The following is a 44690-nucleotide window of genomic DNA, read 5'->3' on the forward strand; positions in this document are numbered from 1 at the left end:
ACAACATGATGCGCTTCTTCGCCTTACACGCCAAGGCGCAAGCGGCATAAATAGGCGAGCCCGCACCAACAGGCGCCTACAAAGCCCCCATCAGCGGGCCGGTTCAGCTGAAAACCTTGGGGTCACCGCTCTCCAGGCAATGCAAAACTCTCCCGGCGGGAGCAAAACATTCTCAAGCTCTGAGGAGCCCGCTGCAAGCGGGCGTCTCGAAGGATCGAGGCCCCAACCGGGCCTGCATGGTTCGAGACGCGCGTTCCGCGCTCCTCACCATGAGGATCAACTACTCTCCCTTCACGAACCTCGCGAATGCATCCGCATAATCCGGGTGCCAGCGTGACAGCGGCGGGCGGTTCTCGACGATGTCGCCTGCGGCCCACAGCATGCGCTTTTCGTCGAGCGCGCGCGGGACGTCGTTGTCCGGACACAGGATGTAGAAATCGCCGGCCTCCAACCGCGCCAACATGAAGTTCACGGTCTGCTCGGCCGTCCAGGCGCCGGCCGGCTTCTCTGTCCGGCCCTTCGCGGTGAGGCCCGTAAAGACGAAGCCGGGAATCAGCAGATGCGCGGTGATGTGGCAATCTGCAGTGTTGCGCAGCTCGTGCTGGAGCGCTTCGGTAAAAGCCTTCACTCCGGCCTTGGAGACGTTGTAGGCGGGATCGCCGGGCGGGGTGGTGATGCCCTGCTTCGAGCCGGTGTTGATGATGAGGCCGGCCCTGCCGCGCGCGATCATGTTGGGCGCGAAGATGCGCGAGCCGTTGATGATGCCCCACATATTGACGCCGATGATGCGCTGCCAATTGTCGGGTTCGCCGAACAGCGTGCTGCCGGGCTGGATGCCCGCGTTGTTCATGAGGATGTCGGTGCCGCCGAAGCGCTCGCGCACGGCGCCCTCCAGTTCCGTCACGCTCTCGGCCTTGCTGACATCAATCGCGAAGGTCATCACATGTGTGGCGGACGTGACGGATGAGAGTCTTGTCGCGGCGTCCGCCAGCCGCGCCTGATCCGCATCGGCGATACATACCTTCATGCCATCGCGCGCGAACGCCAAAGCCGCGGCGAATCCGATCCCGGACGCGCCGCCGGTGATTACGGCAACATTGTCTTTGACGATGGCGGGATGCGGCATGGATCGTTCTCCGGGGGAGGGGGCTCGGTCGTGCTATAACATGGCACTCGCGCGACCCTGCACAAGTCGGCATGGGAGGTCTTCGTTCCGCGCCGACTTTATGCCTTTCCTTTACGCCTGTCCGGCATCGCAGTATTCTATCGACCCAACGATCCCGCCCAGATCGAACCAATCAATCATTTGACAGGGAGTTCAGCCATGGCTGTGTCGCAGGCTATTCCGATCACGCGCCATCCGTTCGCCAATGGGTCCTACAAGCAGATGCTGATCGACGGGAGGTGGGTCGACGCTGCCTCAGGCAAGCGCTTCGAGACCCATAACCCCGCGACCGGTGAACTGCTCGCAACCGTGGCCGAGGGCGACAAGGAAGATATCGACCGTGCAGTTGCTGCCGCCCGCCGCGCCTTCGAAGGGCCGTGGAGCAAGGTCAAGCCGTTCGAGCGGCAGAACCTGCTCCTGAAGCTTGCAGACCTCGTCGAGAAGAATTTCGACGAATTGTCGCAGCTCGACACGCTCGACATGGGCGCGCCGCTCAGCCGTACCCGCGCCTATCGCCTGCGCGCCGTCGGCATGCTGCGCTATTATGCCGGCCAGACCACCGCGATTCACGGCGAGACCATCGAGAACTCGCTGCCCGGCGAGATCTTCTCCTACACGCTGAAGGAGCCGATCGGCGTCGTCGGCGCCATCATTCCCTGGAATGGTCCGCTGACTGCGACGATCTGGAAGATCGGTCCGGCGATCGCGACCGGCTGCACCGTCGTGCTCAAACCCGCCGAAGAAGCGCCGCTGACCTCGCTGCGTATCGCCGAGCTCGCGATGGAAGCGGGCGTGCCGCCCGGCGTCATCAACGTCGTGCCCGGCTATGGCGAGACCGCGGGTGCGGCGCTTGCCTCGCACCACGGCGTCGACAAGGTTGCCTTCACCGGCTCGCATGTCACCGGCCAGTCGATCATCCGTGCCTCGGCCGGCAACCTCAAGCGTGTCTCGCTCGAACTCGGCGGCAAGTCGCCGGACATCGTGTTCGCGGATGCCGATCTCGATGCGGCCGTGCCGGGCGCCGCGATGGCCGTGTTTGCCAATTCGGGGCAAATCTGCAGCGCCGGCACCCGGCTGTTCGTCGAGCAGTCGATCTACGAGGAGTTCGTCGGCCGCGTCGCCGAGTTCGGCAAGAAACTGCAGGTCGGCAACGGTCTCGATCCCAACACCCAGATCGGACCACTGGTGTCCGAGCAGCAGCTCGAGCGCGTCACCAGCTATCTCGACATCGGCCAGAAGGAAGGCGCGCGGGCGCTCGCTGGCGGTGGCCGCGTCACTGAAGGCGCGCTTGCAAAAGGCTTCTTCGTGTCGCCAACAGTGTTCGCGGGCGTTCAGGACAATATGCGGATCGCGCAGGAGGAGATTTTTGGTCCCGTCATCTCTGCGATCGCGTTCAAGGACATGGACGAGTTGGTCAAGCGCGCCAACGCCACCACGTTCGGTCTCGGCTCGGGCCTGTGGACGCGGGACGTCAGCAAGGCGCATGCGGTCGCGAAGAGTCTGCGTGCCGGCTCGGTGTGGGTGAACTGCTACCAAGCGATGGACCCGGCCGTCCCCTTCGGTGGCTACAAGATGAGCGGCTACGGCCGCGAATCCGGCAAGCAGCACGTCGAGGAATATCTCAACGTGAAGGCCGTCTGGATCAAGACGGCCTGACGCGCCATCGCGTCCGGACTTCAGCGGTCGAGTCTTGCCTGCTGCGACGCGAGTCCGCTTGCGGCGACCAAAGGTTGTTGCCCGGACGCTACAAGCGGTTTGAAAGCGCGCGTCGTCCGCGATTTTACAAGACTTGCTATCCCATTTCGAATGTTGGCCGGTTAGTTCTGGTCACCGTCAATCTTCGGAATTGGAATATCGATAATGCTTCGCTTTGCTCCGATCGTGTTTGTGGCTTTGGGCGTCGCCTCGGCGTACCCCGCGCTCGCGGCCGACATGACCGCACGTGCGCCGGCGTACAAGGCCTCGCCACTGCCCGTCGCCTACAACTGGTCGGGCTTCTACGCCGGCGTGAATGTCGGATATGGGTGGGGCGATGGTGCGAACGATCTCGCGCCGCATGATCCGGTCTTCACCGCCGGCGTGCTCGACGTCGCACTGGCGGGCGGCCTTGTCCCTGCTTCGCTGGCAACAAACGCGCGTGGCGTGATGGGCGGCTTGCAGGCCGGCTACAATGTGCAGACGGGCTCGTTGGTGTGGGGCGTCGAAGCCGATATCGCGGCGGCCGACATCAAGGGTAGCTCAACGGTGACCCGAACCTTGCCGGTCTTCCCGACGATCATGACCACGCAAGATCAGAAGGTCGACTGGTTGGGGACCGTGCGAGGCCGGATCGGTGCTACCGTCGTGCCCGACTTGTTGCTGTACGCGACCGGCGGTCTTGCCTATGGGCACGTCAAGGCGTCGACGTCGATCGTGGATCCCACGGGTGCGAGCGGCACGCCCTGCCTCAATGTAATCTGTAGCGCCGGCGCGGTGGAAAGCTGGCGCGTGGGCTGGACGGTCGGCGGCGGTGGCGAGTACCGCTTTGCGTCGAACTGGAGCGTCAAGCTCGAATATCTCTACTACGATCTCGGCAGCGAGAGCTACACCATCTTCAATCCGCTGTTCCCTTTCACGCCCGGCCCGGCACGCGGCTTTGACTCAACCGCGAATTTCTCGGGCCACATCGCGCGCGTCGGTTTGAACTACAAGTTCGGCGCAGGCGCGGTCGTCGCAAAATACTGACCTGCAATTCTGAACAGACTACAAGCCCCGGGCTCGGCCCGGGGCTTTTTTTATTCCCCGCCTCTTTTGGCTGGCCAGCCATTCCCCCATGCAGCTTCCGAGCTGCGAGCCTTTCTCCTATGATCCTCGTCCTCTCATCGTTCATTTTGGGGCCGGCATGAAATTCGAGGCGTTGTTTCAACCGCTGCAGGTCGGGCCGTACAAGCTCGCGCACCGCGTCGCGATGGCGCCGTTGACGCGCATGCGGGCCGAGCGCGAGAGCTTTTCGCCGCGGCCGCTCAACGCCGAATATTACGGTCAGCGCGCCACCCGAGGCGGCCTGCTCATCGCCGAGGCCTCGCCCGTGCTCTCGCACGGCCGCGGCAATCCGGCGACGCCCGGCATCTATTCGGAGACGCAGATCGCGGGGTGGCGCAAGGTCGTCGACGCCGTGCACGCCAAGGGCGGCATCATCTTTCTCCAGCTCTGGCATGTGGGCCGCGTCTCGCATTCCTCCTTCCACGGCGGGGAGCTGCCGGTCTCTGCCTCGGCGATCCCGATCAGGGCCGAAGGCATGAAGGCAATGACCGCCGACGGCAAGATCTCCGACTATGAGACGCCGCGCGCGCTGGAGACGGACGAGGTCAAGGGCATCGTCGAGGCGTTCAGGCAGGGTGCGAAAAACGCGCTGGCCGCCGGCTTCGACGGCGTCGAGATCCACGGCGCCAACGGCTATCTGCTCGAGCAATTCCTGCAATCACGCAGCAACCAGCGCAACGATCAATATGGCGGTTCGATCGAGAACCGCGCGCGGCTTCTGCTCGAAGTGACCCAGGCCGCGATCGACGTCTGGGGCGCGGGCCGCGTCGGCGTGCGGCTGTCGCCCCACGGCATCGCCAATGATTCCGGCGAGCCCGATCCGATGCCGCTCTACACGCACGTGGTGAAGGCGCTCGACAAGCTCGGTCTTGCCTATCTGCATTTCATCGAGCCGCGCTCCAGCGGCTCGGGGCGCGCCGAAGTCAACTGGCAGAACGTGCCGTCGGCAATGCTGCTGTTCCGCCCGCTCTACAGCGGCGTGCTGATGACGGCAGGCGGGTTCACGGGCGAGACCGCGAACGCCGCGATCGCGGAGGGACATGCCGACCTCATCGCCTTCGGCCGCATCTTCATCTCCAACCCCGATCTGCCGCGCCGCCTGCAGCACGATTACTCTCTCACGCCGTATAACCGTGCGACGTTCTACGGTGGCGAGGAAAAGGGATATACGGACTATCCCGCGTATGACGAGCTGACGCCGGTCTGACATTGCTGTAGCCCGGATGAGCGAAGCGATATCCGGGGCCTTCACCCAAGCTCTGGTCTTCCCGGATGTCGCTTCGCTCACCCGGGCTACGGAGTTATCGTGTTGCCCCGACGGACGCCACGAATTCCGTCATTGCGACCGATGGGGGAAGCAACCATGGCCAAAGCCGCAGCCGCCGCAGGAGTTGCCACCGGGCAGTGCCTCTGCGGCAAGGTTACCTTCGAGATTGACGTCCCCGCACGCTGGGCCTGGCACGATCACTCCGCCGCCAGCCGTCGCGCCCACGGCGCCGCCTATGCGACCTATGTCGGAAGCTGGAAGAAGCGGTTTCGCATCACCGCAGGCAAGACGGCGCTGACGCGCTACGAGGACAAGACAACGAAGACCGCGCGCAGCTTCTGCGCGCATTGCGGTACGCCGATCGCATATGAGCGCCCGCGCGGGCCGCATATGGTCAACATCCCCCGTGCGCTGTTTAGGGAACGCACCGGCCGCCAGCCGCTCTATCACATCGCGATCGAGGAGCTGCAGGAATGGACCTATACCGGCGAGCCGCTGGTACCGCTGAAAGGCTTTCCCGGTGTGGTCTGGCAGCGCTCGAAAAAAAAGAAGCGGACGAGCGGCGAGGACCCGTTCGAGCTGGGGCGCGAGGAGATGTAGCGCACGCCCGCGCAACGCAGCCATGACCGCTCTTCCTTGCGCGCCTCCCGCGATTTCGGCCATCATGCGCCCGTCCTTGCGGCAACGTCCGCCTCTGGAGGAAACATGAAGAACAAGATCACCGGCCGCTCCGCCTTTCTCGCGCTGCTCAAGGACGAGGGCATCACGCATCTGTTCGGCAACCCCGGCACCACCGAGCTGCCGATCATGCACGCGCTGAAGGACCATCCTGATCTCACCTATGTAATGGCGATGCAGGAGAGCCTGGTGGTGGCGATCGCGGATGGCTATAGCCGCGCCTCCGGAAAGCTCGTCGCCTGCAACGTCCATGTCGCGCCCGGCCTCGGCAACGCGATGGGCTCGCTCTACAACGCCCAGTTCACAGGCACGCCGATGATCCTGACCGCGGGCCAGCAGGAGCAAGGCCACGGCCTGATGGAGCCGGTGCTGTACGGACCGCTGGTGCGCATGGCCGAGCCGCTGGTGAAATGGGCGGTCGAGGTGACGCGGCTCGAGGATCTGCCGCGCATCGTGCGCCGCGCCGCAAAAGTCGCGACCACGCCGCCGACCGGGCCGGTGTTCATTTCGTTGCCCGGCGACATCCTCAACAGCGAGGCCGGGATCGATCTCGGCCGCTCCACCCGCATCGACGCCCGCACAAGGCCATCGGACGAGGCACTCAAGGCGTTCGCCGCGCGGCTGCTCAGGGCCGAACGTCCTGTGATCGTCACCATGGACGAGGTGGTCAAAAGCGATGCGCTCAAGGAGGCCGCTGAGCTTGCCGAGCTATTGGGTGCGGCCGCGTACCAATCGTCGACGCCCTATGGCTCGCACTTCCTCTCGGAGAGCCCGAGCTTCGTCGGCACGCTGGCACGTGTCCAGAAAGTCGCGCGCGAGACGCTTGCGCCGTACGACCTCTTGATCGCGCTCGGCGGCGATCCCTTGCGGATGTCGGTCTACAGCGAGGTCGATGCGCTGCCGGAGGGCCTTGGCATCGTGCAGATCGGTCTCGGCGATTGGGAGATCGCCAAGAACTACGGTGCCGAGATCGCGCTTAAGGCGGATTTGAAGGAAACGCTGCGTGCGCTGATCCCGGTGCTGAAGGAGATCGGCGGCGCTGCCCTGGCGAACCGCGCGAAGCAACGTCTCGCCGAGCTCGCGCCGAAGAACTGGACTGCGCGGCGCACCACGCTGGTCGAGCAGATCGGCAAGGCCGCCGACCGCAGCCCCATCGATCCGGACTGGCTGGTGCTGCAAATGGTCGAGGCGATGCCCGACAACGCCATCCTCTTCGACGAAGGCCTCACCTCGAGCCGCCAGATCACGGCGCTGCGTGCGCACCGCGACCGCTTCGGCTATCACGGCCTTGCTTCCGGCGGCATCGGCTGGGGCCTGCCGGCTTCCGTCGGCGCCAGCATCGCCAATCCCGATCGCCCCGTCGTCTGCTTCTCCGGCGACGGCAGCGCGATGTATTCGATCCAGTCGCTGTGGACGGCGGCGCATCACAAGCTGCCGCTCAATGTGGTCATTGCCAACAATGGCGGCTACCGCATCATCAAGCAGCGTCTGCTCGCCTTCCATGGCGACGACAATTACGTCGGCATGGATTTTGTCGATCCGCCGGTGGATTTCGCGGGCGTGGCGAAGGCGTTGGGATGCGAGGCGATCAAGGTCAGCGACCCCCGCGGGTTGAAGGCGACGCTGGCGTCGGCGTTTGGCCGGCCCGGAACCAAGCTGATCGAGGTGATGGTGGACGGGAAGGTGTAGCCCTACTGTCGTCCTGGCGAAGGCCAGGACCCATACCGCGTGATCTATCGACTGCGGGTGGTGCCGGTCCCGAACGACCCGTCTTCGCCAAATTGCTTCCCGGGGTTATGGGTCCTGGCCTTCGCCGGGACGACACCGAGGGGGCACAATTTATGCCGTTTTCCCCACCCGGTACCCCGCCGCCGGATGCGGCGCACCCAGCCGTGCACGCCCCTCGCCGAACAGCTTCTCCCGTAGCGTGCCCTGCGCGTACTCCGCCTTGTACCGCCCGCGCCGCGTCAGCTCCGGCACCAGCATGTCGGCGATGTCTTCGAAATCGCCGGGTGAGATCGCGAAGGCGACGTTGAGGCCATCGACATCGGTTGCCTCGAACCACGCCTCGATCTTGTCCGCGACCATCTCCGGCGTGCCGACCACGACGGGACCGGCGCCGCCGACGCCGACATGCTCGATGACATCGCGCACGGTCCAGACGCGATCTGGATCGGCGCGGGTGACGTTATCGAGTGCGCTGCGACCGGCGTCGTTCTGGACATGGCGCACCTGCTGATCGAGCTCGTAGCCGGAGAAGTCGATTCCGGTCCATCCCGACATCAGCGCGAGCGCGCCCTCCGGGCTGATGTGGCGGCGATAGTCGGTGTATTTTTCGTTCGCCTCGGCCTCGGTCCGCCCGAGGATGATCGTCATCATCGAGAACATCAGGATTTCCGCCGGATTGCGGCCGAACGCGGCGGCCTCCTGACGGATCGCCGATACGCGCGGCGCGATCACCTTGGCCGACGGTCCCGACATGAACACGCATTCGGCATGCCGTGCCGCGAACTGCCGTCCGCGCGGCGAGGTGCCGGCCTGGTACAGCACGGGCGTCCGCTGCGGCGACGGCTCGCTCAAATGGATGGTGTTGTTGATGCGGTAGTTCGCGCCTTCGTGGTTGACGCGATGGACCTTTGTGGGATCGGTGAAGATGCCACGCCTGCGGTCGCGCAGCACGGCGTCGTCCTCCCAGCTGCCTTCCCAGAGCTTGTAGACGACCTCCATATATTCGTCCGCGATCTCGTAGCGGTCGTCATGACCGATCTGCTTGTCCTTGCCGGCGCCGCGCGCGGCGCTGTCGAGATAGCCGGTGACAACGTTCCAGCCGATCCGTCCCTCGGTGAGATGATCGAGCGTCGACATCCGCCGCGCGAACGGATAGGGCGGCTCGAAGGAGAGATTGCTGGTGACGCCGAAGCCGAGATTCTGCGTCACCGCCGCCATTGCCGACAGCAGCAGCAGCGGATCGTTCGAGGGCGACTGGGCTGCATTGCGCAAGGCTGCGTCAGGACTGTTGCCGTAGACGTCATAGACGCCGAGCACGTCGGCCAGGAACAGCCCGTCGAAACGGCCGCGCTCCAGCGTTTTGGCAAGATCGATCCAATAGGGCAGGCGGTTATATTCGGCGGTGCGGTCGCGCGGATGGGTCCACAGGCCCGGTGATTGGTGTGCGACGCAATTCATCGCAAATGCATTGAGCCTGATCTGCTTGGCCATGATGGTCCCCCGGCGCCCTGTACCGGGCACTCTTCGAATGATAGAGCCGCGCCCGAACTTGGCGAAGTTCTTGCATATAGCGCGACGTTGGCAAGGCCAAAATCAGCGGCGCTGCCGCGCTTGGCAAGCCAATCTCAAGAGAGCAAGGACGAAATCCCAAGACTATCGAAGTCCCCGCCACTTTCGGAGGCCTGCCCGTATCGGGTATGCTCCTTCGCCTCGCAACCTAAAAAGAAAATAATGACCAGAGCCGATGCCATCGCCCGCGCCCGCGACGATTTCAAATCGGGCGCGTTCCTCGCCGAACTCGACCGCCGCGTCGCCTACCGGACCGAGAGCCAGAATCCGAACCGGAGTGTCGAGCTGCGCGCCTATCTGGAACAGGAGATGGTGCCCGCTTTCGCCGCGCTCGATTTCGAAAGCCGGATGATCGAATCTCCCAGCGGCAAGGCGCCGTTCCTGTTCGCCGAGCACCACGAGAGCGAGACGGCGCCGACCGTGCTGATCTACGGCCATGGCGATGTCGTCGACGGCATGGAAGGCGAGTGGCGCGACGGCCGCGATCCCTGGCGCACCACGGTTTCGGGCATGCGAGTCTACGGCCGCGGCACCGCCGACAACAAGGGCCAGCACAGCATCAACATGGCCGCACTTCGCGCGGTGCGCGAGGCCCGCGGCGGCAGGCTCGGCTTCAACGCCAAGTTCATCCTTGAGATGGGCGAGGAGATCGGCTCGCCGGATCTTGGCAAGGTCTGCGATCTCAATCGCGATGCGCTCAAGTCCGATCTGTTCATGGCCTCCGACGGGCCGCGCCTGTCCGCCGACCGTCCGACCCTGTTCCTCGGCTGCCGTGGCGGCATCCGCATTCATCTCGATGTGAACCTTCGCGACGGCGGCCATCACTCCGGCAATTGGGGCGGCGTGCTCGCCAACCCCGCGACCATTCTGGTCAACGCGATCTCGACGCTGGTCGACGGCCACGGCCGCCTTCAGCTGGACGCGCTGAAGCCGCCGCGCCTCACCAACCAGATCCGCAGCTATCTTGCGGACGTGCAGGTGGTGCCGACCGAGGACGAGCCGGCGTTGGCCGAGAATTGGGGCGAGGAGGGTCTTTCGGCGGCCGAGCGGCTCTATGCCTGGAACACGCTCGAAGTGCTGGCGATGTCGTCGGGCAATATCGAGAAGCCGGCCAACGCCATTCCCGGCCACGCCAATGCCGTGCTGCAACTGCGTTTCGTGGTCGGCACCAAGATCGACGGCCTGATCGAAGCCGTCCGTGCGCACCTGGCCGAAAGGGGTTTTCCGATGGTCGAAGTGCGGGCCGCACAGAGCTTCGCGGCATCGCGCACCGATTTCGACAGCCCCTGGATCACATGGGCGGCGAATTCGGTGAAGGAGACCACAGGCAAGCCGCCGGCCGTGCTGCCGAATTTCGGCGGCTCGCTGCCCAATGACGTGTTTTCCGAGATATTGGGCCTGCCGACGATCTGGGTGCCGCACTCCTATCCCGGCTGCTCCCAGCATGCGCCCAATGAGCACATCCTGCTGCCATTGACCGAAGAGGCCTTGACGGTGATGGCCGGCCTGTTCTGGGATCTCGGGGAATTGCCAAGCGCGCTAACAAGCCCGCTAACGCGCCCACCGGCCTGAGCCGTTAACCGGAGCCGTGATCCAGCCAAAAGTCACATTCTATTCCAATCCAATTTGTGCTTGCATCCCGCCGGCATCATCCTGAAAGGGGACCAAAAAGTGAAACATTTCCGTAGCATCGGCCTCGCGCTCGCCGCGACCTTCGCCGTCAGCCAGGCCGGGGCCGAGGAGCTGACCGGTACGCTGAAGAACATCAAGGACACCGGCGCCATTACGCTCGGCTTCCGCGACTCCTCGATCCCGTTCTCTTATCTCGACGACAACCAGAAGCCCATCGGCTTCGCGATGGACATCTGCTACAAGATCGTCGACGCCGTGAAGAAGGAGCTCAAGCTCGACAAGCTCGAGGTCAAGCTCAACCCGGTGACCTCGGCGACGCGTATTCCGCTGATGGCGAACGGCACCATCGACCTCGAATGCGGCTCGACCACCAACAATGCCGAGCGCCAGAAGCAGGTCGCCTTCACCAACACCCATTATTTGACCGCCAGCCGCTACGTGTTCAAGAAGTCGAGCGGCCTGAAGGCGATCGACGATCTCAAGGGCAAGACGGTGGTCTCGACCGCCGGCACCACCAACATCAAGCAGCTCACCGAGGCCAATGTTGCAAAAAGCCTCGGCGCAAACATCATCCCGGCCAAGGACCACGCCGAAGCCTTCCTGATGGTCGAGACCGACCGCGCTGTGGCTTTCGTGATGGATGACATCCTGCTCGCGAGCCTCGTTGCCGGCTCGAAGTCGCCCGCTGACTACGTCATCTCCAAGGACGCGTTCTCCAAGCCTGAGCCCTACGGCATCATGCTGCGCAAGGACGACGCGGCCTTCAAGAAGGTTGTCGACGCGGCGACAGCTGCGCTCTACACCTCCGGCGAGGGCCAGAAGATCTACGACAAGTGGTTCACGCAGAAGATCCCGCCGAAGGGCCTGAATCTCAACACGCCGATCTCGGCCGAGCTGAAGAACGAATTTGCCAAGCCGACGGACTCGCCGAACCCGGACGATTATAAGTAAGCTACAACCGCGATCTTTCGATCCGGATCGTGTCCGGCCACCTTGACTCCAAGGTGGCCGGACATTTGCATAGGCGCCGGGACATCCATGACTGGCGCGTTCGCGCGGGGGACACGTGAACTATAACTGGAACTGGGGAATCTTTTTCCAGCCGAACCCGATGGGGACCGGCACCTATCTCGACATGCTGTTGTCGGGCTTGGTGCTGACCCTCAAGACGGGTGCGCTCGCCTGGATCATTGCACTGATCACCGGATCGATCGTCGGCGTGATGCGCACGCTGCCGTCGAAGGGGGCGTACTGGTTCGGCTTTGCCTATGTCGAATTCTTCCGCAACATGCCGCTGCTGGTGCAGCTCTTCCTGTGGTTCTTCGTGCTGCCGGAACTGCTGCCGAGAGCTGCCGGCCTCTGGCTGAAGCAGCTGCCGAATGCGCCGTTCTGGACGGCCGCGATCGGCATCGGGTTCTTCATGTCGGCGCGCGTCGCCGTGCAGTTGCAAGCCGGCATCGGATCGCTCCCGCGCGGGCAGAAGATGGCGGCGACCGCGCTCGGCCTGACGACTTTGCAGGCTTATCGCTACATTTTGCTGCCGATGGCGTTCCGCATCATCCTGCCGCCGCTGACGTCCGAGTTCCTCAACACCATCAAGAACACGGCTGTGGCCATCACCATCGGCTTGCTTGAGCTGACTGGACAGGCGCGCTCGATGCAGGAATTCTCGTTCCAGGTGTTCGAGGCCTTCACCGCCGCGACCCTTCTCTATCTCCTCGTCAACGCCGTCGTCGTGACCGCAATGCGCTTCCTCGAGCGCTACGTCGCGATCCCCGGCTACATCACGGGGAAATAGCACCATGTTCAGCAATTTCGATTTCGAGGTTATCCGTCGCGCACTGCCCTATCTGTTTTACGAGGGCATGACGTTCACGCTGATGCTCACGGGGCTTGCGGCGCTCGGCGGTCTGATCTTCGGCACGGCCATCGCGCTGATGCGGCTGTCGGGCTTCAAGATCCTGGGCCGCATCGCCGGGGTCTATGTCGACTTCATGCGATCGCTGCCGCTGGTGCTGGTGATCTTCTGGTTCTACTTCCTGGTGCCCTATATCGGGCAGTGGGTGACCGGCGCGTCGCGCCCGATCAGCGTCGGCGCGTTCGCATCCTCGCTCATCACCTTCATCATGTTCGAGGCCGCGTATTTCTCCGAGATCATGCGTGCCGGCATCCAGTCGATCTCGCGCGGCCAGCCGGCCGCAGCCAACGCGCTTGGCCTGACCTACGCCCAGACCATGCGCTACGTGGTGCTGCCGCAGGCCTTCCGTAACATGCTGCCGGTGCTGATCACGCAGACCATCGTGCTGTTCCAGGACACCTCCCTGGTCTACGTGCTGTCGATCACCGATTTCCTCGGTGCGGCAAGCAAGGTCGCGCAGCGCGACGGCCGTCTGGTCGAAATGTATCTGTTCGCAGCAATCGTCTACTTCACCATTTCCTGTGTTGCGTCCTTCGGCGTTCGCCGCCTGCAGGCGCGCATCGCCATCATTCGATAGAGTCTGTCATGATCGAGATCAGCCACGTCGACAAATGGTACAGCCCGAGCTTCCAGGTGCTGACCGACTGCACCACGAGCGTCTCCAAGGGCGAGGTGGTCGTGGTCTGCGGCCCGTCGGGATCAGGCAAGTCGACCCTGATCAAATGCGTCAACGCGCTGGAACCGTTCCAGAAAGGCGACATCAGCGTCGATGGCACCAAGGTCAACGATCCCAAGACCAATCTGCCCAAGCTGCGCTCGCGTGTCGGCATGGTGTTTCAGCACTTCGAGCTGTTTCCGCATCTGAAGATCATCGATAATCTCTGTCTCGCACAGCAGAAGGTGCTCGACCGGTCGCGCGACAAGGCGCTGGCAAAAGGCATGCAACTGCTGGAGCGCGTCGGCCTGAAGGAACAGGCGCAAAAATATCCCGCGAACCTGTCCGGTGGCCAGCAACAGCGGGTGGCGATCGCTCGCGCGCTCGCAATGGATCCCATTGTCATGCTGTTCGACGAGCCGACCTCGGCGCTCGACCCCGAAATGGTGAGCGAGGTGCTCGACGTCATGGTGGACCTCGCCCATGAGGGCATGACCATGATGGTAGTCACCCACGAGATGGGCTTTGCCCGCAAGGTTGCCAACCGCGTGATCTTCATGGACCGCGGCGAGATCGTCGAGGACGCCCCCAAGGACGATTTCTTCGGCAAGCCCCGCAGCGACCGCGCGCAGAAGTTCTTGTCGAAGATCCTGTCGCATTAATTCTCGCGTCACTCCGGGACGCGCCTCTTGGCGCGGTCCGGGAATCCATATCCCCGACTGGTGGCTATGGATTCTCAGATGCGCAATTGCGTATCAAAGCTCGTCGCTTCGCGCCGCCCCGGAATGACGAATAGAGGGGTGATCGGCCGCGGCAACTGGCGTATAAGCGCACAAAATCCCTTTTCCCCCAGGAGACCTGCCTTGGATCCGATCGCCTATGTCAACGGCTCATTCGTCCCGCTCTCGGACGCCAAAATTTCGGTCCTCGATCGCGGCTTCCTGTTTGCCGACGGTATCTATGAGGTCTCGGCCGTGCTCGACGGCAAGCTGATCGACAATGCCTCGCATTTGACGCGGCTGGAGCGCTCGGTCGGCGAGATCCAGCTGAAGCTGCCCGAGACGGTCGAGCGCATCACCGAACTCCAGAAGGAGCTGATCGCGCGCAACAAGGTCGAGAACGGCCTCGTCTATCTCCAGGTCACCCGCGGCGCCGACAAGGGCCGCGACTTCGCCTTTCCCAAGGGCGACGTCAAGTCGAGCCTGGTGATGTTCACGTCGGAGAAGGACATCATCAACGCAGCCTCGGCCAAGACCGGTATCAACGTGATCACCGTGCCCGACATCCGCTGGGAGCGGCGCGACATCAAGAGCGTGGCACTGCTCGCGCAAGTGCTGGCGAAGCAGGCCGCGGCCGAGGCCGGCGCGGGCGAAGCCTGGATGCTGGAAGACGGCTACGTCACCGAAGGCGGCTCGTCCTCGGCGTTCATTCTCACCAAGGACGACGTCATCGTGACCCGCAAGAATTCCAACGCGATCCTGCCGGGCTGCACCCGCAAGGCGGTGGTGGCGCTGGCGGAAGAGCGTCAGCTCCGCATCGAGGAGCGTTCCTTCACGGTCGCCGAGGCGCTCGCCGCCAAGGAAGCCTTTGCCACCTCGGCATCGCTGTTCGTCCAGCCGGTGGTTGCGATCGACGGCAAGAAGGTCGGCGATGGCAAGCCCGGCCCGATGGCGATGCGGCTGCGCGAGATCTACGTGGAGTTCGCCAAGGCGACGGCGGTTTAAGCCACACGCTCGGTGTCATCGCCCGGCTTGACCGGGCGATCCAGTACTCCGTGACGGGAGTGCTGGACTCGAGAAGCCGCGGCGTACTGGATGCCCCGGTCGAGCCGGGGCATGACAGTCGAATGTATTGAGGCAGTTTGGCCTCATGCGTCAGCATCTCACGCCACTGACGCCTTCACCTTTACCGGATGAACCGCACGGAACGCGATCGCGATTCTGTTCCAGGCATTGATGGCGCCGATCAGCATGGTCAGGTTCACCGTCTCCGCATCGGAGAATTGCGCGCGGACCTGCTCGTAGACGTCATTAGGCGCATGCGTCTCGGAGATCAGCGTCACTGATTCCGTCCAGGCCAGCGCCGCGCGCTCGCGGTCGGTGTAGAGCGGGGATTCGCGCCATGCGTTGAGCAGATAGATGCGCTGCTCGGTCTCGCCGCGCTTGCGGGCGTCCTCGGTGTGCATGTTGATGCAGAAGGCACAGCCGTTGATCTGCGACGCGCGGATCTTGACGAGCTCGATCAGCGATTTCTCCAGGCCCGTCGACTGGATCTGCTCTTCCAGTGCCATCAGGGCTTTCATCGTGTCGGGTGCGGCCTGGTAGAAATTCATGCGGGGTTTCATGGTCGTTCTCCTTGCTTGCTGGGTTGACGTCAGTGGGCGCCGCCGGCCGAGGCGTGGCCGGCCTTCTTCAGGAAGAGGGTGGCGAACAGCGCGACGATCAGTGCCACGCCGAGCAGATAGAAGGTGTCGCTGAAGGCAAGGATATAGGCCTGCTTCTGCACGATGTGGCCGATCGCGACATAGGCGCGATGCGATGCATCCGTCCGGTCGAGAATGCCGTGATTGACGAAGTATTGGGTGAGCTGTTCCAGCCGTGTCCGCGTCGCCTGCTCGAACAGCGAGACCGACTGCATCAGAACGTTTGAGTGATACTGCTCGCGCTTGGTCAGCAAGGTCTGTAACAACGCGATCCCGACGGCACCGCCGAGATTGCGCATCATGTTGAAGAGGCCGGAGGCTGAGCCCGCGTTCTCCGGCTCGATGCCCGCGGTCGCCACCGCAGATAGCGGTGCCATCACCAGCGCCTGGCCGATCGCACGAACCACGTTGGGCCAGAGCAATTGATCGGCGGCATAGTTGCTGGTCATGGTGATGTTCATGAAGTTGGAGGCCGCGAACAGGACGAAGCCGACGCCGATGATGAGCCGCGCATCGAGCTTCTGCATCAGCCGCGGCACCATGGGGATCAGCAGGAGCTGCGGCAGGCCGGTCCATGCCAGCACCATGCCGATCTGCTCGGCATTGTAGCCCTGGATGCGGGCCAGATATTGCGGCAGGATGAACACCGAGCCGTAGAGCGCGATTCCCAGCAGGAAATTCGCGAGCATGCCGAAGCCGAAATTGCGGCGGACCAGCAGACGCAGATTCAGGAGTGGCTTCTTCACGGTCAGCTCGATGATCAGGAAGGCGGTCAGCGCCACGGCCGCGATGACAGACAGCTTGACGATGAAGGGCGAGCCGAACCAGTCGTCCTTGTTGCCTTCCTCGAGCACGGTCTGCAGTGCCGACAGTCCGATCGCCATGGTGATGATGCCGGCCCAGTCACCGTCGCGCAGCAGCGACAGCTTCATGGGCTTTGCGTCCAGTGCGTACCAGAGCATGCCGACCATGATCGCGCCGGGCACGAGGTTGACGTAGAAGATGTACTGCCAGCCGAAATTCTCGGTGAGATAGCCGCCGATGGTCGGGCCGATCGCGGGCGCGAACGTCGCCGACAGCGCGAACAGCGCAAGGCCGACCGGCTGCTTTCCGCGCGGCAGCAATGTGATGATGAGCGTGAACGCCATCGGAATCAGCACGCCGCCGGTAAAACCTTGCACTGCCCGCAGCACGATCATCTGCGGCAGGTCCTGCGCCAGCGCACAGGCGGCCGACAGGACCAAAAACAGGACCGCGTTGGTGAGGAGATAGACGCGGATCGAGAACACCTGCGCCAACCAGCCCGAGAGCGGGATCACCACGATCTCCGCGATCAGATAGGAGGTCGAGATCCAGCCGCCGTCATCGATGCCGGCGCCGATCGCGCCCTGGATATCGGCGAGCGACGCATTGACGATCTGAATGTTCAGCACCGCCATGAAGGCGCCAAGCGTCGCGCCGATCACGGCAATCCAGGTCTTGGTCGACACGGCAGGCGTTGTGGGGGCCGCGACTGAAGCGGGGATATTGGCGGCGGAGGCGGCGTTGACGGTCGTTTGGAGCGTGCTCATGGAAGCCTCGTCTCGGTTACGGAGACAGGATGGATCAGGCAGTTGGTTTCGATAATCGGAGAAGCGCAGGAAGGATCATCCGGCAGGATTTGAAAATCCCACGGAACCCTCCCGGCTTCAGCCGCCGTTAGGACGGGCCGCGTTGTCGGCGAGATGCTTTGCCGTCTCGCGCTCGGCCATGACGGCCTGTTTGGTGTCGACGGTCGGCACCGCGGACATGCCGGGGCGCAGCAGGCCGGTCAGGCTGCGGTCGTCGAGCACGATCTTCACCGGCACCCGTTGCACGATCTTGGTGAAATTGCCGGTGGCGTTGTCGGGCGGCAGCAGTGCGAATTCGAGCCCGCTCGCCGGCGACAGGCTATCGACGTGGCCGCGCAGGGTCCGGTTATGGAAGCTGTCGACGTGCAGCTCGACCGGCTGGCCGGTGCGGACATGGGTGAGCTGCGTCTCCTTGAAATTCGCCACGACATAGACCGCATCGAGCGGCACCACTGCCATCAATTGCGTGCCGGCCTGCACGAACTGTCCCACGCGCAGTGAGCGGGCGCCGACCGTGCCGTCGACCGGCGCGGTGATCTCGGTGTAGGAGAGATTCAGGGTCGCCTGCTCCGCGACCGCGCGCGCGTGTTCGAGCTGGGCTGTAGCCTGCGCGCGCTGGGTGGTGAGCACGTCGACCTTGCGTTGCGCGGCCACGAGGCCCGACCTGGCATGTTGCAGCTGCGCGTTGCTGGCGCGCAACGCAGCGTCAGTCTGTTGTGCGCGCTGAATCGTGCCGGAGCCCGACTTCATCAAATCGTCGTAGCGGGCGCGCTCCTCCTGCGCAAATTTCAGATTCGCGTCCGCAGCAGCGACATCGGCCGTGCTCTGCTCGATGATCGGCTGCTGGAGTTCGAGCTGGGCGTCGAGGTTGCGCACCGATGCTTCCGCCGCAGCGACATCGGCGCGGGCCTGGTCGAGCGCCGCCTTGAAGTCGCGGTCGTCGATCTTCGCCAGCACCTGGCCCGCTTTGACCTTTTCGTTGTCGCTGACCAGCACCTTGGCGATGTAGCCCGAGACTTTTGGCGCCACGATCGTAGAGTCGGCCTTCACATAGGCGTCGTCCGTTGTCTCGAGATAACGGCCGTTGACCCAGTAGTCGTGTCCGTAATGGACAATCGCTGCCGTGCCCGCGAGGAACGCGAGTACCAACGCCGCCCGCCGGACCATATTCCGAGCCTGACCACGCACCGGCGCCGTGAGGGAAGCTTGAGTTATCTCAGTCGCTTGCTGGAAGTTTTCGGTGCGGGGCATCTCGGACATGGCAGTCTCCTATCGGCTGGCTGAGACTATCGGTCTTCTTCGCTCGATCGATAATCGGCGAAATACCGGAAGGATTATCCGTTGGGAGTGGATGGTCCGGCCATCTCGCCTTCGCCTAGGGTTTAAGGAGCCGGAGGTCCGGCTGCCCCAGAGCAATTGCCGCGTCTGTCGAGGAATTGCGGCTAACCCATCCGCCATGCACGGACCAGATGATCTGATGGATAATCCGAGGGAAATCCTTGCGATTGTCGATCAAGAGCGGATAATCAGTCGGCATGGACCGATTGACCAGTCTCGAAGTCTTCAGCCGGGTGGTCGAGACCGGCGGCTTCTCTGCAGCAGCCCGCAAGCTCAACATGTCGACCACCATGGTGAGTAATCACGTCCAGGCGCTGGAAGACCGGCTCGGGGTGAGGCTGCTTCAGCGCACCACGCGCAAGGTCAGCCTCACCGACATCGGCAAGGCCTATTACGACCGCTGCGTCCAGATACTTGCCGAGCTCAAACAGGCCGACGATATCGCGAGCGAATTGCAGTCGGTGCCGCGTGGCACGCTACGAATCCACGTCGCCACGCACATGGTGCCATTCGTCGCGCCGGTGGTGGCGAAACTTCTGTCGGCCTATCCGGAGCTCAAGATCGATCTGCGCATGGGCGAGGCCGACATCGACCTCATCGAAGAAGGCTATGACGTTGCTCTGCGCATGACCTCGCCACCGGATTCGAGCCTGATCGTCCGCAGCCTTGCCACCTGGCGTCACGTGCTGTGCTGCTCGCACAACTATCTCGACAAGCACGGTCGCGTGCAGAAGCTCGGTGAGCTCACCACACACAATTGCGGGCGCCATTTGAATTATCCGTTCGGCGACGATTGGCGCTTCTTCGATCGCAAGGGCGCACCGGCATCGGTGCGCATCTCCGGTAGCCTCATCACCAACAGCGGTGAGGCCTTGCGAAAGGTGGCGCTGGAAGGCGCTGCCGTCTGCCTGATGGCCGAATTTCTGATCCGCAACGATCTCGAGGCCGGTCGGCTGGTGCGCCTCTTGCCCGAATATCGTCCAGTCGAGATGTCGATGAACGCCGTCTATCCACACCGCCATCATCTGTCGGCCAAGGTCAGGACCTTCATCGACATGCTGGTGGAGTACAGCGCCGAACAGCAGAAGCTGATCAATCCGTATTCATGACGGACGCGGCGGCGGCAATCGCCCGAACACGGCGTCGAGCGCCAAGCCGATCGCAAGCAGCCGGCGATCGCTTCCGGCCGGGCCGTCCAGCTCGAGGCCGACAGGCAATTTGCTGGTGGCGCCGAGCGTGATCGGAATCTGGATGCCGGGAATGCCGGCATTGCTGCCGGGATCGGTGTTCTGGATGAACAGGCCGAAATTATCCAGGCTGCTGGAGTCGGGATTGGAAGCAATCGCCACGCGCGGCGTGGTCGGGAAGGCGATGGCATCGAGCCGGTTGTCGGCGAAAGTCCTGTTGTAGAGCGCCTGCAGGGCGGGACGCGCGGACCTGATGGCAGCGTCATAGATCGGCTCGGCATCGACCAGCGTATTGTCTGGACCAGGCAGCTTGCGGGGGATCACGAGGCCGTCATAGGTGCCCTTGACGTCGGGGCTAGCGATCTCCCGCGCCAGTGCGTCGATGGTGATGCCGGTGCCGGTGTGAGCGAGATAGGCCACCATGTCGTCATAGGCCTCGTACAGCGCGACGGGAAAGCCGACCTGGCCGTTGAGTTCGGCCAATTGCGGCATTTCGATCTCGACCACCGTGACGCCCTGCGCCTTCAGTTTCGCGACCGCCGCCTGGAAGGCGGTCTCGGTGTCGGTATCGAGATTGATCAGCATCGACCGCACGATGCCAATCCGCATGTGCTTCAGATCGGCTGCCTGAACGGCTTCGGCACCCGCAATGACGCGGTCGAGCAGCTCGACATCCGCCATGGTCGCTGCCATGGGCCCCGCGGTGTCGCGGGTGTGCGAGATCGGCGCGATGCCGGCTTGCGGATAGCGTCCGGCCGTCGGGCGCAGCGACGCGCATCCGTTCAGTGCGGCGGGGACCCTGACCGATCCGCCAGTGTCGGTGCCGAGCCCGCCCGCGACGATCCGCGCGCCAATCGCCGCGCCCGTTCCGGAGGAGGAGCCGCCCGCGATCAAGGCGCGGTCATAGGCGTTGCGCACGCCGAATTCCGCGCCGGTCTTGAACGCGGTGTTGTAGCCGGAGATGCCGAAGGCGAGCTCGTGCATGCTGGTCTTGCCGATGATGACCGCGCCCGCCGCGCGCAGCTTTGCGACCACCGGCGCGTCCGCCTTCGGAACGTAATGTTGCAGCGCTGGCGTTCCTGCGCTGCAGGGGAGCCCCGCGACCTCAATATTGTCCTTGATCACGATAGGAACGCCGCCGAGCAGCTTGTCCTTGTTGTCGGCCGCGTCGAATGCGGCCGCAGCCTTCAGGGCACCGGCCTCGTCCAGGGCGATGAAGGCATTCAGATCGGCATTGGCCTCGGCGCGAGCGAGAGCTTCCGTCGTGAGCGCGGTGCTCGTGATTTTTCCGGCGCGGAGGTCGGCCACAGCCTGGGTCAGGGTCAACTGGTCGAAATCCATGAGGCGTCACCCGGTTGCAGGAGCGCCATCAGGGCGCGCCTCGGCTCCAGAGGCTGAGGCCTCGTCGGCGCCCCGTCAACCGTAGGCGCACATCTTTGCAGGTGATGGCGCATCGAGCTCGGCGAACAGCCGTTCGACCTCCGCCTTCACCTTCCCGATCGCGGCGTCCTTAACCGGCCCGTAGCCCCGGATATTCATCGGCGCTTTTGCAATGGCGACCAGACTTGGCAGATGCGCCGCGTCGAGCCCGCCGAGCAGCCGTTTGATGACGCCGTCGTACCAGGTGATCAGTTCCCGCTCGGCGCGCCGTTCCGCCGTGTAGCCGAACGGATCGAACGGCGTCCCGCGCAATCCCTTCAATCGCGCCAGCAGCGCAAGCGGCATCTGGATCCACTGCCCGAAGCTGCGTTTGCGCGGACGGCCGCGGGCGTCGCGCTTCGACGGCAGGAACGGAGGGGCAAGGTGATATTGGATGCTGAAGTCGCCTTCGAATTCGTCTTTCAACTCGTCGAGGAACCCACCCTGCATGTGCAGCCGCGCCACCTCGTACTCGTCCTTGTAAGCCATCAGCTTGAACAGCGCGCGCGCGACCGCCTCGGTCAACGCCTCGCTATTCAGTTTGGCTTCGGCATTGCGAACATTTGCAACGAGCGCTCGATAGCGCGCTGCATAGGCATCGTTCTGATAGGCCGTGAGGAAGTCGGCGCGGCGGTCGATCAGCTGGTCGAGGGTCTCGGCCTTCGGCGCTCCGTCCACCTTCGGCAAGAAGTCGGGATCGGCGGCCGCAATCCGGCCCCAGGCAAAAGCCTGCTTGTTGCTGCCAACCGCGACACCGTTGAGCTCGATCGCGCGCAACAGCGCCGACAGCGAGACCGGCAGCAGCCCGTGCTGCCAGGCAAAGCCCAGCATGACGATGTTGGCATAGACGGCATCGCCGAGCAGGCGCTCGGCCAGCGCATTGGCGTTGATGGTGTCGAGATTGCCGTCGCCGATCACCTGGCCGATCGCGCGCAGGCGGGCGGGTGAGGCGAGATCTGCATCGCGGAAGCGGACGACGTCGCCGGTCGGCATCTCTGCGGTGTTGACCGCGGCGCGCGTGCCTTTCCGATAGGTGCCGGACGCCTTCGGCGAGGAGCTGACGACGAGGTCGCAGCCGATCAGCGCATCGGCCGCGCCCTGGTCGATACGGACCTGGTGCAAGGCATCGGGGGATGCGGCCAACCGGATGTAGCTCAGCACCGGCCCGAATTTTTGCGCAAAGCCGGTAAAATCCAGCACCGAGACACCGTTTCGTTCGATGTGCGCCGCCATGCCAATCAGCGCGCCGACCGTGATCACGCCGGTGCCGCCGACGCCCGTGATGAGCAGATCATAGGGACGGTCGAGCGTTGCGGGCGCGGGCAAGGGAAGCGTGGCCGCGTGGCCGACCGCGTCGATCCGGCTCGCGCCCTTCTTCCGGCGCGTCGCGCCCTCGATGGTGACGAAGCTCGGGCAGAACCCGTTGAGGCAGGAGAAGTCCTTGTTGCAGGATGAGAGGTTGATCCGGCGCTTCCGGCCAAAGGGCGTCTCCTTGGGCTCGACACTGAGGCAGTTGGATTCGACCGAGCAGTCGCCGCAGCCCTCGCAGACGAGATCGTTGATATAGGCGAAGCGTTTGGGGTCGGCCATCTGTCCACGCTTGCGGCGCCGCCGTTTCTCCGTCGCGCAGGTCTGCTGATAGATCAGCACGGAGACGCCGGGAACTTTGCGCAGCTCGCGTTGCACGCTGTCCATCTCTTCGCGCGGATGGATGGACACGCCGACCGGCAGGTCGCCTGGCGAAAATTGCGCCGGATCGTCCGACACCAGCGCGATGCGCGCAACGCCCTCGGCGCGGACGCTGTGCGCGATAGCGTGGACGCTGATCGGACCGTCGACGGGTTGGCCGCCGGTCATCGCGACGGCATCGTTGAACAGAATTTTGTAGGTGATGTTGGCTTTGGCCGCGATCGCCTGCCGGATCGCCATCGAACCCGAATGATAATAGGTGCCTTCGCCGAGATTCTGGAAGACGTGCTTGTTGCCGGTGAAGCGTGACGAGGCGGCCCAGTTCACGCCTTCGCCGCCCATCTGGATCAGGGACGATGTCTCGCGGTCCATCCAGCTCGCCATGAAATGGCAGCCGATGCCGGCCAGCGCCTTCGATCCCTCCGGCACTTTCGTCGATGTGTTGTGCGGGCATCCCGAACAGAAATAGGGCGTGCGCGTTGCACCAGAGACGTTGATCGTGCGCGCGGCCTCGGGCATCAAACCGGCTGCGCGTGCGGCGAGATTAAGGCCTGGGAACATCGGATCGAGCCGGCGTGCGAGTACCCCGGCGAGCGCACGCGGCGACAATTCCCCGATCCAGGAGATCAGCCGTGCGCCGGTCTCGTCGTGCTTGCCGACCATGCGCTCGGGCTTTTCGCCCGGATAATCGTAAAAATATTCCTTGAACTGGCTTTCGATGATGCCGCGCTTCTCCTCGACCACGAGGATCTCGCGCTTGCCCTTCACGAACGCCATCGCGTCATGCAGCGCCAGCGGCCAGACCATGCCGACCTTGTAGATGTCGATGCCGATGCTGCGGCAGGCCGCTTCGTCAAGACCCATCAGCCGCAGTGCTTCCATCAGATCGAGATGTGCCTTGCCTGTGGTGACGATGCCGTAGGTGGCGCCCGGGATGTCGTAGATGTGACGATCGATCGGATTGGCCTTTGCGAAGGCATAGACCGCATGCTTCTTCGCCTCCAACCGCTCTTCGATCTGTGGGCCCGGCAGATCGGGCCAGCGATAGTGCAGGCCGCCTGGCGGCGGCGCGAAGTCCGGCGTGTGGAAGACGCGCGGCGGGCGCAGCGCGACGGAGGCGCCGGATTCCACGATCTCCGAGATCGCCTTGAAGCCGACCCACATGCCGGTGAAGCGGCTCAGAGCGTAGCCATATTCACCGAATTCGAGGTACTCGCTGACGCTTGCGGGGTGGAGTGTCGGCATGAACCAGCTCATGAAGGCGACGTCGGACTGGTGCGGCATCGAGGACGAGACGCAGCCATGGTCGTCGCCGGCAACCACCAGAACGCCGCCATGCGGCGAGGAGCCGTAGGCGTTGCCGTGTTTCAGCGCATCGCCGGAGCGATCGACGCCGGGGCCCTTGCCGTACCAGAGCCCGAACACGCCATCGACCTCGCGGTCAGCCTGCGTCTCGACCTGTTGCGAGCCGAGCACGGCGGTTGCGGCAAGGTCTTCGTTCACTGCGGGGATGAATTCAATGCGGTCCCGCTTCAGTCGCTCCTGGATGCGCCACAGTTCGAGGTCGATGCCGCCGAGCGGCGAGCCGCGATAGCCCGAGATGAAGCCCGCCGTGTTCAGTCCGGCGGCACGGTCGCGCCGCACCTGGTCGAGCGCGATGCGAACGATGGCCTGCGTGCCCGTGAGGAAAACGCGGCCTTCTTGGCGATCGTAGCGGTCGGAAAGCTCATAGGCGTCGAGTGACGATTTGGCGTCCATGCGGACCTCCCGCGGCATCCTTGCCGGATGGGAGAAGGGTAGGCCTGGGCGATTGGTAGGTCTTACCTATCTTTCCGAACATTGCGCCAATTATGGTAGAATTATCCGATCTAATATATATTCAGGTTGAATAATCCATTTTGGTGGTTTCCATGATCGAAGACCAGGATGCGCGGATTCTCGCCTTCCTTCAGAAGGACGGCCGCGCCACCAACCAGCAGCTCGCCGACGCGGTCGGCATGTCCACCTCGGCATGCTGGCGCCGGGTGCGCGCGCTGGAGGAGAGCGGTGCCATCCGGGGCTATGCGGCCCTGGTCGCGCGCGAGCAGGCCGGCTTTGCGATGTCCGCGATCCTCCATGTTTCGCTGGAACGGCACGACGCAAAATTCGTCGACGAGTTCGTCGCGCGGGTGACCACGCGGCGTGAGGTGCTGGAGTGCTTTGCGACCACGGGCGATGCCGATTACCATTTGCGCGTCGTCGTGCAGGACATGGCGGCCTACAACAGATTCCTCGACGACTTCATGTTCCGCATTCCCGGCATTCGTTATGTGAGAAGCAATGTCGTGCTGAAAGAGATCAAGACGGGCGTGGCCCTGCCGTTTTGAGCTGCGACGTGTTCAAATCTGCCGCCTCACCCTGAGGAGGCCGAGTAGCGGCCGTCTTGAAGGGGGAGGCCACAACCGGGCCTTCATCCTTTGAGACGCTTGCTTCGCAAGCTCCTCGGGATGAGGATTACCGCTCTTCCCGCACGAACCTGTTCCGCAGCGTCCCGATACCGGTGATGTCGATCTCCACGACGTCGCCGTGCTTGATGTCAGGCGAGGCTCCGTCCGTGCCCATCCAGATCACATCGCCCGGCCATAGCGTAAAGTATTTGGTCAGCTCGACCAGGAAGGGCACCACGCCAAAGATCATGTCGTTGGTGTGGAAGCGGTTGGTCTCCTTGCCGTTGACCCGGACGATCGTTTCCATCTTGTCGAGGTCGGCTTCGGTCTCGATCCACGGGCCCATCGGCTTGAACGTGTCGGCGTTCTTCGAGCGCCACAGGCTGCGGTCGGCCTTCTGCCAGCTGCGTTCGCTGACGTCGTTGCCGATGGTGTAGCCGAACACGCAATCCATGGCATTCTGTTTGGTGAGATGCTTGACCTTCTTGCCGATGACGACGACGAGTTCGCCTTCGTAGTGGATCTTGTCCGTCGCAAAGGACGGGATCACGACCTCCTCGTCATGTGCGATCAGCGCATTCTGGGCGCGATAGCCGATCTCGGGTCTGTCCGGCACCGCTGGCACCTCGCCGCGCTTGTCGGCGGCCTCCTTCAGGTGCTTCAGATAGTTCAGGCCGACGCAGTAGAAGGTGCGCGGAATCAGCGGCAGCTCGATTCTAACCTGCGACAGCGGATGCGTGCGCGAGGTGCGCTGCCATTCGCCTAAGGGATCGCCATCGACGGCGATGACCTGGTCACTCTCGACGATTCCCCAGGACATCTTGTCCGCGGCGGTGAATTTCAGCCAGCGCATGCCGTGTCTCCGTTGTTATTCCACGGCATCGCGCGGCTCCACTTTCCAGTCGCCGGCAGCCGGCCGCTTGAGCCCGAGATTTTCCCGCAGTGTCTTGCCGCGATATTCCTTCTGGAACAATCCGCGCCGCTGCAATTCCGGGACGATATGTTGCACGAAATCGGCATAGGAGCCGGGCACATAGGTCGCGGCGATGACAAAGCCGTCGCAGCCGCGCTCGACGAACATTTCTTCGAGCTTGTCCGCGATCTCCTTGGGGCCGCCGACCATCGCATCCTGGACCTGGCCGCGGCCGGAGAAGGTGACGAAATCGCGCGCGCTCGGATTGCTCTTGCCGGAATTCTTGAGCACGCCGTCGCGGATGCCCAGAATGCCCTGCATGCTCTTCAACTCTTCCGTCGTCAGCGGCTCGTCGAGATCCTTGGAGGCGAAATCGTAATTGAGCGCTTCGGCCAGTAGCGACAGCGCGTCGATCTGCAGCGGCAGCTTGTTGACCAGCGCCATCTTGTCTTCGGCCTCGGCCTTGGTCGCGGCGCAGACCGGTGTCGTGAGGTTGCAGAGGAACATCGCCTCCGGATCCCGGCCGGCTTTCGCGGCCTCATTACGCACGGACGCATAGCCTTCCTTGGCGGCGGCGAGGTTGCGTGCGGCGGTAAAGATCACCTCGCCCCATCGTCCTGCAAAGCGTTGCCCGCGGCCGGACGCACCCGCCTGGATGATCACGGGATGGCCCTGATCCGAGCGCGGCACGGTGAAGGGACCGCGCGACTTGTAGAATGGGCCCTTGTGATCGAGCCGCTTCACCTTGGCTGGATCGGCGAAGCGGCCGCTCGTCTTGTCCAGGATGAGCGCGCCATCTTCCCAGGTGTCCCAATGGCCGAGCACGACCTCCATGAACTCGTCGGCCTTGTCGTAGCGGGCATCATGTTCGGGATGAGAGTCGCGCCCCATGTTGTGTGCTTCGCCGTCGTTGAGCGAGGTGACGACATTCCACCCGGCGCGTCCGCCGGACATCAGGTCGAGCGTTGCGAAGCGGCGGGCGATGTCGAAAGGTTCGAAATAAGTCGTCGAGCCGGTCGCCCCCAACCCGAGCTTCTCTGTAACCATGCCCATCGTTGTCAGCACGATCAGCGGGTCCATCTTCACGCAGCGGATACCGTATTCGACGGTGTGGGCGTGATCGTTGCCGTAGCGGTCCGGCATCGCCAGCCGGTCGTCGAAGAAGGCCATGTGGAACTTGCCGGCTTCGAGGATTTTGGCGATCTCCTGATAATAGTCCGCCGACATCGAATCGTCGCGCGAGTCCGGATGGCGCCATGAACTCGGCAAATTCGTGCAGTTCTGGGCCTGAAGGAAGCCGACCAGTACCATCTGCCGCGTCATGCTGCTGTTCTCCGAATTGCGTCAGGCCAGATCAAGGACCGTATCCAGCCTGTACTCGCGCGCCAGCGCGCGCAGTTTTTCCCACGTCGCATCCTCGATCTCGATGCCGTCGCGCCGGCGCTGCTGCTCGCGCACGCCCTCGATCTCTCCGGGATAGAACACGCCTTTGCTGCCCTCGGAGGGCGGGGTCGATTTGAGATAGTGCGCGAACTCGGCAACCTCGCGCTTGAAGTCTTGCAACGGGCGAAATGCGGCGACGTTGAACACGGCCATGAAGCAGCCGTCATTGTGCCGGCCCGTGGGCTCGACGCCGAAACCAAGGCCGGTGAGCAGGCCGCACAGGACCTCGACCATTGCGGCGAGGCCGCTGCCCTTGTAGCCCTCGGTTCCGCCGAGCGGCAGCAGCGCGCCGCCCTTGCGGTATTGGGTTGGATCGGTGGTGTGCCGTCCTTCGGCATCGATGATCCATCCCCTCGGAATCTCCTCACCGCGGGCGACGGCGAGCTGGATCTTGCCGGCGGCGACCGCAGAGGTCGCCATGTCCAGGTAGAAGGGCGCATCGAGATCGGACGGCACTGCGATCGAGATCGGATTGGTGCCGAGACGAGCCTCCTTGCCGCCGAACGGCGCCACGTGCTTCGGCGAGCGGCCGGAATCCGCCGTTGCGATCCCGATCATGCCTTCGCGCATCGCCATCAGCGGATAGGCGGCGAGGCGGCCGACATGGCTTTGCCGGAACACGGTGCAGGCGGCGACATTCGCTGTCTTCGCTTTCTCGATCGTCAGCGCCATCGCCTTGGCGTTGACGTGGAAGCCAAAACCCCACTGGCCGTCGATCACGGTCGTCGTCGGGGATTCCCGGACGATGCTCCATTTGGCGCCGGGCACGATATGGCCGGCCTTGATGCGGTCGATGTAGGTGGGTACGGCGATCACGCCGTGGGAATCGTGGCCGGCGAGATTGGCTTTGACGCAGCCGCCTGCGACCGCGTCGGCCTCTTCCTCGGAAGCTCCGGCGGCACGAAGCAGCGCGGCGCTGATGCGCGTGAGGCGGTCGGCCTGGACGATCGGCATGGCGTTTCCCCGGCTGGTGCCCTTAACAGGCTGCTTGTTGGGAGCCATGGTCTCAAAGCGCGGCTGCGATATCAATCTCCCGTAAACCAATACAGGGCTGCAAATTCGTAAACAGAACGCGTGGTCGGTCGAAACTGCCATCCCGTACAGCGGGATTTCGCGCCGGTTGTTCGCAGCTCGTTCACTTTGATTGACGGTTTGCGGGAACCAATAACCCCCACTTAGGTCATCCGCCCTCATAAGCTATCCGGGATAAAATGGCAGAGATGCCGGGGGAGTGAGATCGTGCAGAGGACCCTCGCGCGCACACTTGCAGCGTTGAGCGACATCAACGAAGCGATCCTTTACGCGAAGTCGCCGGACGAGCTGTACCAGAAGGTCTGCGACGCCGGGTTTTCGAGTGGGGACTTCATGGCCGTCGCCGTCTTCCTGGCGGAGCCGGATGGCCAGCGGCTGCGGTTTGCGGCCGGCTGCGGCGACGACGTTGCGCGGCTGCGTGCGATCAAGATCACCACGGCGGCCGGCACGCCGGAGGGATCGGGCGTCGGCGGCGAAGCCTTTCGCAGCCAGGGGATCTGCATCAGCAACGATTACCTGAACGATCCGCGCTCGCTCGCGTGGCGCGAGGGCGCGGCCGGGGCGGGTGTCGGCGCAGCCGCGGCGCTTCCCCTGATCTGCGGCGGTCGCAGTATCGGCGTGTTGTATGTGACCCGCTCGGGGGCAGGCACGCTCGACGAGGCGATGGTCTCGCTGTTCGAGCGGATGTCGAGCAATCTCTCACATGCGCTGGAGAATTTCGCGCGCGAGACAGCGCGCGTGGATGGCGAGCGGGCAGTGCGGCGGCTCAACCGCATGTTCGGCGCCCTCACCGCGACCAATGAAGCAATCCTTCACGCGGGCACCGAGCAGGATCTGTACCAGCGGGTCTGCGATGCCGCTGTGTACAGTGGCAAGTCGCTTGCAACTTTCGTTCTGCTGCGCGAGCCGGATTCCGAATGGCTGACGCCGGTGGCAGCGACCGGACAAAATCTGGATCTGATCAGACAGTCGCGCTACTCGATCGATCCGGAGAGTCCCTACGGCAAAGGCATGTCCGGCGAGGTGTTCCGGACGCAGAAAGCGGTCGTCGAGGACGACCTCGTCAATCGTACCAAGGGGACCACCTGGGAGCAGGCCAACGTCAATGCCGGCGCCGTCGCCTGCGTGGCTGCTCCCCTGATCAAGCGTGGTACCAGCATCGGCGTGCTGTTTTTCTTCGTGAGCAAAGCCTGGGCGAAAGACGAAGGCATCGTCGCACTGTTGCTGCGCATGACTGAAACCGTATGCTTTGCGCTCGAGAATTTTGACCGCGACAAGGAGAAGGCCCAGATCGCGCTGGAGGAGGAACGGCTGGCGCGCATGTACGCGGCGCTAAGCGCGACCAACGAGGCCATTCTGCGGGCAAGATCCCGCAGCGAACTGTTTGATCTAGTTTGCGAAGCCACGGTGCAGGGCGCGAAGTTCGCCTCGACCTCGATCGCATTGCTCGACCGCGACGCGGGACTGCTTCGCATCGTCGCATCGTTCGGACCGAACGCCGCTGAGGTACGAACCTTCAGGTTGCCGGTCAGCGACGAGGTTCCGGAGGGACGCGGGCTGACCGGCACTGCGTTCCGGACGCGACAGCCTTGTATCAGCAACGACATCCTGGCCGACACTCGCCTCGAGCCTTGGCACGCCAGCGCGCGTCGCAACGGTATTGCGTCGTCAACCGCGCTGCCGCTGTTCAACGGTGACAGGGTCGAGGGCGTATTCCTGTTCAACTCGCGCGAGCGCGGCACTTTCACGGACGAGTTCGTCGAGCTCCTGCGCAAGCTCCAGGCCAACGTCGCCTTCGCGCTGGAGAATTTCGATCGGGCCGACGAAAAAGCGCGGGCCGACAAGCAGCGTGATCGCCTGAGTGGCATGTTCGAGGCGCTGAGCGCCACCAATGAGGCCATCATGCGCGCCAAGACGCGCGAGGAGCTGTTCGAGGTCGCGTGCCAGGCCGCCGTGCTCGGTGGGGTGTTCGCCTCCGCGACAATCGGCACTTTGGACGACAAACGTGAGCTTGTCCGGGTGGTCGCCGTGAAGGGACGCCTGCAGGAACGAATGGTGGGACGCACCTGCCTCGTTTCCGCCGACCATCCTGAGGGCCAGGGGATCATAGGGATATCGCTGCGGACCCGCCGGGCCAGTGTCATCAACGATTATCTGAATGATCCGCGATCGGTGCACTGGCATTCCAAGGCGATCGAGGATGGAACCCGGGCTGCTGCCAGCTTCCCACTGCTGAGGGCCGGCCAGGAGCCGATTGGCATCCTGCTTTTCCTCGCACCAGAAGAGAATACGTTCACACCCGATCTGGTCGAACTGCTCGGACGTCTGGCTGAAAACGTCTCTTTCGCCCTCGACAATTTCGATCGTGCCGAGGAGAAGGCCCGCACCGAGGCGCAGAAGGAACGCCTGACGCGGATGTTTGCGTCGCTGAGCGCCACCAACGAGGCGATCATGCGGGCGAAGTCGCGCGCCGAACTGTTCGACCTCGTCTGCCTTGCCGCCTCGAATGGCGCAAAATTCACCTCGACCACCATTGCACTGTCGAGGGCCGACAGCGACCAGCTGGAGATCGTGTCCAGTGCCGGACCATCGTCTGACACCACGCGCAATGTCCGCCTGTCAATCGACCCCGAACGTCCCGAGGGGCGCGGAATGAGCGGCACGGCGTTCCGCACCCGCCAGCCCTGCATCAGCAACGACTATCTCAACGACGATCGCGTTCGCGCCTTCCATGCCATCGTCCGCAACGACGGCGCGCGGTCGGGCGCGGCATTTCCGCTCGTCGCGCACGATCAGGCCGTCGGCGTCATGATCTACATGTCCACCGAGCCGGGCACCTTCACGGCCGAGTTCGTTGAGCTGTTGCAGCGCCTCGCCGACAACGTCTCCTTCGCGATGGAGAATTTCGACCGGGCCGACGAGAAAAACGAGGCCGACGAGCGGATCGAATACCTCGCTTCGCACGACAGTCTGACCGACCTGCCGAACCGCGAGACCTTCAACGCGCTGCTGCATGAGGCGATCGACGAAGCGCAGCGCCACGACCGCCGCTTTGCGGTGCTGTTCATCGACCTCGACCGTTTCAAGGTCATCAACGATTCGCTGGGCCACGAGGCCGGCGATCTGCTCCTGCTCGAAGTGGCCAACCGGTTGCGTGGTGCGCTGCGCGCAAGCGACGTGGTGGCGCGGCTCGGCGGAGACGAGTTCGTGGTGATCCTCGACCAATGTGGCGAGATCGATGACGTGCAGCGCATCGCGAACGAGCTGTTGACGGCGCTTGCCGAGCCGATGGAGCTGGCGGGGCATGAGTGCCACACCACGGCCTCGATCGGCATCGCGATGTATCCGACCAACGGCTCCGACGCACAGACACTGACCAAGAACGCCGACATGGCGATGTATCTCGCCAAGGAAGACGGCAAGAACGGCTACCGCTTCTTCTCCAAGGAAGTGAAGACGCAGTCGATCGAGCGGCTGTCGCTGGAGAGCGCGCTGCGCCGGGCGCTGGAGCGCGATCAATTCACTTTGAACTACCAGCCCAAGGTGGACATGGAGACCGGCCAGATCACGGGCGTGGAAGCCCTGCTGCGCTGGACGCACCCGGATCTCGGCAGCATCTCGCCGGCGCAGTTCATTCCGCTTGCGGAAGAGACCGGATTGATCGTGCCGATCGGCCGCTGGGTGGTGAAGGAGGCCTGCGCGCAGGCCATGGCCTGGCAGCGCCGTGGCCTCTTGCCGGTGTCGATGGCGGTCAACCTGTCACCGCGGCAGTTTGTGGACGAGCATCTGTTGCAGGACGTCGATGAGGCGCTGGCCGCCAGCGGCATGTCACCCGTGCTGCTCCAGTTGGAGGTCACTGAGAGCATGATGATGCGCAACGTCGGGCGCGCGCTCAAGGTGCTCGACGCCATCCAGAGCCGCGGCATTCGCTTGGCGATCGACGATTTCGGCACCGGTTATTCGTCGATGTCACTGATGAAGCATTTTCCGATCGACACTATCAAGATCGACCGCTCTTTCGTGCGCGACTTGCCGCAGGACGCAGAGGATCAGGCGATCGCGCAGGCGATCATCAGCATGGGCAAGGCGCTCGGCATGACCGTGGTTGCGGAAGGCGTCGAGAACGCCGAACAGGAGGCGTTCCTGCGCGCCCATGGCTGCGACGAGATGCAGGGTTTCCTGATCTCCATGCCGCTGCCGGCGCGGGAGATGGCGGAGCTGCTGCGGCCGATGGAGCTGCCCGTCGCGCCGCCGCTCCAGCCGGGGCCGGACCATGTCGCCACCGAGGCCGCGGCGCTACGCTTGAAAAGCGCTGTCGTCTGATGGCTGCGGGTGCAGTTCGCGGACATCGTCTTCCTTGATTTGCACCTTGCGCGGAAAATCATCCGGCCAGGTCGGCGAGGTTTGCTTGGCGAACAGGGCGAGCAGGACGTGCGCGCCTTCGGCAAAGCTCGAGTCCTGGCTCAGACCGAGTTCAGAACACCAGGCCTGTCGCATCGGCTCGTGCGTGTCGAGCACCGCCATCGCCGGACCCCACCACCAGGCAGGCGCCGTCGATCGTTCGTCCTCCGGCACGGCATGCCAGAGGACGAGCTCGTCCATCATGCGCTCGAATTGCAGGCTTGCGGCCTGATGCATTCGTTCCGTGCTCCCTTGGGTCGCGCCTGAAAGCAGGCCGATGCGCGGACTCGATCGTGGCCTTCGCTGTGAAAAGCTGGCTCGCACTACTGGCTGAGCCGATTGTGCCGCTTGTGTCAGCGGCCATACAAAACATACGGCGGCCGGGAAAGTTGCCGGCGCCGACCGTGACAGTCTCTTTAGCCGCTTATGAGCCCGACCCGCAAGGCGCAATACCGGCGCCGCTGGCGTTGAGATGGCGCAGTCGGGGCTGATGACCGGCGGGGGTCATGTCGTTCTCTACTCAGCGATTGAAGGGCCGGTTGCGGCTGAACAGCAGATAGATCGCGCGTGGGTTGGTGGTCAAATAGCGCCAGAACAGGCGGCGGGGCTCGAGCAAGGTGCGCCAGGCCCATTCGAGCCCGACCTTCTGCATCCATCGCGGCGCGCGGGCGCGGCTGCCCGACAAAAAGTTGAACAGGCCGCCGGATGTCTTGATGACGCCGACATTGGTGAGATGCGGGGTGAATTCCTCGACGAACGCCTGCTCGTTTGGCACGCCCAGCGCAACCCAGAGATAATCCGGCGCTAGCGCGTTGATCTCGTCGACCTTCGCGCGCAGCGCATCGCCACGGAGATAACCATGGCTGTAGCCGACGATCTTGAGGTTTGGATACATCTTCCGAACGTTCTCGACCGCAGCGGCGTTCTCGTCCTCGCTGGCGCCGAACATATAGAAGGTGCGGCCGACCGCCTCAGCCTTGCGCGCGACGACGTGAAACAGGTCCGTCGTGGCGACGCGCTCGGGCAACGGAAACCAGGATTGCAGCCTGGACGCCGCGACCAGCGGCTGGCCATCGGCGTTGATGAGGTCGGCGCCGCGGAACAGGCGCTCGGTCTCCGGTTCGGTCGAGCACCGCGCCAGCACCTCGCCATTGGCCGAGGTCAGGTGCAGCGGACGGCCGATGCGATGGCGCGGATCGGTCGCCTCGATCATGAAATCTGCGGTCGCTTCCAGGTCGATCGCAGCCATGCGGAGGCCGCCAATGGTGATCCGCGGCACGTCGGCGGTTGCGGCCCGGCCATCGAGATTGATGCGGCGCTCAAGCATATTGTCTGCCTCGTTGGCGAGCTTGGGCCATAGGGGTGAGTTCGTCGAGCACGACGCCGACGAGCTTGCGCTCGGCGCGGCCAAGCGTGCTCAATATCTCTTCCAGGCCGTCGTTGATGTCGAGGCTGGTCGGCAGCACCGCCACCAGCGCGTCGGCATCATCGAGCAGCTTACGGCTCCCGGCCGTGAGGGGGGCCGCGGGACCGTCGAGGATCACGAGGTCATAGCCGCCGGCGGAGCGCGCCTGCCCGATGGCCTTGCGGATGGCGTCGGTGGCCTTGCCTGCGTCGCGTTCGGCGGCCGGCAATACCGAGATGCCGTTGAGTGTCTTGATCTCGCGTGCGGCCTTGCTGCCGATCGAAAGCCATCCGACCTTGCTCGGCTCGCTCTTGCCGGGACGGTTGACCTTGTTCGAGAGCGGGTGCGCCTGATGGTCGGCATCGATTATCAGCACCCGGGCGCCGTCGCGCGCGGCCGCGAGCGCGAAGTTCAACGCGGTCACGCTGCGCCCGGTGGTCTCGCTGGCACCGACGAGCGCGATGACCGGCATTGTCTTGCCGCCGGCGCGCCGGGCCGCCGTAGCGCGCATGTCGCGCCAGGCGTTGAGCAGCGTCGTCAGTGGAAAGCCGGGGCGCAGCGTTGGCCAGCCCAGCCGGGTGAGGTCGATGCCGCCGCCGGTGGCGAGAATGGCACCGAGCGTGTGGATGACGTCGGCCTCCTGGAGGCGCGCGATCAGCGGCTTTTCGATCAGAGGCTTCTCGACCATCGAAGGTTGCAGCGGCGGGGCGGCAAGTTCCGGCAGTGCCTCCGCGACTTCCGGGGCTCGCGAGACCGGCTGGGGCCGGGCGGTCTCAGGCGCCCGCGAAGGCTCTGGAGCTCGCGGAGCTTGCGGCAACGGAGTGCGATTGGGACGGGCCGGCGCCGGTGCGAACGCACCAGCGAACAGCAGTTCGGCCACGACGAACCAGCTCGATGCAGCGATTGCGCCGAAGATGAAGCCGATCATGGCGAACAGGCTCATCGCCGGCGGGAACGAGCGCCGCTGCGGCACCGTCGCCTCGCCGATGATTCGAGCCGCCGAGGTGTTCAGCGTCTCCTGCTCCTCGGTCTCGCGCGAGCGCTTGAGGAAGGATTGATAGACGTCACGGCTGGCATCGGCTTCACGCTCGAGCTCGCGCAAGCGCACGGCGGCCTGGCTGAGCTGGACACTCTGCCGCTTCTGCGCCTCCAGCGCCCGGCTGAGCGAGGCTTCAAAGTCGCGGGCGCGGGTCAAATCGTTCTTGGCGGACTGGGCGAAGCGGTCGATCTCTTCGTTGATGGTGCGCTTGAGATCCTCGACCTGCTTCTCGGTCTGGCGCAGCGCCGGATGACGCGGGCCGAGCTCGCCGGCCTGCTCCGCATATTTCTTGCGCGCGTCGGCATATTGGGCGCGCAGGTTCGCGATGGTCGGCGATTGCAGCGCCTCGGAGTTCGCGCCTGCGTCTGCCGTCGTGCGTCGGCTCGCCTCGATCTGGTCGAGGCGCGCCTGCGCGTCCATCGTCGCGGCGCGCGCGGCGGAAAGCCGCTGGTTGCTGGCGGAAAGCTGCTGGTCGCTGATCAGCGCATCCTGGGTGCCGACGAAATTGTTCTGGGCCTTGTAGGTCGCGAGCACGGTCTCGGCGCTGCGCAGCCGCTCGCGCAGCTCCTTCAGGCGGCCGGAGAGGTCGTTGGTGGCGCGCCGGGCGGCGGACGCCTGCGAGTTGCGGGATTCCGCGAGGTAGGCGCTGGTCAGCGTGTTGGCGAGCATCGCCGCTTTCGCCGGATCGGTGGACCAGACCTCGATGTCGACGATGAAGCTCTTCTCGGTCTTGCGGATCGTGATGTGCCGGTTCAGCGCCTCGAGAGCGGCGAGCTGAACTTCCTTTTTCTCCGTGGCGGAGGGCGCGTGGGACTGAAGGCCGATCAGCCCGAGCAGCGACGACATCACGCCTTTGCCATCGGCGCCGCCGCCGAATTCGGGATCCTTGTCCAGATCAGCCTGCTGGATCACCTGGAGCAGCACGCTGTTGGACGTGATCAGGCGCGCCTGGCTCTCGACCACCATCGACATGCCGGAGACGTCCTGCGCGCGGGGCGTTAGCTCGCGATCGACGAGCTGAAGCTCGCGCGGGTCGACATAGAGCTGGGCGGTGGCGGTGTAGCGGGGCGTCAGGCTTTTGCCAACGGTGACGGCAAGCGTCGCACCGAGCAGCGCGGCCACGGCAATCGCGATCTTCCGCCGCCAGAGCAGATTGACCAGCTCCAGCACGTTGAAGCCGGCCTGAGGCCGCTGCTGCGGGGCCTCCGGTCTGGCCCGATCTATCGGCTGGTTATAGTCAAGCATGATCCCCAGCTTTCATTCCAAGTGCCGCGTGCTGAGGGGGTACTCTTCGCTCTACGCCACGCACCTCACATATAGGTGCCCACTCAACGCAACAGGGAAAATTAACCATACTCATTGAGGGACTATTCACCGAAATGGCAAACAAAGCGTTTAAGCGCATGCCGCTCTTCGACGCGTCGCCGTGACGCGTGCGATGGCGCGGTCCCTCAGAGATTAACGGTTCGTTACCCCGTGCGGCGTGGCCGCGAGGCTTCGCCGGTCTTGCGATCGGCCGCGCGCGCACCATGGCCGTCAGCTTTTCCGCAGGATGACGTGATAATCGCCGCGGCGGACGTCCGTCCCGCGCGGGAGCACGGCGTTGAGCACGGCGGCAGCGGCGTCGACCAGGGCTGCGAACAGCAGCTTGCGCCGGCGCATCTCTGGATAGCGCGGGCTCTCGACCTCACGGCGGTAGATCATCTCGAGGCCATTGGCGGCGGCGAACGCTTCGAGCCTCGGCAGCGACACCAGGGGATGGAAGAAGGTCGGGAACGGCGGCTCGCCCGGCAAGCCGGCATCCTTGATGCCTCGAATGTGCCGGTAGAACCAGACGTGGAACCAGTGCGGCGAGTATTTGGTGACGACTCCGGACAACGAGCGCGGATTGGGCGCGCCGATCAGGATCATCCCGCCCCGCTTGAGCGCATCGCGGAAATTCAGGAGTGCGGCGTCGACGTTGGGAAGATGTTCGATCACGTTGTAGCAGATCACCAGATCGAAGGTCTCGCGCCCGAAGCGGTAGGTCTGGACGTCGCCGAGGATCGCTTCGTCCGCATAGCTGTTGTTGCGAACCTGGTCTTCGTCGATGTCGACGACGGTGACCTTGCTGCGGCTCAGCAATTCCGGTGGCAGGACGCTGCACGAGCCGCCTCCGGCTTCGTAGGTGGCGAGCTGGCCCTGCGGCAGTTCGCGACGCAGTACGTCGTGGACGGCGAGCAGGCTGTCGCGGGCTTCACCGGGGACGAGATCGTGCAGCGCCTGAGTGTGTGCAATGGCCGCGGGAATTTGGACCGCCGTGGCTGTCGCGAAATCGATCGTGGCTGGCTTGTTCATTTTTTTCCGACCGCGCTTGTTCGACTTAAATTTACAGGAAAAATCTCGTGTACCCGTAGAGCAAATCCGATGCCGCGACGCTTCACCCGTCGCAGTGCTTACGGTCAGGTTAATGAGCATGTGCGTTAACTACGGTATCTTCCGCGCCAGCCCCCGTCGGCACGGTGGACCGCGAATTGCAGTATCACGCGCGCAAGGTTTCGCAGCAGAAACACCTGAAAGCAGTTAAGTGCATGGATGGCGGAAAATCGGCGGCGTTGTGCCGTCGCGAGGCTCAAACCGGCCGTTCATTTTGGGACGTGCCTGTCCCGCGGCGATGTGCCGTCGCGGGACGACGCTGATCCCCGGGATCGAAGCAGGGCTTTTTCAATCTATCTCGGACATCTAGAACGTCATGACATTGATCCCGACAGACCTGTCCGCCATGCGTATCTCGGATGCCGTGCGCGATCCCAACCGGGAGATCGCGGCCAGCTCCCGGATCATCGACCTGTCGGTTGGTATCGTCGTCTGCATCCCCTGCTTCCGCCGCCCGCAGCATCTGCGGTTGACGCTGGACTCGCTCGCGAGCCAGCGCACCCCGCGCTCCTTCGCCGTCGTCATGGTCGAGAACGATGCGGTCCGGCGCGAAAGCGCGCCGGTGGCCGCGGAATATCTCGCCGATGGCAGGCTTCAGGGTGTCTGCCTGGTCGAGAAACGGCAAGGCAACGTCCAGGCGATCAACGCCGCGTTCGAGACGGCGCTGGCGCTGTTTCCGGCCGCGACCCGGTTCCTGATGATCGACGACGACGAGATCGCCTCGCCCGATTGGCTCGAACTGATGGTCCGCACCGCGGAGGCCACCGGCGCCGATCTGGTCGGCGGGCCGGTGCTGCCGGTCTTCGAGGACCACAGCATGCCCTGGCTTTCGCGCCACCCCGTTTTCTGTCCCGCCTATGATTACAGCGGCGCTGTGCCCCTGATCTACGGCTGCGGCAATTGCCTGATCACGCGTGCGGCATTCGAGAGCTTCGCCCGTCCCGCCTTCGACCCCCGCTTCAACTTCCTCGGCGGCGGTGACTGCGATTTCTTCGTGCGCTGCCGCGATGCCGGCATGACGTTCCACTGGACGGCGGAGGCAGTCATCACCGAGACGGTGCCGCAAAGCCGCACCAGTTTCGGCTGGATCGTGAAGCGCGGCCTGCGCATCGGCGCGATCAATTATCGTGTGCAGTCCAAGGCCGCGCAGGGGGCAGCGGCGCGAGTGTGGGTCTTTGCGCAGATGCTCGCAAGGTTGCCGCTGGCGCTGGTGCGCGCGGCCGGCCTGCTGAAATCGTCGAAGGCCGTCGTCGCGATGCATCCCGTGATGGTCGCGCTCGGCTCGCTGCTCGCCGCGTTCGGCATCGAGCCGAAACCCTATGAGGCCTCGAAGATCGCGTCCTGACGCCGAGGCGGCGGGCTAAATACCAAAGCAGGCGAGGGCGACCCTGACCGCGGAGCGCGGCAGCGATTTGAGCGAGCGGCGCCCGACCATCCCAAGATAGGTCAAGGCCTGGCGATATCTGCCGAAGCGGACCGCTTGCATCGCCGAATACGTGACGAGATGAACCTCGGCGGCCTGGCGCAGTGCGGCCGCCATGCCCGCGGGCAGTCGTGCCATGATCAGCCCGTCGTCGAACACCCGCGCGATCGCCGGAAAGAAATCCTGTGGCGTCCGCACCGCAGCGTTCATGGTGTTGGCCGTATGCAGGCGGTAGTCGAGCAGAAGGTTCGGCGCAAATTCGAATTCGCCGATCGCGGCAAGGCGGCACCAGCAGTGCCAATCCTCGCAATATCTGAGCGCGACGTCGAAGCCGCCGATGGCGCGGAAGGCCTCTGCACGTGCGAGCGCAATGCCGCCATTGACGATGAAGTTGCCGGCCGCGAGCCGCGTCAGCACGTCGCCGGACGGTTTGCGGCGTCCTTTCAGTAGATCCCGACGGCCGATCTGCCGTCCCTCGCTGTCGATCGTGTTGTAGTCGCCGTAGACGAGAACCGCTCGCGGCGCACCCCTCGCAGCCGCCAGCAGCGCCGCGACCGCGCCAGGCCGCAGGCGATCGTCGGCGTCGAGGAAGAGCAGCCATTGGCCGCTCGCATGCTCCGCGCCGAGATTGCGCGCTGCCGATACGCCGGCTGCGCCGTTGGTCATCAGGCGCAGTCGCGGGTCACGAATGGCATGGACGATGGCGGTGGTGCCGTCGGTCGAGCCATCGTCCACGACGATCACTTCGCTGACCTCGGCCTGCGCCAGTGCGCTGGCGAGGGTTTCGCCAATATAGGCCGCAACATTCTTGGCCGGAATGACGACGGACACCGATGTGGTTGAGCCGACCTGCAGCGGGAGGCGCGCCGCCGGAACCACACGCGATGTGGCGGGCAATTCGAGAATGTCTTCCGCGGTGATCAAGATACGACTCGCCTTTAACCGTCTGTTAACCAGGGCGCATCTGCGAGTTGGCAATGCGATCGATCGCAACCTTGGCCGTCGCGAATAATACTCGCATTGGGAAAAAAGCGTCGCCACGAAGGCTGCCGCGGCGTTGGTTTCGTCAATTAGCGTTAAGCCGCCGGCATTAAGCCTGTGGCAAATTTGGAAGAGTGCGACAGCCGGTACCATGCGAGAATGCGCACCAGGCCGCCGCGGATGGATCCCAGTGCCCGCAAAGACATTCGACTACGATCCCGACGACATGGTCCTCAACCTGTTCTACGAGGACAAAGACGATCGCTGGTTTCCCGGCGATCGGCATCTGCGGCGCATGGCGCGTCGCATGCTGCTCGGCGAGCCGCGCATGAGCGGGCAGCTCCGCGTGTTCCTCAATCTCTGTGCGGGACTCGATCGGCTCGGTATCCGCTATCGCGTCAACGACTACGGCTACATCGCGCGGCATCCGGGCGAACTCGCCTGCATCATCGGCCGCACCTTCCTGCTCGACAAGTTTGCCTGGAAAAATCCGATCCTGCTCGGCGTCGCCGCCCACAATCATCCGCTCGACGATCCCGACCTGTTCAAGCGCCTGCCGGTCAAGAAGGTCGTGGTGCCCGGTCCATGGTACGCCGAGATGTATCGGCCGCATTGGCCCGATACGGAGGCCTGGCCGATCGGCATCGACACGGATCTCTGGGCACCGTCCCCGACGTCGCAAAAGAGCGTCGACGTCCTGATCTACGACAAGGTGCACTGGGACCGCGATCGCTACGCGGCGGAGCTGATCGAGCCCGTCCGCGCCCGGCTCACGAGGGAAGGCCACTCGTTCACCGAGCTGCGTTACGGCAGCTACAAGGAAGAAGACTATCGGGCCGCGCTCGCGCATTCGCGTGCGATGATCTTCCTGTGCCAGAACGAGAGCCAGGGCATCGCCTATCAGCAGGCATTGTCTTGCGGCGTGCCGGTGCTCGCCTGGGATCCCGGCGGGCCGTGGCGAGACCCCGACTACTATCCGCATCGCGTCCAGTTCGCGCCGGTGTCGTCGGTGCCGTACTGGGACGATCGTTGCGGCGCCAAATTCGTCGACATCGCCGGGTTTGAGGCGGGATGGGATGATTTCTGGGCCGGGTGCGCCGCCGATACCTTCGAGCCGCGCGGCTTCGTGCTCGACAATCTCACGCTGGAACAGCGTGCGCTTCAATATTACGAGATCGCGCGGGGCATCGTCCGGCAGCAGGCGGTGCCGCAGAGCCCCGCTGGACTGGTTGACGAATGCTTAACAGGGATCGGCTAAGACTTGAAGCTTCCCCCCGGCTTCACCACCAGTTTCGAGCCATGGATCGCAGCGCTACTGACATGACCGATGTCGAGGTCCGATCGTTCGGCGGCGTCCTGCGCGATGGGCTTGCGAGGCTCAACACCGTGCGGGCGGCGCGCTGCCTTGTTGCGGTCGCAGCGCTGCTCCTCGTGCTGGTGACGCTCGATCCGTTTCCCGATCTGCGCAACGAGGATGTCACCACCGTCATCGGCGGACGAATGGCGCTCACTTATGTCGCCTGGGGCCTGCTGGCCGCGGTCGCGGTCCTGTTCGTCGCCGCAACGGATGCGCCTGCGCTGAAGACCCTGGTGACGCCGCTGCATATCTGCCTGGTCGGATGGCTGTTGATCAACATCGTCTTCTCCGAGAATCGCGGAGTCTCGATGCAGCGCTTCGTGCTCGCGGCCAGCGTGATGTCGCTTGCGGTGCTGTTGCCGTTGCTGCCGCCGACGCAGCGCAGCTTCAATCTGTGTCTTGGCGGCGCCGCGCTCGTATTGCTCGCACTCTGCTATCTCGGCGTCATCATGGCCCCGCAATACTCGATGCACACTGCACTCGACGTCACCGAGCCGCAGTTGGCCGGTGACTGGCGCGGCAGCTTTGGCCACAAGAACATCGCCTCGCCGGTGATGACCATCCTGGTCTATGTCGGCATCTACCTGTCCGCTGTCGGCTCGTTCGTGATGGGCCCGGCCGTCGCCGCGCTGGCCGGAATCTTCCTGATTTTCACCGGCGGCAAGACGTCGTCGGTGCTGTGTCTTGCAATCTACGCGCTCGCCTCGCTGGTCTGCGTCACGCCGAGCCTGTGGCTGAAGCGGATCATCTGCTTCGTGCCGCTGATCGTGATGAACCTGCTGACGGTTGGCAGCGTCGTGAGCCCGGCGCTCGGGACGATGACGCGGCTGCTTCCGCTCGATCCCACTTTCACCGGCCGTTCCGCCATCTGGGAGTTCGCGCTTGCAGCTGTCGCCGAGAAGCCGATCATCGGCCATGGCTACGCCGCGTTCTGGGACGACGTGACCGCGCGGCAGACCGCCCAGGGCGCCGAATGGGCGACGAGCGCGGCGCACAGCCACAACAGCTATCTCGACCTCGCGGTGACCATCGGCGTGCCGGGGCTGTTGCTGGTGATCCTCGTCTTCGTGCTCGCGCCGCTCGGCAATTTCCAGACGGCCCGAACTCACAACCGCAGCGGTGCGTTGGCAAAGCTGTTCCTGACCGTGTGGCTGTTTGGCCTGTACTACGGGGCCACCGAGACCTTCCTGCTCGAACGGCAGAATCCGATCTGGTTCATGTTCGCCGTTGCCGTGGCCGGCCTGCACTTCCTGGCCAGGTTCCAATGCGTCGCGGAAACGGAACCGGATGACATGTCGCAGCCGGTGCCGCCGTAGTGGCATCGGCTTAACGATAAGCGGTGAGGTCAGTTGTGGCCGCGACCAAACATAATCTATCCGGAAGCACCCAGTAATCGTATGTCCCGCGGATGACGATCCTCAGCGTCGAGCAACCAGATGGTCTTGTGTCCAGCACGTCGGGAATCGCGGTCGATTTCGTGCGTGACTGGCAGCGGGCCGCATCACGCCTGAACTTAGGCCATCGCACTGCATTCCAGCATGGATACTGGCTCAGCGCGTGGTACGAGGCGTTCCACGATCTCTCGCCGCTGATTGCCGTCCTCTCCGATGTCGCGAGCGGCAAGGATATCGCAATGGTGCCGATGATCAGCCACCTCAGGCGCGGCATCCGCATCGTCGAATTCGCCGATTTTGGCGTCTCCGACAACAACGCGCCGATCCTGGCGCTCGATGCCGCGTTGGACGCGGCGGCGGCGGATGCGATCGGCAAGGCGCTGATCGACGCATTGCGCGCATTGCCGGACCGCTTCGATCTGCTCCGCCTGAAGAAGATGCCGGCCCAGATCGGCGGCAGTCCGAACCCGCTGGTGTCGCTCGGCCGGATCGGATCCTGCTCGCTCAACGGCAACCTCGTGCTGACCGGCGACGACTATGAAGATTACCAGGCCTCGATCAAGCGCATGCAGATGCCACGCTGCTGGCGCGTCTTCAATCGTCACGCCGGCGCGCGATTCGAGATCGCCACCGGTGTCGCGCGTGCGCGCGAGCTGCTGGACGTGATGGATGTCCAGCAGCAGGCGCGCATGCGAAAGCTCGGCTCGCGCTTCGTCCTCAACGACGAAACCCATGCGCAGTTTTATCGCGAGGTCGCGCGTCGGGGCGTCGCGAACGGTTACGCCGTCATCTCGGCGCTGGTCTGCGACGAGGCCGTCGTTGCCACCACGCTCGGCGTCAGGTTCGGTGCGACCTATTTTCTCCTGCGCATCAGCCATGCCGGCGATTCGTGGTCGAGCTGCTCGCCGGGACTGCTCGTGACCGAGCGCACCATGGCGGCCCTGCATGCGGACGGCGTGCGCCGTTTCGACCTCAGCATCGGCAACCAGGATTACAAGCGCCGCTTCGGCGCCGAGCCGCTGCCGCTGACCGATGTCAGCGTCGCGCTGTCCTGGCGCGGCATGCCCTTCGCGTGGCGTGACCATGTCGCGCAGGGCCTGCGCCGTCACCCCAGGCTCGCCGCCGTTGCGGCGCGGGCGATGGGCAAGGAGATACGCTGACGCGCTGCCCTGGATTGCAGGGTCACTCGATTATCGCAATCGCTGTGTTATCGTCGCCTGTTTCCTGGAGGCGACATGGAAGATCGGTCGGCAAAATATCGCGCATTCTATGCGCAGTTGATCTGCGCCGCGGCGAGGGCCGCGGACCCCCGTATCGAGGAAGCCTTTCGCACCGTCAGGCGCGAGCCGTTCGTCGGACCTGGACCGTGGTCGATCTCTCTC

Annotated in this window: 33 protein-coding genes and 1 pseudogene; 19 read left to right on the forward strand and 15 right to left on the reverse strand. The window is 64.0% G+C overall.

Features of this window, described 5'->3' with window-relative positions; translation table 11 throughout:
- Positions 1 to 280: 280 nt before the first annotated feature.
- The gene (locus AC0L2J_RS29930; protein WP_473395397.1) at positions 281 to 1126 is read right to left on the reverse strand and encodes an SDR family NAD(P)-dependent oxidoreductase; all 846 of its coding nucleotides are present in this window, start codon (positions 1124 to 1126) and stop codon (positions 281 to 283) included.
- A 198-nt stretch (positions 1127 to 1324) separates the two neighbouring features.
- On the opposite strand from AC0L2J_RS29930, the gene AC0L2J_RS29935 reads away from it, so the two are divergent.
- The 5 genes from AC0L2J_RS29935 (at position 1325) to AC0L2J_RS29955 (ending at position 7601) form a co-directional block, all read left to right on the forward strand.
- The gene (locus tag AC0L2J_RS29935; RefSeq protein WP_473395398.1) at positions 1325 to 2821 is read left to right on the forward strand and encodes an aldehyde dehydrogenase family protein; all 1497 of its coding nucleotides are present in this window, start codon (positions 1325 to 1327) and stop codon (positions 2819 to 2821) included.
- A gap of 204 nt (positions 2822 to 3025) precedes the next feature.
- Positions 3026 to 3889 carry an outer membrane protein gene (locus AC0L2J_RS29940; protein ID WP_473395399.1) on the forward strand — a complete coding sequence of 288 codons (864 nt, stop codon included), beginning with the start codon at positions 3026 to 3028 and terminating at the stop codon, positions 3887 to 3889.
- 157 nt (positions 3890 to 4046) lie between these two features.
- Positions 4047 to 5174, forward strand: a complete 1128-nt coding sequence (locus AC0L2J_RS29945; protein ID WP_473395400.1) for an alkene reductase — start codon at positions 4047 to 4049, stop codon at positions 5172 to 5174.
- Positions 5175 to 5330: 156 nt separating this feature from the next.
- Entirely contained in the window at positions 5331 to 5834 is a 504-nt protein-coding gene (locus AC0L2J_RS29950; RefSeq protein ID WP_473395401.1) for a GFA family protein, read from the forward strand.
- Between the two features lie 105 nt (positions 5835 to 5939).
- Complete coding sequence (locus AC0L2J_RS29955; RefSeq protein WP_473395402.1) at positions 5940 to 7601, forward strand: thiamine pyrophosphate-binding protein; 1662 nt, start codon at positions 5940 to 5942, stop codon at positions 7599 to 7601.
- Between the two features lie 150 nt (positions 7602 to 7751).
- Here AC0L2J_RS29955 and AC0L2J_RS29960 read toward each other — a convergent pair whose 3' ends face one another.
- A complete protein-coding gene (locus tag AC0L2J_RS29960; RefSeq protein ID WP_473395403.1) occupies positions 7752 to 9131 on the reverse strand; it encodes an LLM class flavin-dependent oxidoreductase in 1380 nt (459 codons plus the stop codon).
- A gap of 240 nt (positions 9132 to 9371) precedes the next feature.
- Between AC0L2J_RS29960 and AC0L2J_RS29965 the strand changes: the two genes are divergently transcribed.
- The 6 genes from AC0L2J_RS29965 (at position 9372) to AC0L2J_RS29990 (ending at position 15138) form a co-directional block, all read left to right on the forward strand.
- Complete coding sequence (locus AC0L2J_RS29965) at positions 9372 to 10781, forward strand: M20 family metallopeptidase (RefSeq protein WP_473395404.1); 1410 nt, start codon at positions 9372 to 9374, stop codon at positions 10779 to 10781.
- 99 nt (positions 10782 to 10880) lie between these two features.
- Complete coding sequence (locus AC0L2J_RS29970; protein WP_035975248.1) at positions 10881 to 11792, forward strand: amino acid ABC transporter substrate-binding protein; 912 nt, start codon at positions 10881 to 10883, stop codon at positions 11790 to 11792.
- Between the two features lie 115 nt (positions 11793 to 11907).
- On the forward strand, positions 11908 to 12639 hold the full coding sequence (locus tag AC0L2J_RS29975; protein ID WP_007615077.1) for an amino acid ABC transporter permease: 732 nt from the start codon (positions 11908 to 11910) through the stop codon (positions 12637 to 12639).
- A gap of 4 nt (positions 12640 to 12643) precedes the next feature.
- Positions 12644 to 13336 carry an amino acid ABC transporter permease gene (locus AC0L2J_RS29980; protein WP_007597029.1) on the forward strand — a complete coding sequence of 231 codons (693 nt, stop codon included), beginning with the start codon at positions 12644 to 12646 and terminating at the stop codon, positions 13334 to 13336.
- Between the two features lie 8 nt (positions 13337 to 13344).
- Positions 13345 to 14076, forward strand: coding sequence for an amino acid ABC transporter ATP-binding protein (locus AC0L2J_RS29985; protein WP_007615073.1), 732 nt, complete (start codon positions 13345 to 13347; stop codon positions 14074 to 14076).
- A gap of 201 nt (positions 14077 to 14277) precedes the next feature.
- A complete protein-coding gene (locus AC0L2J_RS29990; RefSeq protein ID WP_473247264.1) occupies positions 14278 to 15138 on the forward strand; it encodes a D-amino-acid transaminase in 861 nt (286 codons plus the stop codon).
- Positions 15139 to 15296: 158 nt separating this feature from the next.
- On the opposite strand, the gene AC0L2J_RS29995 is transcribed toward AC0L2J_RS29990, so the two are convergent.
- The 3 genes from AC0L2J_RS29995 to AC0L2J_RS30005 form a co-directional block, all read right to left on the reverse strand.
- Complete coding sequence (locus AC0L2J_RS29995; protein WP_473395405.1) at positions 15297 to 15758, reverse strand: carboxymuconolactone decarboxylase family protein; 462 nt, start codon at positions 15756 to 15758, stop codon at positions 15297 to 15299.
- Positions 15759 to 15787: 29 nt separating this feature from the next.
- Positions 15788 to 17407, reverse strand: coding sequence for an MDR family MFS transporter (locus AC0L2J_RS30000; RefSeq protein WP_473395406.1), 1620 nt, complete (start codon positions 17405 to 17407; stop codon positions 15788 to 15790).
- A gap of 117 nt (positions 17408 to 17524) precedes the next feature.
- Positions 17525 to 18706 (reverse strand): HlyD family secretion protein, encoded by a 1182-nt coding sequence (locus AC0L2J_RS30005; protein WP_473395407.1) that lies wholly within the window; start codon positions 18704 to 18706, stop codon positions 17525 to 17527.
- Between the two features lie 275 nt (positions 18707 to 18981).
- Between AC0L2J_RS30005 and AC0L2J_RS30010 the strand changes: the two genes are divergently transcribed.
- Positions 18982 to 19893, forward strand: coding sequence for a LysR family transcriptional regulator (locus AC0L2J_RS30010; RefSeq protein ID WP_473395409.1), 912 nt, complete (start codon positions 18982 to 18984; stop codon positions 19891 to 19893).
- Here the strand turns inward: AC0L2J_RS30010 and iaaH are convergent.
- Together iaaH and AC0L2J_RS30020 are read right to left on the reverse strand one after the other, a co-directional pair.
- On the reverse strand, positions 19888 to 21312 hold the full coding sequence (gene iaaH / locus AC0L2J_RS30015; RefSeq protein WP_473395410.1) for an indoleacetamide hydrolase: 1425 nt from the start codon (positions 21310 to 21312) through the stop codon (positions 19888 to 19890). The genes AC0L2J_RS30010 and iaaH overlap by 6 nt on opposite strands.
- A gap of 75 nt (positions 21313 to 21387) precedes the next feature.
- On the reverse strand, positions 21388 to 24837 hold the full coding sequence (locus tag AC0L2J_RS30020) for an indolepyruvate ferredoxin oxidoreductase family protein (RefSeq protein ID WP_473395411.1): 3450 nt from the start codon (positions 24835 to 24837) through the stop codon (positions 21388 to 21390).
- 152 nt (positions 24838 to 24989) lie between these two features.
- Here AC0L2J_RS30020 and AC0L2J_RS30025 point away from each other — a divergent pair, with 152 nt between their 5' ends.
- On the forward strand, positions 24990 to 25445 hold the full coding sequence (locus AC0L2J_RS30025) for an Lrp/AsnC family transcriptional regulator (RefSeq protein ID WP_027520474.1): 456 nt from the start codon (positions 24990 to 24992) through the stop codon (positions 25443 to 25445).
- Between the two features lie 127 nt (positions 25446 to 25572).
- On the opposite strand, the gene AC0L2J_RS30030 is transcribed toward AC0L2J_RS30025, so the two are convergent.
- The 3 genes from AC0L2J_RS30030 to AC0L2J_RS30040 are packed head-to-tail and all read right to left on the reverse strand — an operon-like array spanning position 25573 to position 28815.
- A complete protein-coding gene (locus AC0L2J_RS30030; RefSeq protein ID WP_007615055.1) occupies positions 25573 to 26358 on the reverse strand; it encodes a fumarylacetoacetate hydrolase family protein in 786 nt (261 codons plus the stop codon).
- A 15-nt stretch (positions 26359 to 26373) separates the two neighbouring features.
- Entirely contained in the window at positions 26374 to 27741 is a 1368-nt protein-coding gene (locus AC0L2J_RS30035) for an LLM class flavin-dependent oxidoreductase (RefSeq protein ID WP_473395413.1), read from the reverse strand.
- Positions 27742 to 27762: 21 nt separating this feature from the next.
- Positions 27763 to 28815: an Ldh family oxidoreductase gene (locus AC0L2J_RS30040; protein WP_063993998.1), complete on the reverse strand. Its 1053-nt coding sequence runs from the start codon at positions 28813 to 28815 to the stop codon at positions 27763 to 27765.
- Between the two features lie 285 nt (positions 28816 to 29100).
- Between AC0L2J_RS30040 and AC0L2J_RS30045 the strand changes: the two genes are divergently transcribed.
- On the forward strand, positions 29101 to 33216 hold the full coding sequence (locus AC0L2J_RS30045; RefSeq protein ID WP_473395414.1) for a GAF domain-containing protein: 4116 nt from the start codon (positions 29101 to 29103) through the stop codon (positions 33214 to 33216).
- Here AC0L2J_RS30045 and AC0L2J_RS30050 read toward each other — a convergent pair.
- From AC0L2J_RS30050 to AC0L2J_RS30065, 4 genes are all read right to left on the reverse strand, one after another.
- Positions 33190 to 33531 (reverse strand): hypothetical protein, encoded by a 342-nt coding sequence (locus tag AC0L2J_RS30050; protein WP_473395415.1) that lies wholly within the window; start codon positions 33529 to 33531, stop codon positions 33190 to 33192. The two genes, AC0L2J_RS30045 and AC0L2J_RS30050, sit on opposite strands and share 27 nt — an antisense overlap.
- Before the next feature lie 283 nt (positions 33532 to 33814).
- Positions 33815 to 34621, reverse strand: a complete 807-nt coding sequence (locus AC0L2J_RS30055; RefSeq protein ID WP_007615050.1) for a WecB/TagA/CpsF family glycosyltransferase — start codon at positions 34619 to 34621, stop codon at positions 33815 to 33817.
- A complete protein-coding gene (locus AC0L2J_RS30060) occupies positions 34614 to 36983 on the reverse strand; it encodes an exopolysaccharide transport family protein (protein ID WP_473395416.1) in 2370 nt (789 codons plus the stop codon). Before AC0L2J_RS30060 ends, AC0L2J_RS30055 begins: the two co-directional genes overlap by 8 nt.
- Before the next feature lie 291 nt (positions 36984 to 37274).
- Positions 37275 to 38075: a class I SAM-dependent methyltransferase gene (locus AC0L2J_RS30065; RefSeq protein WP_473395422.1), complete on the reverse strand. Its 801-nt coding sequence runs from the start codon at positions 38073 to 38075 to the stop codon at positions 37275 to 37277.
- Between the two features lie 394 nt (positions 38076 to 38469).
- Here AC0L2J_RS30065 and AC0L2J_RS30070 point away from each other — a divergent pair, with 394 nt between their 5' ends.
- Positions 38470 to 39498 carry a glycosyltransferase family 2 protein gene (locus AC0L2J_RS30070; protein WP_473395417.1) on the forward strand — a complete coding sequence of 343 codons (1029 nt, stop codon included), beginning with the start codon at positions 38470 to 38472 and terminating at the stop codon, positions 39496 to 39498.
- Between the two features lie 15 nt (positions 39499 to 39513).
- Here the strand turns inward: AC0L2J_RS30070 and AC0L2J_RS30075 are convergent, their stop codons facing one another.
- Entirely contained in the window at positions 39514 to 40500 is a 987-nt protein-coding gene (locus AC0L2J_RS30075; RefSeq protein WP_473395418.1) for a glycosyltransferase, read from the reverse strand.
- A gap of 247 nt (positions 40501 to 40747) precedes the next feature.
- Here AC0L2J_RS30075 and AC0L2J_RS30080 point away from each other — a divergent pair, with 247 nt between their 5' ends.
- The 4 genes and pseudogenes from AC0L2J_RS30080 to AC0L2J_RS30095 form a co-directional block, all read left to right on the forward strand.
- Positions 40748 to 41815: a glycosyltransferase gene (locus AC0L2J_RS30080; protein WP_473395419.1), complete on the forward strand. Its 1068-nt coding sequence runs from the start codon at positions 40748 to 40750 to the stop codon at positions 41813 to 41815.
- A 41-nt stretch (positions 41816 to 41856) separates the two neighbouring features.
- Complete coding sequence (locus AC0L2J_RS30085) at positions 41857 to 43230, forward strand: O-antigen ligase family protein (protein ID WP_473395420.1); 1374 nt, start codon at positions 41857 to 41859, stop codon at positions 43228 to 43230.
- Between the two features lie 92 nt (positions 43231 to 43322).
- Entirely contained in the window at positions 43323 to 44468 is a 1146-nt protein-coding gene (locus AC0L2J_RS30090) for a GNAT family N-acetyltransferase (protein ID WP_473395421.1), read from the forward strand.
- Between the two features lie 75 nt (positions 44469 to 44543).
- Positions 44544 to 44690 (forward strand): annotated as a pseudogene (locus AC0L2J_RS30095) (methyltransferase); the annotation flags it as partial.

This window comes from Bradyrhizobium sp. MV1.5 (assembly GCF_055807615.1).

Bases quoted from the DNA above. Each gene is read 5' to 3' on its own strand.
- AC0L2J_RS30055 (WP_007615050.1), bottom strand. From the start codon at position 34,621: ATGCTTGAGCGCCGCATCAATCTCGATGGCCGGGCCGCAACCGCCGAC.
- AC0L2J_RS30060 (WP_473395416.1), bottom strand. From the start codon at position 36,983: ATGCTTGACTATAACCAGCCGATAGATCGGGCCAGACCGGAGGCCCCG.
- AC0L2J_RS30070 (WP_473395417.1), top strand. From the start codon at position 38,470: ATGACATTGATCCCGACAGACCTGTCCGCCATGCGTATCTCGGATGCC.
- AC0L2J_RS30010 (WP_473395409.1), top strand. From the start codon at position 18,982: ATGGACCGATTGACCAGTCTCGAAGTCTTCAGCCGGGTGGTCGAGACC.
- iaaH (WP_473395410.1), bottom strand. From the start codon at position 21,312: ATGGATTTCGACCAGTTGACCCTGACCCAGGCTGTGGCCGACCTCCGC.
- AC0L2J_RS30065 (WP_473395422.1), bottom strand. From the start codon at position 38,075: ATGAACAAGCCAGCCACGATCGATTTCGCGACAGCCACGGCGGTCCAA.
- AC0L2J_RS29955 (WP_473395402.1), top strand. From the start codon at position 5,940: ATGAAGAACAAGATCACCGGCCGCTCCGCCTTTCTCGCGCTGCTCAAG.
- AC0L2J_RS30000 (WP_473395406.1), bottom strand. From the start codon at position 17,407: ATGAGCACGCTCCAAACGACCGTCAACGCCGCCTCCGCCGCCAATATC.
- AC0L2J_RS29935 (WP_473395398.1), top strand. From the start codon at position 1,325: ATGGCTGTGTCGCAGGCTATTCCGATCACGCGCCATCCGTTCGCCAAT.
- AC0L2J_RS30020 (WP_473395411.1), bottom strand. From the start codon at position 24,837: ATGGACGCCAAATCGTCACTCGACGCCTATGAGCTTTCCGACCGCTAC.
- AC0L2J_RS29985 (WP_007615073.1), top strand. From the start codon at position 13,345: ATGATCGAGATCAGCCACGTCGACAAATGGTACAGCCCGAGCTTCCAG.
- AC0L2J_RS30085 (WP_473395420.1), top strand. From the start codon at position 41,857: ATGGATCGCAGCGCTACTGACATGACCGATGTCGAGGTCCGATCGTTC.
- AC0L2J_RS29930 (WP_473395397.1), bottom strand. From the start codon at position 1,126: ATGCCGCATCCCGCCATCGTCAAAGACAATGTTGCCGTAATCACCGGC.
- AC0L2J_RS29940 (WP_473395399.1), top strand. From the start codon at position 3,026: ATGCTTCGCTTTGCTCCGATCGTGTTTGTGGCTTTGGGCGTCGCCTCG.
- AC0L2J_RS29945 (WP_473395400.1), top strand. From the start codon at position 4,047: ATGAAATTCGAGGCGTTGTTTCAACCGCTGCAGGTCGGGCCGTACAAG.
- AC0L2J_RS29995 (WP_473395405.1), bottom strand. From the start codon at position 15,758: ATGAAACCCCGCATGAATTTCTACCAGGCCGCACCCGACACGATGAAA.
- AC0L2J_RS30040 (WP_063993998.1), bottom strand. From the start codon at position 28,815: ATGCCGATCGTCCAGGCCGACCGCCTCACGCGCATCAGCGCCGCGCTG.
- AC0L2J_RS29980 (WP_007597029.1), top strand. From the start codon at position 12,644: ATGTTCAGCAATTTCGATTTCGAGGTTATCCGTCGCGCACTGCCCTAT.
- AC0L2J_RS29965 (WP_473395404.1), top strand. From the start codon at position 9,372: ATGACCAGAGCCGATGCCATCGCCCGCGCCCGCGACGATTTCAAATCG.
- AC0L2J_RS30030 (WP_007615055.1), bottom strand. From the start codon at position 26,358: ATGCGCTGGCTGAAATTCACCGCCGCGGACAAGATGTCCTGGGGAATC.
- AC0L2J_RS30025 (WP_027520474.1), top strand. From the start codon at position 24,990: ATGATCGAAGACCAGGATGCGCGGATTCTCGCCTTCCTTCAGAAGGAC.
- AC0L2J_RS30035 (WP_473395413.1), bottom strand. From the start codon at position 27,741: ATGACGCGGCAGATGGTACTGGTCGGCTTCCTTCAGGCCCAGAACTGC.
- AC0L2J_RS30005 (WP_473395407.1), bottom strand. From the start codon at position 18,706: ATGTCCGAGATGCCCCGCACCGAAAACTTCCAGCAAGCGACTGAGATA.
- AC0L2J_RS30050 (WP_473395415.1), bottom strand. From the start codon at position 33,531: ATGCATCAGGCCGCAAGCCTGCAATTCGAGCGCATGATGGACGAGCTC.
- AC0L2J_RS30090 (WP_473395421.1), top strand. From the start codon at position 43,323: ATGACGATCCTCAGCGTCGAGCAACCAGATGGTCTTGTGTCCAGCACG.
- AC0L2J_RS29950 (WP_473395401.1), top strand. From the start codon at position 5,331: ATGGCCAAAGCCGCAGCCGCCGCAGGAGTTGCCACCGGGCAGTGCCTC.
- AC0L2J_RS29960 (WP_473395403.1), bottom strand. From the start codon at position 9,131: ATGGCCAAGCAGATCAGGCTCAATGCATTTGCGATGAATTGCGTCGCA.